The organism is Nocardia sp. NPDC051756 (genome assembly GCF_040681495.1).
Classification (GTDB): Bacteria; Actinomycetota; Actinomycetes; order Mycobacteriales; family Mycobacteriaceae; genus Nocardia.
In genome coordinates, this window is the sequence record NZ_JBFAYV010000001.1 from 339,422 (window position 1) to 395,295 (window position 55,874).

Below are 55,874 nucleotides of genomic sequence, written 5' to 3' on the forward strand. Positions count from 1 at the left end.
CGATGAGGGCGCCCTGGATGATGGACGCGGTGGTTGGGTCTGCCATTTTCTACTTCCTATTCTCGGATGTGGACTCGATCGGCACCTCGCCGATCAGTGGTGTTCGTCTTCCAACGACATCGACTGGCTGAAGTACAGGACGGTCAGCAGCGAGAAGATGAAAGCCTGAATTGCGCCGACGAACAAGTCGAACAGTTTCCAGACAGCATTGGGACCCCAGCTGATCCAGAAGGGGAACAACGTGATCACGGAGAGCATCACGCCGCCCGCGAACATGTTTCCGAACAATCGCAGGGACAACGAGAGCGGCTTGGCGATTTCCTCGATGACGTTGATGAACACCATCGGGCCCCAGCCCGTATGTCCCTTCAGCAACTGCTTGACGTGACCGAACGGGCCGCGCCGCGCGATGCCCGCGGACTGATAGGCAATGAAGACGAACAAGGCGAGTGCGTAGACGAAGTTGACGTCCGAGGCCGGCGGCGCGAGCAACTCGCCGTCACCGATCTGCACCGGCAGCACCGACAACCAGTTCGACAGCAGGATATAGACGAACAGGGTGACCGCGAGCGGCAGCGCGAACGGCGCGACCTTCATGCCGATGGCGCTTTCCACCTGACTGCGCATCTGGATGGTGACGGCCTCGAAGAACAGCTGCACGCCGTTCGGCACCCCGGAGGTGATCTTCAGGCGCAGGAAGAAGGCCAGGCCGAGCACGATGAGCGCGGCGACCGTCGTCGACACGATGGTGTCGACATTGAAGGCCATACCGAAGACGTGCGCGACCGCGTGGTGGCCGACTTTGATCTTCGGTTCTTCCGCGGGGGCCTCTTGGCCGAGCAACGTGACGCTCGAGGCCAGCTGGGCAAATGAAATGGCTGGGATCGTCATGGCGTCTGGCGAAGCCCTTTCAATTCAGGCAGGACAGTGTTGAGGACCAGGGCGACTTGAAAGAGGGCCAAGCCGAAGAAGATACCGACGCCATTGGGGCGAGCAAGGAATGCCACCAGGAGGGCGACGGCGGTAATGCCGAGCAGTCGTAGCGCGGAGGAACCTACCAAACGCTGCTTGCTCGGCGCTTCGGAACTGGCAATTCGGGTGATGGCCCACAACGTGAGTTGGGCATTCAACCAACCGACCGCGAGTCCGGCACAGATGAAGGTACCCAGCAACAGCCGGTCGATCAGCCCGGTAATCCCCAGGGCCAGCACACCCAGAGCGATCGCGGCAATGGCCGCGCGCCGTATTTGGATCTTATTCACGTCCACACCGACACCGCCCTCGCCCATACCCCCACCTCATAGTGGGGGACGTGATGAATCGATAGCATACACATGCCAACCACCCTGCGTGGCAAGGTTTTTGATCTTTCTTGACTTGATCTTGAAATTGGTTACAGACATCATCTGGTTACTTTGGCGAACCGTTCTTCGCGCACGTGTGGCGCCATTCCTGAAGTCCCGCAGAGCCTTTGCGAAGCGAGCTGACGTGGGAAAACTCCGTCACCCACGGAATCGGCTCGTACGCGATCGATGATGCCGGGTTCTGCGTGCGAGGAGTATAGCCACAGGATCGGTGAATCGGCGGCAACATAGCGACTTTCGTCAAAGGGCTTGACAATGACGTGTCACCGCAAAGTTTCGATTTGTCCCAACTTATGTTATTTGTCCGATTTGTCCGAATTAAGGATGCTGATTACTTGCTGCCGATATCCGCTTGATCGGCCGATCGCGGTAAGTCCGCTCGGGCAAGTGCACAAACAGTGGCACTACCCGTCCGTGCCGAAACCGCTAGCAAGATCGACAAACTGGGGAACCGGCACCATTTCGAGGACTGCGGCGCTGTGAGTCCTCCCAGATCTGCGCATGACCCGTGTCCGGCCGCATACCTGCGCGTTCGATGGGCATTCGAAGTTGAAGAGACTTCGAGTAACAGAGAGAAGTTCGCGATGAGGGCTGAGTTCGCGGTGCTGGCAAAGGGTTCGGAGGGCGGCGGGGCCGCGTTGAATCAGGTCATCGGGTTGACCGCCGCCGCGATCGTGATCGCCGCGGTGCTGTTCTGGCTGGCCTATCTCCATCGCACCAGACGGATCACCTGGCTGAAGAACGCCGCGGATCGGCTCGGGCAGTGGGGAAACCGGCCCGGCTGGGTCGCGCTGCCGCTCGCGCTGTTCATCACGACCATCCTCACCGCGCTGTTCGGCTTCATCTGGGATGTGAGCCTGCACATCGGTAAAGGGCGCGACCCCGGGCCGCTGGCCAATCCGGCGCACTACTTCATCTTGGTCGGACTGTTCTTCCTCTTCATCGCGGGGATGCTGGCGGTGATCCTGCCGCTGGACGAGAAGCCGGGTCCGGCGGCGATCCGGATCACCCGCACCTGGCACGCGCCGGTGGGCGGGGTGCTGATGGCGGCGGTCGGGTTGTACGCCCTGATCGGCTTTCCGCTGGACGACATCTGGCATCGGTTGTTCGGCCAGGACGTCACGCTGTGGGGGCCGACGCATCTGATGTTGATCGGCGGCGCCGGGCTCTCGCTGGTCGCGGTGCTGCTGCTGGAGTTCGAAGGGCGGCTCGACCGGCCCGATCCGGATCGCGTCGACGGTCCGTTCCTCTGGGTGTTCCGCTCGCTCGCCTTCGGTGGCCTGCTGATCGGATTGTCGGTCTTCCAGGTCGAATTCGACTTCGGCGTGCAGCAGTTCCGGCTGGTCTTGCAGCCGATGCTGATCGTCGCCGCGAGCACGATCGCGCTGATCTCGGCGCGGTACACGCTCGGGCGGGGCAGTGCGCTGGTCGCGGTGGTGTTCGCGTTCCTGGTCCGCGGCGTGGTCGCGGTGCTGGTCGGGCCGATCCTCGGCGAGCCGCACAACGTGTTCCCGCTGTACCTCGGCATCGCGGTGGTGGTGGAGCTGATGGCGCTGCTGCCGCTCATCGACAAGCCGCTCTGGTGGGGCGCGCTCACCGGGCTGGCCGCCGCCACCGCCGGGCTCTGGCTCGAATCGCTATGGGTCGACGGCATGTTCGTCGATCGATGGCCGACGGGTATGTGGCCGGAGCTGTTGGTCACGACGGTGCCGGTGGGTGTGGCCTGCGGGGCGCTCGGCGCGTTGCTCGGCCTGGTCCTGCGGGGTGAGCCGCTGCCGCGGCCCGCGCTGCGCCGCGGTCTCGTCATCGCGACGGTGCTGATCGCCGCCGCGGCGACGGCGAACGGCTTGCGCATCGACGTCCCCGAGAACGCTTCCGCGGCAGTCCGATTGCAGGATGCCGAACCGGTGAACGGTGGTCGGATGGTGGCCGCCGAGGTCACGCTGAGCCCGGCGGACCTGGTGGGCGACGACCCGGAGTGGGTGCAGCTGCTCGCCTGGCAGGGCGGCGTCGGTTCCGAGCGGCCGGGACGGGGGTTGGTGATCGATCAGTTGCAGCGGGTCGGGGCGGGCCATTACGTCAGCACGAAACCCGTCCCGGTGTACGGGAACTGGAAGACGGTGCTGCGGTTGCAGGACGGCCGGATGCTGACCGGCTTGCCGGTGTACCTGCCGAAGGATCCCGGTATCGATGCGGAAGAGGAACCCGCGCTCAACGAGTTCACCCGGCAGTTCGTCTCGGAAACCACGGTGCTGCAACGGGAGCGCTCGTCCGACTATCCGTCGTGGCTGTTCACCCTGGCGTCGTTGATCGTGCTGGTCTGTTCGCTGGCAATCATCTGGGCGCTGGCCTGGGGCGCGGCCCGGATCGACCTGGCCTACCGGGCCGACGTGCGCGCGGAGCGGATGGCGCAGGCGGTCCGCCGATGAGCTACGCCCAGGACGTCGACGTGCTCGCCAGTCATTCGATGCTGCTGGCGATCCCGGCATTCGTGCCCGCGCTGGCGGTGGTCGGCGTCATCGTCGGTATAGCTATGCGCGATCGGCGGGCCGAGCGGCGCGAGGCCGAGCAGTCGGGCAGCGATGCCGCGGTAGCCGATCCGCTCGATCGGGAGGAGAACCGATGATCCGGGCAGTCCGAACCGGTGTCTGTGCCGCCTTGCTCGTTGTGCCGGGGATGGTGACCGCGTGCGGCTCGTCGGTCGATTCGCCGGCCGCGCGAACCTCGGCGAGTGTGTCGGTCGACGTCTCCGCCGAGGTCACCATCGCGGTGCGAATCGCGGGCGGGTCGGTCACGCCGACGAACATCAGGACCGAGGCGAGGCAGTTCCAGCCGATCGTGATCAAGGTGGACAGCGACGCGGCCGACGAACTGCACGTGCACTCCGAGCCGAGCCAGACCTTCGCGGTCGAACCGGAGGCGGGGCAGGAGTTCCGGTTCATCGTCACCGTGCCGGGGCGGGTCGATGTCGAACTCCATCACGCCGGTAAGACGGTGACCACGCTGCTGATCCGGCAGTGACCCGGTCGCTCGCGCATGGGCTCAACGGGTCGGCGGATCTGCCGATTCCGCTGACCTACGCGCTGATCGGCGCGGCGTGGGCGTTGACGTTCTCGTTCGCGATACTGCTGGTGGCCTGGCGGCGGCCACGGTTGGATCCGGACTCGCCCGGACTGTTGTTGCCGTCCGGTTTGCGGGCGGTGATCGATTCCCGGGCGGTGCGCATCATGCTCGCGCTGGTGGGCGTCGGGGCCGCGGTTGTGGTCGGCCTGGTCCTTGTGCTCGGATCCGCTTCGCCGCAACGTAATCCGATCCCCGGGGTGTTCTATATCTACCTCTGGGTCGGAGTGATGCTTGCTTCGCTGATGGTCGGTCCGGTCTGGAAGATCGTCTCGCCGATGCGGGCGCTGCATCGGTTCGGCTGCTTCGTGCTGCGCCGCAATCCCGAAGACGGCGTTCGCGAGTACCCGTCCGGCTGGGGGTGCAGGCCGGCGGTGCTGGGCCTGTTCGCCTTCGTATGGCTCGAACTCGCGTCGCCTGATCCGGGTTCCGTTGCGGCGGTGGGCTATTGGCTGCTCGGGTATCTGGTGGTGACGCTGACCGGTCTGGCGTTGTTCGGAACGACCTGGGCCGAGCGCGGCGACCCCTTCGAGGTGTACAGCAGTCTGCTGGCGCGACTCAGCCCCCTCGGCCGCCGCCCTTCGGGTGAGTTGGTGCTGCGCGCACCGCTGCACAATCTGGCGGGGACGCCGGTGCTGCCCGGATCGGTGGCGCTCGCGGCGACGCTGCTCGGCTCCACCGCCTTCGACAGTCTTTCCGCGCTACCCGGTTGGCGGAATCTCGTCGATTCGCTCGGCGGCGGTTCGGTTCTCGGCGCGACGCTGGTCCGCAGCGTCGGCCTGTTCACCGTCATCCTGATCGTCGGCACGGTCTTCACGATCGCCGCGCGGGCGACCGGTGGTCTCGATCGCGACGAACGAGCCGCGCTCCCAGGGCTATTGGCGCACAGCGTCACGCCGATCATCGCCGGTTACATCGTCGCGCACTATCTGACCTTCCTGGTGGAGAAGGGGCAGTCCACGTTGTTGCTGTTCGCCGATCCGTTCCAATGCGGTTGGGACATCGGCGGATTGGCGCACTACCAAGTGCAGTACGTGCTGTCCGACCATCCGACGGTGCTCGCCACCACGAAGGTGCTCGCCGTGCTCACCGGCCACGTCCTCGGCGTGACCGCCGCCCACGACAAGTGCTTACGGCTCCTGCCGCCCGCCCATCGCGCCACCGGCCAGCTGGCACTCATGCTGGCGATGGTCGGCTACACCTTCACCGGCCTGTACCTGCTGTTCGGCGGCTGATCACCCGGGAACGTACGGTTCACCGTCGGCCTTCGGCGGCCGCACCTGCCCGACCGCGCCCGCCACGGCGATCACCGTCAGCAGGTACGGCGTCATCTGCAGCACCTCGGTCGGAATCGGCGTCGCGAGCACCTGCAACTGACCCTGCAGGGCCTTGGTGAAACCGAAAAACAGTGCCGCGCAGGTCGCGCCGAGCGGATGCCAGCGACCCATGATCACCGCGGCCAGCGCGATGAACCCGTTGCCCGCGGTCATCTCCTTGGTGAAACCGCCGGTGGAGCCGATGGTGAAGTACGCGCCGCCGAGCCCGGCGATCGCCCCCGCGAGCAGCACGGCCTGGTATCGGACGCGCAGCACCTTGATCCCGACGGTCGCGGCGGCGCGCGGATGCTCGCCGACCGCCCGCACCCGCAGTCCCCACCGCGTCCGGTACAACACGAACGCGAGCACGACGACCGCGACGACCATCGCGTACACCAGCGCGGTCTGATCGAACACCGTCGGCCCGATGATCGGGATCGAGGACAGCACCGGAATCGCCAGCGGCTGCATGGTTCCCGGATTGTTGAACCGGGCCGGGCCGTCGGTCAGATTGGTGAACTGGTCGAACAGGAAGCCGGTGATGCCGGTCGCGAACACCACCAGCACGACGCCGAGCACGATCTGATTCACCAGATAGCGGATGGAGAACACCGCGAGCAGCCAGGCGACGAACACGCCCGCCACCACCGCGGCCACCGCGCCGACGAAGAAGCTGCCGCTGACCGTCGCGATGATCGCGGCCGCGAACGCGCCGGCCAGCAGCTGACCCTCGATGGCGATATTGATGACGCCCGCGCGTTCACAGAGCACGCCCGCGAGCGCGCCGAGGATCAGCGGCGTCGACAGGGCGAGGGTGCCTTGAATCTGGTTGGTGAGCGGGAAGATCTTGCCCGAGGCGGCCCAGCACACGAACGTCACCACGAACGCGATGCCGAACACGGTGAACAGCACGGCCGCCCACCGCCCGGTCAGGCCGCGCCACAGATGGGCGATCGCAATCGCGAGGGTGAGCACCGACAGCAGCAACGCCGCGGGCTTCGCGGGCACGTCGAGATCGGACGGACCCGCGGCATCCGGTGCGCCCAAACGGAAGTCGACGGTGCCCGACTTGGTGAACACCGCGAGACCGACCGCGGTGACCGCCAGGATCAACAGCAAGATCCCGAGGCGGAGCCGTTGCTGATGCTTCTCCGGCGATTCGAGCCCGCGGGCGGCACCGGTCGTGGTCGTCACCATCAGTTCCACCCCTTCGCGAGGACCGCGTCCGCGCGCTCGGCCCGGATCCGGAAGACGGTGCGCACCAACGCCGGCGCCGCGACCAGCACGACGATCACCGCCTGCAACACGGTCACCAGGGTGAGCGGGGTGCCGGTCGCCGCCTGCATCTCATTGCCGCCCGCGTTCAGCGCGCCGAACAGCAGCGCCGCGTACACCGTGCCGATCGGACTACCCCGGCCGAGCAGCGCGACGGTGATGCCGTCGAAGCCGAAGGAGCCGGCGATGCCGTTGGTCAACGGGAGATCGGTGCCGAGCACCTGCTGCGCACCGGCGAGCCCGGCGAGCCCGCCCGCGATGAGCATGGCCAGCACATACGCGCGGCCGACGTTCATGCCTGCCGTGCGCGCCGCATCGGGATTGGCCCCGACCGCGCGCAACTGGAAGCCCAGCGTCGATCGGGACAGCAGCCACCACACGAACCCGGCCGCGGCGAGGGCGACCAGCAGGCCGAGATGCAGCCGGGTGTCGCCGAATCGGGGGAACTGCGCGGTCTCGTCGACCACCGGGCTGATCGGCTCGTTGCGGCCCGGCCGCTGCAACCACGAGGTGGTGAGCAGCCAGGTGAGCGCGTAGAGCGCGACGTAGTTGCCCATGATCGTCGAGATGACCTCGTGCGCGCCGGTGCGCGCCTTCAACAGCCCGACGATCCCGCCCCACAGCGCGCCACCTACGACCCCGGCCACCAGCGCGACCACCACATGCAGCACCGGCGGCAGATGCACCGCGAAACCGACCCAGCCGGCGAACAGCGCACCGGCGATGAGCTGACCCTGCGCTCCGATATTGAACAGGCCGGTGCGGAACGCGAGCGTGACCGCCAGCCCGGTGCAGATCAACGGTGTTGCCGCGACCAAGGTTTCGGCGATCTGATGCTTGCCGCCGAACGCGCCGAGGAACAGCGCCCTATACGTGTCGCCCACCGCGGTGGCCGCCGCCGACACCGTATCCATCGGCCGCGCAAAGAAATAGCCGAACGCGCCCGTCACGTTCGGATCGCTGACGATGATGAGCAGCGCGCCGACCACGAGCGCGAGCACCACGGCCAGCGCGCTGACGATCAGTTCGCGCACCCAGGGCCGGTTCAGCCCACCCGCCGCCCGGCCGCCACCCCGCATCGAATCGCTCCGCGATGCCTCAGCCACTGTGACTCCCCGGATGCGCCCCGGCCATCATCAGGCCGAGCTGGTCACGCGGGGTGTCCGGGCCGACGATGCCGACGACCCGGCCGCGGTACATGACGATGATGCGGTCCGAGAGCGCGTAGATCTCGTCCAGCTCGGTCGAGACGATCAGCACCGCGGTGCCCTGATCCCGTTCGCGGACAATGCGTTTGTGCACGAACTCGATCGACCCGACGTCGAGGCCGCGGGTGGGCTGGCCGGCGATCAGCACCTCCAGCGGACGGGACAGTTCCCGGGCCAGCACGACCTTCTGCTGATTGCCGCCGGACAGGGTGCTCACCGGGTCCGCGATGGAGCGGGTGCGGATGTCGAACTCCTCGATCCGTTGTGCGGCATTGCGTTTCACTGCCGACGGGGACAGCACGCCGTGCCGGGAGAACTCGGGCCGATCGATCAGATCCAGCACCAGGTTCTCGGCGACGCTGAACGTGCCGATGCAGCCGTCGTGCGAACGATCCTCGGGCACATAGCCGATGCCCGCGTCCAGATGCTGGCGCGGCGACCGGCCGACCACCTCCCAGCCGCCGACCGTGATCGCGCCCGCCACCGGCGTCCGCAACCCGAGCAGCGCGCTGACCAGTTCGGACTGGCCGTTGCCGACAACGCCGGCGATGCCGACGATCTCGCCGCCGTCGACCCGGAAGGACACCTTGTCGACCACCACCGATCCGGCCGCGTCCACCACGGTCAGATCGGTGACGACCAGGGTGGGCCCGGTCGGCGCGGCGGGGGTCTTGGCCACCACGAGCTCGACCGACCGGCCGACCATCAGTTCCGCGAGTTCGGCTTCGGGAGTGGCGGGTTCGACGGTTCCGACCACCGCGCCGCGGCGGATGACGGTGATCCGGTCGGCGATCCGGGTGACCTCCTTGAGCTTGTGCGTGATGAAGATGATCGACGTGCCGTTCGCGGCGATGGAGCGCAGCACCTCGATCAGTTCGTCGATCTCCTGCGGGGTGAGCACTGCGGTCGGCTCGTCCAGGATCAGCACCTCGACGTTGTTGGCCAACGCCTTCAGGATCTCCACCCGCTGTTGCTCGCCCACCGAGAGATCGGCCACCAGTGCGTCCGGATCCACCGGAAACCCGTAGCGCTGCGACAACTCTCGCACCTGGGTACGCGCCGCGGCGCGATCCAGCACCGCGAATCCCTTGGTCGGTTCCCGGCCGAGGATGATGTTCTCCGCGACGCTGAACACCGGCACCAGCATGAAATGCTGGTGCACCATGCCGATTCCGGCGGCGATGGCGTCGCTGGGCGACAGGCAGGTGACCGCCTTGCCGTCCAGCAGGATCTCGCCGTCGTCGGGCTGGAGCAGCCCGTAGAGCATGTTCATCAGCGTGCTCTTGCCCGCGCCGTTTTCGCCGAGCAGGCAATGGATTTCGCCCGGCTCGACCACCAGGTCGATATGGTCGTTCGCCAGTAAGGCGCCGAATCGTTTGGTCAGACCGCGTAATTCGAGCCGCATATCGCTCCCGTGTGACGGCCGCGGCTCACTTGGCTGCGGGCTGGGCCTTCGACGTGAGGGTGATCTTTCCGCTCGCGATATCCGCGGTGAGCGCGGTGATCTCGGCCTTCAGCTCGGCCGGGATCACCGCGTCGAACTCGTGGTACGGGGCGAGACTGACGCCCTTGTTCGCCAGCGTGCCGACGTAGGCCTGGTTGCTGAACTGCTTGTTGTAGGCGTCGGTGATCGACTTCGTCACCGCGACGTCCATCAACTTCTCCACGCTGCTCAGCAGGGACGAACAGTATTCGGCGGCGCTCACGCAGCCGTCGGTGTCGACCCAGATCGCGGTGACCTTGCCGCCGGAGGAGTGCGCCGCCTCCAGCGCGCCCAGGCCCGCCGGACCGGCCACCGGGAGAATGATGTCGGCGCCCTGGCTGATCAGATCGTTGGCCTTGGTCTTGCCGATGTTCTTGTCCTGGAAGTCATTGGTGATGACGCCCTGCTGGGTGGCCTCGTCCCAGCCGAGCAGCTGGACCTGCTTGCCCTTGGCCTTGTTGTAGTACGCGATGCCCTCGGCGAAGCCGTCCATGAAGATGGCGACGGTGGGAATGTTGATCCCGCCGAACGTGCCGACCTTGCCGGTCTTCGTCTGCGCCGCGGCCAGATAGCCGGCCAGGAACGACGGCTGGGCCGAGTTGAAGGTCAGGCCTTGCAGGTTCGGCAGCGGCGGGTTCTTCGCGGTGTCGGTGTAGGCGTAGTCGACGATGGCGAAGTTGATGTCCGGGTTGGCCTTCGCCGCGGCGTAGGTGGCGTCGCCCTGCTTGAAGCCGATCGTGACGATGATGTTGCACTTCTGCCGGACCATCGTGTTGATGTTGGTCGGATAGTCGTTGTCCGACTTCGACTCCAGCTGGGCCTTCGAGATGCCGAGTGCGGCGACCGCGTCCGTGACCCCCTTGAAGGAGGTCTGGTTGAATGACTTGTCGTCGAACCGGCCGGAGTCCGACACCATGCAGGCCTTGAAGTCCTTGGCGCCCGCGTCGCCGTTCTTGCCCTGCTCGGACGGCGGACTACCGCACGCCGCCACGGTCAGCACGAGCACACCGGCAGCGGTGAGGGTCTGCGACAACCTACCCATTTTTGCCTCCTGAAACGCGATACCCCGCAACCCAACTCACCGAACCTGCCGAGAGAGTGCAGTGGTGGAGGGGAGTTTAAGACGCGGAACCGATCTTGGCTCGGTTTCCGCGTCATCGGGACAATCGGGACAGGGCTAGTCGCTCGCGAGGGCCGAACGCAGGATCAGGACGGTGACCTCGCTGGGGGCGAAGACGCGCAGTTGGGGACCCCAGAAGCCGGTGCCGCGGCTGGTGTAGAGCTGGGTGTGCTCGCCGTGGCGGCTGAGTCCGGCGACGACGGGCTGGTCGAGACGGACCAGGTAGTGGAAGGGCCAGATCTGGCCGCCGTGGGTGTGGCCGGAGATCTGGAGCGCGACGCCTGCGGCCGCGGCGGCGGTGATCTGCTTGGGCTGGTGGGCCAGCAGGACGACCGGCAGCCGCGGGTCGGCGCCGGCCAGGGCGGTGGGCAGGTCGGGTCCGTGGCCGGGCAGGCCGACGCCGGTGGGGTCGTCGATGCCGGCGATGATCAGCCGGTCGCCGCCGCGGGTCACCGTCTGGTGCTGGTTGTGCAGCGGCTGCCAGCCGATCGAGGCCATGTGGTCGATCCAGCCCTGGGCGTCGCCGAAGTACTCGTGGTTGCCGGTGATGTAGAACCGGCCGAGCGCGGCCTCGACCTTGCCGAGCGGGTCGACCTGCGGGTGTCGCTTCGCCACCGAACCGTCCGCGAGATCGCCTGCGTGGCAGGCGATGTCGGGGCGCTGCTGGTTGACGACCGCGACCACCTTCTCCGACCAGCGCAGCCGGTCCAGTGCGGCGAAGTGGGTGTCGGTGACGACCACCATGCGCAGTCCGTCGAGGCCCCGGCCGAGGCCGGGGATGGACACCTCGACCGTGCGCACCCGGGGCACGCGCCGCGCCTCGACGATGCCCCAGGCCACCAGGGCGATCGATACCGCGAGCACGCCGATGGCGACGATGCGCGAGCGGTCCGGATCGTGCACGCCGCCGACGGCCAGGCCCAGTCCGGCGATGTTGCCGATCACCGACCAGCTGAACACCACCCACGCGATGCCGAGCAGCGTGTCGCCGACGATGGACGCGGCATCCGATTGCGCGGGGCCGTGGCCGAGGAACATCGACGCGGGCAGTGCGAGGAAGGTCAGCGCGAATACCGCGGTGCCGAGCCAGAACAGCGGGCCCGCGCCCTCGGTGGGCGCGCCGACCAAGGTCCACCACGGGACCAGGAACAGGATGGCGGGGATCGCCAGGAACAGGGCAACGCGGGGCACGTATTTCAAGAGACCATCCTCGTCGGCGCGGGTGTGCTTCGCGCGGTCCCTCCGCCCGGCGCGGGCGCTCTCGACGATAACAGCGCCGACGGGGCTGCTCGGCGGCGAACCACACCGCACGGTCTGTGCGATGTGGTTCGGGTCGATTCGGGTCGGGTCAGCAGGAGCCGCTGCCGCTACCTCCCGTGCCGGGTGCGCCTGCGACCAGGCCCGCCCCGCCGCTGCCGCCGTTGCCACAGGCGCCGAGCACGCCGGTGCCGGTCTTGGCCCCGCCGTTGCCGCCACCGCCGCCGGCCCCGCCGGTCCCGAGGACGCCGCTGCCGCCGTTGCCGCCGCGGGCGCCCGCGCCGCCGTTGTTGTTTGTGCCGGAGGCGTTGCCGCCGTTGCCTGCCTTGCCGCCGCGGCCGCCGGTATCGACGGAGACAGCGTTACCGCCGAGGCCGCCCGCGCCGCCGGCCGCGCCTGCCGTGCCGGATCCGCCGGTAGCGCCCGCGCCGCCGTTGCCGCCCGCGCCGCCTGCCCCGCCGGAGCCGCCATTGGGTCCGCCGAGCCCGCCGAGGCCACCGGTTCCGCCGGAACCCATGACGCCGAGTCCGCCGCTGCCGCCGATACCGCCCGCGCCGCCCGCGCCGCCGCCGAAGCCCGCGCCGCCGTTACCGCCGGTGCCGCCCGGACAGTTCGCGGTGCCGGGGCTGCCGTTGCCGCCGACGCCGCCGGCCGGCATGGAGGCCGTGCCGTCCGCGCCGTTTGCGCCGTTCATGGCGTTGCAGACGGCGAAAGCCGGTGGGGCGATGGCGATCATGGCGCCGGTGGTCAGGATGATGCCGCCGAAGAGCGCGGCGATGCGAGTGCGTGCTGTGCGATTGTTGGTCATGATATTTCTCCTATGGAAATGATGCGCTGAGGTCGAGATGAAATCGGCCTTGGATGGCGCGCGTTCTCGATTTCTCCGCTTCGGCGCGAAGTGAGGTGAATGCGCGGCGCGTCACGGCGCATTCACCGGCCCGCCGTCAATGGACGAGTCAATTACTCGCCGGTTTCGTCAGCGATGTGTTCGGGCTGGAACTGCGCGGTGGACGTGGCTGTCGCAGAGTGTGGGCTGTCGAGTGTAATCCGTTGCTGCCGAGGCTGTTACGGATGACCGCAGCGCGTGGTCATCATCGCTTGGGAACGCTTCGGCGTCGGAAAAGAAGCACTGACATCTGCGAACATTCATCCATGCTTTGACTCATCTGCCAGCAGTGGACATCGGTCTGATGTCGCCATGGGCTGGAGCAGCAAATTCAGCCTACGCCATTTCGGCGTCGATTACTACGAAGGTCATGTCATGTAAAGCGGTTTATGGATTTTCACATTTACATTTTCCGGAAATGGATAGAATATTGCTTCCGGCGTCGGCAAATTCGGGCCGGTGAATCCGGTTTGGGGGATGGTCAGCGCCAGCCGCCGCCGGACACCGGGACGTTGATCCAGCTCGGGGCCGTCGGATCTAGCTCGATGTGTTCGGGGCGTAGTTCGGTGGCAAGTGCCGCGCGCGCCGATGGGAGGTAGCGGTCGTGTTGTAGGCCGAAGACGTCGACGCGGAGGCGATGACCGGGGGCGAGGACCGCGTCGGTGTTGTCGATCGGGATGTCCAGCACGGTGGGTTGTCCGGGGACGACCGGCGTCGGCGGGGTCTCGATGCCGAGCAGGTAGGGGGTGGTGTAGACGCCGTTGCCGGACTTGCCGCTGCGCGAATCGTCCACGGCGCGTTCGGAAGACAGCACCGCGCCCGCGGCGATCTTCTGCGAGCGGCCGTCCGGGGCGACGTCGGTGACGGTGATGCCCCAGTAGCCCTCCGGCGCGTCGGTGATCGTGGTGAGGTGCACCGCCATCGGGCCGGACAGGACGGTCGGCTCGGTCACCGGATCGGTGGTGAAGGTGGCCGCTTCCCCCTCGGCGAATCGGTTGTCCCGGGTGCAGCCGGGGCCGAACACCGACCCGGCGCCGCCGGTGGCTTGGGCGTCGGCGAGTGAGCAGAGCGCGCGCAAACCGGGCGCGACAGTGAAACGTCCCGGCGTGACACCGGGATTCGGCGTCAGGCTACCGTCGGCGACGGCGTGCGCGGCCGTGCCGGACGGTTGGGCCGACAGGTACAGCTGCTGGTACTCCGAGCCCGCCCGTGGGTACTGGTCCGCCGCGACCCAGCCGGCGCCGAAGCTGTTCAGGGTGACCGTGGGATACCGGTCTATGCCGTTGTCGAGGTCTTTCAGCCAGCGATCGAACCAGGCGCGTTGCAGGACATTCAGCCGTGGCGGGGTGCCGGGCTTGCCGAGGCCGACCCCGGCGTTGATGTGAAAGGCCTGATCCATCATCAGTTTTCGCTTGGCGGTCGGCACGGTCATGCCGTTGTAGAACGCGGGTCCGGCGCGGTCGAAGATGTCGTTCCAGCTGGCGTAGATGAACGTCGCGGCGGTGGCCTGCTCCGGGGTCGAGCTGCGGTCGGCCCAGGTCGCGCCCTCGTTGATCGGATCGCCGAGCAGCGCGAGTTGCAGGTAGTCGATGAGGGGAGTTGCCGCGTCGCCCAAGCGATCTCGCAGCCACTGGAGGTCGAGTCCGGTGGTCAGCAGATCGGCAAGCGGCGGAATCAGCCGTCCGCCTGCGGCTCCTACCTTGTACGCCGGGACATAACCGTTGGACAGTGTGCCGCCGTTGGTCGCGAAGCGTCGCGAGAGCTGGTCGGCGCCGTACACGTCGAAGACCGCCGCCAGGCCTGGGATCGCGTTGCCTGCCGCTTGAAAGGTGTTGGTGGCCAGGTACGACGTGCCGACCATGCCTGCCAGGCCGTTCGACCAGGGCTGCGCGGCGGCCCAGGACAGCACCTCGGCCGTGTCCTGCTGCTCGCGTTCGCTGAACGAATCCATCCGGCCCTGGGAGGCGCCGGTGCCTCGAACATCCACCAGCACCTGGACATAGCCGTTCTGCACGAGATCGCGGTTCACACTTGCGGATTCGATCGCGCCGCTGTTGAGGGCGTCGGTCAGCGCGTCGATGCCCTCCAGGGGAGTGCCCGAAAGATCCACCGTGGCAACGAGTTCGCGGAGCATGGGCGCGATGACCGGCAGGTTGGCGGCGATGTCGCCCAGGTAGTGGCCGAGCTTGCTGTACGGCGTGAACACGAAGACGACCGGGAGTTCCGCGTCGATCGCCCGTCCGCCGGCGTCGGCGGGGCGATACACGTCGGCGCGCAGGGTAATTCCGTCGCTCATCGGCACCCGTACGTCGCGCTCGACGGTCATTTGCGGGTAGAGATCCGGCCCGTCCACGGACCGGGCCCAGTTCTGGGCTTCGGCGCCGCCGGTCAGCGGGAGGTCCTCGGGAAGCGCCGTGCCGTGTCCCGCGCCGCCGACCGCCCCTGCGGTCAGCAAGGTGACGGTCATCAGGAGCGCCTGTACGACAGGCGATTTGCGGCGGGGCCATGCTCTGGTGCCAGGTGTCAGCGTCCTCATCGGATGGCCTTCCGTTCGTTCCTGATCCTGCAACCAGGATAGGGAACGGTTATTCTCTAAATGGGTGTTTCGGCGATTGCCGGGAATGTTGTTCGCGTGCACAAAGAGACGCGTCGGCAATCGGTTCGGTGCACATTTTTAGTCTGGCGCAATAGGTCTCGGCGTTGCCGGATGTCCGGATGGTTAACGGGGAGTGGTCGGCGCGGCGCTCTTCTGTGACAACTATTACCGAGCGGGCGACCCCTTTCTTGTTGACACACCATAAATCACGGCCATAGCGTGACGCTCTATTGCTTTCTCGCGGACGAGGTATCGGTACGATGAATGTTCGACCAGCTGTGCTACCGCGCCTGTCCAGAATTGTTCTCGGAGTGGCTGTTTCGGTGTGGATGCTGAACGTTGTCATGGTGTCGGCCAACGCCGACCCTGATGCGCAGGATCTGGACACTCTGTTCGGTGGGATGGGGTCCCACCAGGTGATTCAGACCGCCGCGACGGTGGACTGCCCCGGACCTGGGGCGCTGAGCGGTGAGAACATGGTCGTTCCGCGCCGCTGTCAGGGCACATTCCCGTTCGGATTCGGATCGCCGGTCGGAGTTCAGTATTACTATCCGGCGGATATCGATCGGTCGGGTAAAGCCCCGGCGGTCGTCTTCACTCCAGGAATCCTGGCCGATCCAGGGTTCTACGACGCGATGTTCAAGCAGTGGGCCAGTTACGGATTCATCGTGGCGGTGTCCTTCGATTACGTCAACACATTGTCGGAAATGCAATTCGTCGGTATCGGTGGGTTGAAAGAGCGTGACCTGGATCCGGGCTCACCCCTGGCGGGGAAGGTCGATTTCAGTCGAATCGTGTTGGCCGGTCAGTCGGCGGGCGGCGGCAGCGCATTGCTCGCTGCGAATATTGCGCCGCGATTCCGCGCGCTCGACCCCACCTTCCGCGTGGTCGGCTCGCTGGCCCTGGAGCCAGGTCCGTTGGCGCCCACCGACTTCGTGCCCACACCGACGCTGATCATTCAGAACGCCAGGGACTCGGTGGTGCCCGCAGGCTGGTGGGTGGACTGGTACCAGTACCCGGGACTGAACGAAGCGCCCGCCTACGTGGCCACCCGTAAAGCGGTGACGCACACCGACGTAGAGAACGCGCTGCTCGCCCTGAACGGTGAACACAGCCTCGCGCTGGCCTGGCTCCTGACCATCGGCATGGGAGATCCGGTGGCAAGTCATTTCTTCGTCGGCCAGGACTGGAAGCTGCCGGGCGAGCCGAACTACGCGAACGTCCGGCGCAATCCGAAGGCGGACCGATGGTAGTTGGGAGAGGTACGGCGATGAGAGACACAGTGATTCGAGTTCTGGCGGTGCTGAGCATCGCTGCCGCCTCGGGTATCGCGGCGCTGGCCATCCCGGCCGGCGCGGAAACCTCCGTCGGCCCATTCACGATCGCGGGGCCGATCGAGCAGACCTTCCGCGAAACCGGCGGCCAACGGGCCTGGGGCGCACCGCTCGACGACGCCCGCGGCACCGCCGACGGCGGGCAGTTCCAGCGGTTCGAACGCGGTGTCTTCTACACCGAACCGAACGTCAACGGCGGCAAGGCCTATGCGGTGAACGGACCGATCCTCGCGAAATGGGGCGAACTCGGCTGGGAGCGTGGCGCTCTCGGCTATCCGACCAGCAACGTCTACCACCTGTCGACCGGAGGCTTCGCCATCCCGTTGATCGGCTACTTCGGCGACACCCCCGGCCGGTGGAGCAAGTTCCAGCACGGCGTGATCTATTGGACCGAAGCCACCGGCGCGCACCCGGTCTCCGGAGCCGTGTACGACATCTGGAGCAAGACCGGATACGAAAGCGGCGCTTACGGATACCCGGTCGATGACGAGTATCAGCTCGCCGATGGCGGTGTGGCGCAGCATTTCCAGCGCGGAATCATCACTGCCGAGCCATAGTCCGGGTCATCAGCGCGTCAGCCGCGCGCCCCACCTGGTCTGCACGGTAGCTCCCGGAGTCAGCCGGATCAGGCCGTCGCCGCTCTGAAACGCGTTGGGCGGGCAGGTCATCGGCTCGGCGGCGAGGCTCGTTCGCTGCCGCGACGGGGCGAGGGTGTCGGCGGTGAACAGCTGGAGCACCGGATAGGAGTCGTCGACCCACAGCTCGGCCACCGCGCCGTCCGTGCCCCGCAACCGGACCCAGGCCCGGCCCTCGTCGTCACGGGCGAGATCGGTAAAAGGATGGTCCATCGTCAACTCGCCCAACGGCTTCGGCGTGGCGAAGTCGAACGGCGTGCCGGGCACGGATTCGGTGCCGATCGGGAGTTGCCGCTCCGGATCGGTGCGGATCCGCGTCGCGGCGTCGAAGTGCAGGACCGCGGCATCGATGCGGCCCTCGCCCGGGGAGAGATAGGGATGGTGGCCGCAGCCGTACGGCGCCTCGGTATCGCCGAGGTTGGTCGCGGTGGTGGTGACCGTCAGACCGGCGTCGGACAGCGCGTAACAGATGGCGACGTCGAGATAGAACGGGTAGCCCTTGCGCGGGTGCAACGTGGTCCGCATGGTGACCTCGTTCGGCTGCGCGTCGGTCGCCCGCCACGGCCGCCAGCGCAGCAGCCCATGAATAGCTGTGTGCTTCGCCGGCTCGGTCAGCGCGAGCTGATGCTCGACGCCGTTGAAGCGATACTTGCCGTCCGCCAACCGATTCGGCCACGGAATCAACGCCGCGCCGCGTCCGCTGTCGGCCATCATCTGCACGTCGTACGGTTCTAGCACGTCCCGGCCACCCACCCGGAACTCCCGGATGCCGCCGCCGACCTCGACGATCACGGCCCGCTGGTCGCCGTGGCTGATCGAGAACTGCTGTCCGGACGGTGGCGGAGTCATAACCGTCGACGCTACCGTCGCCCGCTCGGCCGCCCTCGGCCACCGTGCTGTTCTACCGGATCCGCCGCCGGCCCGGAGTTTGCTGAGAAGTTCCGGAGCGCCGCCGGAGGATGTCGATGCGCCAATGGAAGTTGTGTCTTCTCAATGCTTTTCGTGAATGCTACGGTCCTTCGTTGCGGGTGTGTGGTGCTCCCGTTATCCGCAGGGGAGCTCAATGGGCGACATCTTGAAGGCCGATCTCGACGCGCTGCGCGGACTCGGCAAGGCCCTCACCGGACGCGCGACGACCATCGCCGGCATCAAGATCGGCGAGCAGACGACGATGCCGGATTCGCCGGTCCAGCAGGCCATGGCAAGCGTGGGACCGGCCGCGCTCGCGGCGTTCGGCGCGGTCGGGAGCAATCTCGAACACATGGCGGCGGTCACCAACTCCGGGGTGAAGGCCTACAGCGACGTCGAGCACTTCTTCGTCGAGCAGTTCGGCAAGATCGTCCCGCCGCGTCCGCACCGGGGGCAGGAATGACGACGACGATCAGTCACGTGCGCAAATGCGTGCCCGCCACGATGGTCACCTACGGCACCCAACTCGCCACCCGCACCGGCGATTTCGTGCGCCAGGTCGAGGGCATGGGCCGCGACGTGGACGCCGTGGCCGACGGCTGGAAAGGTGAAGCCGCCTCGGCGGCGGCGGTGCGCGCGGTCGGCGAGAAGCTGTCGGGCAACTACATCGACGAGGTGGCCGGCCGGATCGCGCAGTACTTCGCGTCCTTCGGCCTGCAACTGGACCTCACCAAGACCTCGTTGCTGACCATCGTGGACAACGAGGCGGCCGCCGCGGGCATGAAGGTCGCGGACAACGGCACGGTCACCGCGCCCAAGTATCCTGGCAGCCCGTTCCTCGCGAGCATCATGCAGACGAAACTCGACAACCAGGCCACCGCGTTCCAGACCAGGATCCAGGCCCTGCTGAAGGCCTTCGCCGAGGACGAGGACAAGGCGGCCGGATCCATCAACAAGGGGGTGGAAGGCCTGCAAACCCTGGCGAAGACCCCGGGCGCGCCGATGCCGCAGCTGCCCCCGCTGGAGCCCCTGCATTCGACCGACGGCCGGTACGAGATCGGGCCGCCGCACGCGCCGAACCTCCCGCACGACGACACCTTCCTCTACAACACCAAGGAAGGCGGCTTCGATGACTGGCTGAACAAGCAGAAGTGGCAGGCGAAACTGGCCGCGGGCGAGGCGTTCACCGGCCTCGACGACGCCACCTCGCTGTACCGGCACTACTGGGACAACGACGGCAAGCCGATGAAGTTCGACTACGACGAGGCCTACAACGAGGACCCGTCGATCAAGCAGGCGGTGGACTACGAGATCGGCCGGTCCGCGGCGGCCGCCGACCAGTTCGTCCGGGCCGGCAACAAGAACTTCCAGATGAACGGCAAGCCGATCGGCGTCGGCAGCGATCCCAACGCGCCGTACCCGAAGACCGAGAACTGGCAGAAGGCCGTCGGCGGCTACCAGCAGTACAGCCATTCGAATGTCCGGGTCGAGGGCAATCGCGTGATCATGGACGTCACGGTGGAGGCCCAGGACTACTACAACTTCGACAAGGGCAAGTCCGACATCGGCACCGGCGCCTCGGACGCCGAGAACGGCCGGTTCGCCGAGATCGGCTGGGCGAAGCCGTTCGAATCGCACGGCAGCCTCACCCGGACCGTGTCCTGGGAGGTCGGGCACCCGCCGTCGAGCGCGACCGTGGACAGCGGCTCGGATCCGGAACGCAATCCCGGGCGCGAGGATCGCTCCGACAACCGGTACTCCGGCGACGGCAAGCGGCTCCCGGACAACGACCGCGACACCGGCCGGGCGCGGCCGAAATAATGACGCCCACAAGAACTTTGGTCAGCGCGGCCGTCTCGGCCGCGGTACTCGCGGTGGTCGGTTGCAGCTCGCCGTCGCCCGACCCCGCCCGCCAGGAAAGGACCAGCCAGGTGGCCGACGCCGTCCGCTCCGACCCCGAAACCTTGATCAAGTACTTCCCGCTCATCGGGCACCCGACGTCCGTCTCGTGGATCGGCTGGAACAACTCCTCCGGCGTTCCGGGCCCGACGATCTATTGGGTCGACGCGATAGTGGAACTCGAGCCCGCGACCGCCGCGGACCTGCGCAGCCGGTACGCGCCCACCGAGTCCGTCGCCGCGCCGACGCTCAAAGACGGCCTGCAACAAGCGGTTCCGGCCGCGACCTACGCCACCGGAGCGCAATTCGACGCCGCGCTCGGCGGTTCGGCAGAGTGGGGCGGCACGGCGCGCGGATACCTGCACCCGGATCGGCCGCTGCTGGTCTTCCAGGCATCGGCCGGCGGTTGATCATGGATCCTTCGCACGACGAGCTGGGCCTGAAAGTCCAGCGCGCCCAACACGAATTGGCCCAGATCCGCGGTGTCGGCAAGGTCGACGGCGTCCGCGTCGAGGTCGACGCCGAGAACCGCCTCGTCTCGCTCAGCGTGCCGAACGCCGAGCGCATCATCGCCGCCTACGACGCCGCCGTCCTGGACATGCAGCCGCACATCGAAGAAGCCATGCGCGAACTCACCGAGGACCCCCAGGTGAGCTCCGCCCGAATCTTTGCCGACGCCAATTCCGCCCGCCTGGAGGCCGAACGCCGCGAACAGGAGGCCCACTCCACCGGCAGCGCTCTCTTCGATTCGGGCTGGTGATCCGGCGGCCGCGTTCTCGGCAGATAAGGCCCAGGTCATCGCGTGTGGCATAGTGTCAACAACGTAGGTCTACACTCGCGGCCTGCCGACGACGCCGACGGAACGAGGCCTACCGGTATGACCGAGCCCCCTGCAAAGCGCGGTAATTCTCGATCGCGGAACGACGGTGCGGCCGCGGGCCGGGGCGAGAGTCCGGTTACCCGGGCGGCCGTGCTGGATGCGGCGTTGGAGATCATCGACGGGGATGGGGTCGACGGGTTGTCGATGCGGCGGCTGGCCGATGCGGTCGGGCGGGATCCGATGGTGATCTATCGGCATGTGCCGAACAAGGCCGCGGTGCTGGACGGGGTCGCGGAGATCGTGTTCGCGCAGCTGTCGGTCGATGCGACCGACAGCGACTGGCAGCATCAACTGCGGGTGGTGGCGCGGGACTTCCGTGGGCTGGCGCTGACGCATCCGAAGGTGGTGCCGCTGTTGGTGACCCGGCCGCTGGCGACGCCGCTGGGGATGCGGCCGACCTCGGTGGTCCGGCCGCTGGAGGACATGCTGGCCCTGCTGACCCGGGCCGGATTCGCCGGGGCGGACGCGCTGCATATCTATCGGGCGCTGTTCGGGTTCCTGTACGGGCATGTGCTCAACGAGTTGCAGGAGATCGTCGAACGGCCGGACGAGACCGACGAGGTGCTGCGGCTCGGGCTGCATCGGCTGCCGATTGCCGAGTTCCCGCTGCTGCGTGAGCTCGCACCGGTGCTGGCCGCCTACGACGGCGCGGCCGAACTCGAGCGCGGGCTCGATATCTTGCTCTCCGGTCTTACCGCGACGCTGCCCGGTCCCGTCTAGCCGGCTCCGCCTTCGGAGTCCCAACGCTCTTGTGCGGCAATCGTTTCGGCGTCGCCCATCGGAGTAATGGTGGTGGTGAGACCGTTGATCAGGATGTCCAGGCCGAGTTCGAGTTCGGCGAGGCCGTCATAGGCGGCCAGATCCGAGGCGAGGCCGCGTAGCAGGGGGAATTCGCCGATCGGCAGCCGGTTGAGGCCCATGCGCAGCAGGTCGGTGGTCTCTTCCGGTCGTTCGATGACTTCCTGTAGCTCGCTGAGCACGTGGCCGTAGAGGAAGCCGAACAGCGCGCGGTAGATGTGCAGCGCGTCGGTGCCGCTGAAATCGGCGTGCGTGAGCAGCGCGAGCAGATGTTCCAGCGGCAACAGGGTTCCCATCGGGCGCAACCCGATCGGCGTCGCGAGCGGCTGAGCGACCAGCAGCGGAACCACATTCGGATGGGCGACCGCCAGCCGGCGGAAATCCCTTGCCACCACCCGTAATTGGTGTTGCCAGTCGGGATCGGTGGCATCGACCGACAGCTGGGCGAAGACGATCTCGGCGACGCCGTCGAGCACCGCGGCCTTGTTCGCGGCATGCCGGTACAGCACCATCGGATCCCGGCCGAGCGCCGCGCCGAGGCGGCGCATGGAGAGCTGGTCGACACTGCCGGCATCGATGATCTCCAGTGCAGCGGCCAGCATGGCGGCCCGGGTCAACGGGCTGTTCTTGCGCGCGGGCGGGCCATCGCCGGGCCCGGCCCTGATTCGGTTCATGAATCCAGCACCTCACCGTCCAAAGGGTGCGTTGTCAACGATGTAAGCCTACGCTGTAGACACACGCTGTAACGGAACTCGAGGACACCAAGCATGGCAATCACCGAAGTCGCGGCCTACGCGCATCTGAGCGCTGCCGATGTCGAGGCGCTCGGGCTCGAACTCGACCTGATCCGCCGGGACATCCAGGAGCAGCGTGGCGCCCGCGACGCCGGCTACATCCGGCGCACGATCGCGTTCCAGCGTGTGCTCGACGCCGTCGCCCGGCTGACCATCGGGCTCAGCCACGGCCGGACCGGCTGGCTCGCCGGGACCGCCGGACTGGCGCTGGCGAAGAGCATCGAGAACATGGAGATCGGCCACAACGTCTGCCACGGTCAGTGGGATTGGATGAACGACCCGGAGATCCACTCCAGCACCTGGGAGTGGGACATGGCCGGGGTGTCGGCGCAGTGGCGCTATTCGCACAACTATCGCCATCACGTCTACACCAACGTGCTCGGCATGGACGAGGACATCGGGTTCGGCGTCATGCGGGTCACCCGCGACGAGCGGTGGAAGCCAGGGCATTTGCTGCAACCGCTGCGAAACCTGTTGCTGGCGGCCACCTTCGAGTGGGGCATCGCGCTGCACGGCCTGTATTCCGAACGCGATCGGGCGGAGGGCGCGGCGGCGAAGGCCGCGCAGACCAAGCTGTTCCTCGGCAAGATCGCCAGGCAGGCCGGCAAGGACTATCTGCTGTTCCCCGCGATGAGCGGACGCCGCTGGCGGCGCACGCTCACCGCGGACGCGAGCGCGAACGTGCTGCGCAACCTCTGGGCCTACGTGGTGATCTTCTGCGGCCACTTCCCGGACGGCGCAGAGAAATTCGAGCCGGCCGCCGTGGCGAACGAGACCAAGGGGGAGTGGTATCTGCGGCAGATGCTCGGCACCGCGAACTTCGACGCGGGCCCGATGCTGGCCTTCCTCAGCGGGAACCTCTGCTACCAGATCGAACACCACCTGTTCCCCGACCTGCCGAGCAACCGGTACGCCGAGATCGCGGTGCGCGTGCGCGCGCTGTGCGACAAGTACGACTTGCCTTACACCAGTGGGTCATTGCTGCATCAGTATCTGCTGACCCTGCGCACCATCCACAAGCTGGCGCTGCCGGACAGCCTGCTCACCGCCACGTCCGACGACGCACCGGAAACCGCCTCGGAACGAAAGTTCCACGGTGACAAGGCGTTCGACGCACCCGAGGCCGGCCGCCCGCTGGGCCGCGCCGGGTTGCGCACCGCGCTGCGCCGCGCCGAGAAATCGCGCGTGGCCGTTCGACGGTCGCAGCGCCGTCCGATTCGGATCAATCCGGCCGATACCAGGCCGAGGCAGGAGGATCGGCCATGACACGATCGAAGACCCGCGTCGGTGACCACGCGCTGCGCCTGCGACTGAAGCCGAAAGCGCCGAAGACCGGGTACGTCGACGGCGCCTGGTGGCCGCACACCGACGAGCTCGCGACCGAACTCCCAGCGCTGCTCGCGGCCGTCGCCGGTCGGATCGGGCCCATTCATCACGTGGCCTATCCGCTCGGCGAATGGGCCAGAACGTCCGGCGAGCTGGTCATCGCGGGGCAGACGGTGCAGGTCGAAGGGATTCGGCAGGGGACGGGGCACACAGTCGAGTTGCTCGGCGTGAAGAACCGCCGGGTGGTCCTGCTGGTCGTGCCGCCCGCGACCGTCGAGCCCGACGCGACGGCCACGATGTCCTCCGCGTCCGCCGTGGACGACGAGTCGGCCGTCGACGACCTGCTGACCGCGGGTGCCCGCCAGCGCGGTGATCGCGCCGACGGCGTCACCGCGGTGCAGCGCTGGGTCACCGAGGGCGGCGCCGACCGGTTCAGCTGATCAGGGGATGCGGGCCACGCCGCTGAGCATCGAGACCGCCTCCGGCCTCGGATGCGGGCGCCATTCGCCTGGACGCCAGGTCATCACCGAGCCGATGCCCGGCGGGATCAGTTCGAGGTCGGTGAAGAAGCGGGTGAACTCCTCGGTGGTCCGTAATCGGAACGGCACGCCGCTGCGCTGATTGGCCGCGTTGTTCTCGGCGAGTTCCTCGGCGGAGAGATGGTCGCTGGTGGCGTGGGTCATCACCAGGTAGCTGCCCGAGGGCAGCGCGTCGCACAGCTTGCGGACCAGCTCGTACGGGCCGTCGTCGTCGGTCATGAAGTGCATGATGGCCACCAGCATCAGGGCAACCGGCTGGTTCATGTCCAGCACCCGGTTCAGGTCGGGGTGGCTGAGGATGCGGTCGGGGTCGCGGATGTCCGCGTCGAGATAGGCGGTCGCGCCCTCGGGGGAGCTGTTGAGCAATTCCCGGGCGTGGGCCAGCACGATCGGGTCGTTGTCCACGTAGACGACGCGCGATTCGGGGGCGATGTTCTGCGCGATCTCGTGCACATTGCCCGCCGTGGGCAGCCCGGCGCCGATGTCGAGGAACTGCCGGACGCCCTCGTCGGCGAGGTAGGCCACGGCCCGGCGCAGGAAGCTGCGATTCTCCAGCGCGGCCAGCCGGACGGTCGGAAACGCCTCGGCGACCATGTCGGCGGACTCCCGATCCGACGGGAAATTGTCCTTGCCGCCCAGCCAGTAGTCGTAGCGGCGCGCCGGATGCGGCTTCGACACATCGATCTTCCCGACCGGCGGTTCCGAGTTCACAACGCCCTCAATTCATCTCGACTATTGTCATCATGTCAGTTCGAGTTGCGAACCGGTAGCGATGGTGATGTCGCACCGCCCGGAAGGCTCCGCCATGTCACTGCAGTACAGCCCATACGATTTTGACGTACACCGCGACCCATACCCGTACTACGCCAGGCTGCGTAGCGAGTCGCCGGTTTATCGCAACGATACCGACGACTTCTGGGCGCTGTCCCGGCACGCGGATGTGCTTGCCGCGCTGCGTGATTCGGATCGATTCTCCAGTGCGAACGGCGCCATCCGGATGGAACCGGCGTTCTGGGGACCGCAGGCGGAGCAGATGTTCTCCTTCGTCGCGATGGATCCGCCGCGACACACCCGGCTGCGTGGGCTGGTGGCGCGAGCCTTCACCCAGCACCGGGTACAGGGCCTGGAACCCCGGCTGCGCGAGATCGCTCGCCGGCTGCTGGACCCCCTGCTCGAGCGCGGCAGCTTCGATTTCATGGCCGATTTCGCCGGGCCGTACCCGACCGAGGTGATCGCCGAACTGGTCGGCGTGCCCGAGCGCGACCGCGACATGCTGCGCAAGCTCGGCATGGAAATCATGTACAACGACGAGCAGTCCACCGACCTGCGTCCCGAGGCGATCCAGGCGATCGGCGCGATCATCGGCTACTACACCGAGCTGACCATCGAACGAGCCAAGGATCGGCGCGACGACCTGCTCTCTGGCCTGCTCGACGCGGCCGACGGCGACGATCGGCTCACCCCCGAGGAGATCGTCAGCGTGCTCATCCTGCTGATCGGCGCGGGCATCGAGACGGTCATGCTGACCCTCGGCAACCTCTGGCACACCGCGTGGCTGCACCCCGACCAGCGGCGCAAGGCGTTCGACGGGCGCATCGATGCCTGGATCGCCGAGTCGATGCGATACGAACCGTCCTCGCAGACCTCGCTGCGCACCGCCACCGAGGAGTTCGAGCTGCACGGCGTGACCATCCCGGCCGGTGCGCGGATGCTGCTGCTGCTCGGCTCGGCCAACCGCGACCCCGAGGTCTTCCCCGACCCGGACACGTTCGACCTGGACCGGGACACCAGCGCGTCGCTGGTCTTCGGCAGCGGCAGGCATCACTGCCTTGGCGCCAACCTCGGCCAGCTCGAGCTGCGCGTCGCGCTCGAGGAGATCGTCGCCAAGATCGCCGACTACGACCTCGACGCCGACGGCGTGCGGCGCATCCACGCGTCCAACAACCGCGGCTTCGCCGCCCTGCCCACGACCGTCACGGCCCGCTGAGCGGACCGTAACCGCACGTCCGGCGCCCTCCTCCCGATAGACCCGGCGGAGAGGAGGGCACCCATGACCCGATACTGGCCCATAGCCCGAGAGATACTCACGATCGGTTCGCCGTTCGGCCCACGCGACGGCGGATTCCATACCGGGCAGGATTTCCCGGCGCCCGACGGGACCCCGATCTACGCCTGCGCCGGCGGCACCGTGCTGTACCTGGGGGCCGCCGCGGGGTACGGCGAATGGATCGTCCTCGACCATCCGGCCGCGGACGGCGGCGGGGTGAGCGAATACGGACACATGTGGGATGCGAGCGCCACCGGACTGTCGGTCGGGGACCGGGTCGAGGCGGGACAGCTGATCGCCTACGTCGGCAACAACGGCGGATCCACCGGACCGCACCTGCATCTCAGCGTCATGCCGCACGGCTACGACCCCGGAGCCAAGGTCGACCCGATGGCATGGCTGCGTGATGCCGACTTTCCGGATGATTTCCTCTGCGCACTCGACGACGCCGAACAGCGCGAACTGCTCGACCGGACCCGCGCGGTCTGGACCCAGCTGTGCGGTCCGCACGGCCGGGGCTGGCCACAACTCGGCCGCAACGCCGACGGCGAGTACCGCACCGTTGTCGATGCGCTTGCGACGCTGCCGCCGGTGAAACAGCCGGGTTGACCGCGCTGTCCGCGGCGGGCAAGGTGAGCCGATGGGCAGTGAAGAGGTCCGCGCCGGGGTGACGCTGACCAATCTCGACAAGCCGTTGTTCGACGGTGCCGAGGCGACCAAGCGCGATCTGGTCGACTACCTCGAGGCCGTCGGCGATCGGATCGTGCGGCAACTGCGCGACCGGCCGCTCTCGGTGCTCCGGGTCCGGCCGGGGCAGCAGCCGTTCATGCAGAAGAACCTGCCCAAGTTCACCCCGGACTGGATGCACCGGGTGACGGTGTGGGCCGAGAGTTCGCACCGTGAGGTGACTTACGCGCTGTGCGACGACGTGCGCACGCTGCTGTGGTTCGGCAATCAGCGGGCGGTCGAGTACCACCCGACGTTGCTGCTGGCCGATCGCAGCCAGGGTCCGACGCATCTGATCCTCGACCTGGACCCGTCGCCGGATCAGCCGTTCCGGCAGGCGGTGCTGGCCGCGAAGCTGATCCGTGAGGCGCTGGCCAACGACGGACTTGCCGGTGCGGTGAAAACCAGTGGGGCCAAGGGCGTGCACGTCTTCGTGCCGCTGCGCCCCGGCCTCGCGATCGATGACGTGGCGGCGGCGACCCGCGCGATCGCCGCCCGGGCCGAGCGGCTCGACCCGGACCTCGCGACCACCGCGTTCATCGTCGAGGATCGGGCCGGTCGCGTCTTCCTCGATTCGACCCGGGCGGGCGGTGCGACGGTCGCCGCGGTCTACAGCCCCCGGATCCGGCCGGGCACCACCGTGTCGTTCCCGGTCGCCTGGAGCGACCTCGACAACATCACGCCCAAGGATTTCACCGTCCGCACCGCTATCGATCAATTGGGCGGCCGTGATCCATGGGTAGACGAAATGCCGGAGCCGCAAGACCTGCCCGACGATCTCGTCGCGGAAGGCCACACCATTCCGATCGCCCGCGTGCAGGCAATGCACGAGGGTAAACGCCGGGCCCGGGCCCGGCGCGCGAATTCCGAGCCGGAATCGTAAATCGGCGATTATCTCCTCCGCGTGCCCGCGCCGATAAACACGAATCCGCTTGCCATACTGGCTGGTCGCCTATATCGACTACCGGAAATGGAAGGGATTCGAAACCGTGCTACGTGGAAATATCCTGAGGTCCGTCAAGGGTTCGGTGCTGGTGTTCGCCGGTGTGTTCGGGGTGGGGATGCTGGTCGGAGTCGCACCGGTAGCCAATGCGGCCGCCTGCACCTCCGTGTCGGATCGCAATGCGTACGACGGCGGTTGGAAAGGGGGCGAGGGCAATACGCTGGTGACCGGATTCAATGGTCATATCGGTTTCGGGGAGACGAAGTACACCAGGGCGGGGACGGAGCCGGTGGTCTGGCTCGGCCAATTCACGACGGACGCGAAGAATGTACTGACGAAATGGAGCGGAACGCAGTACCTCGGCGACGGCAGCACCGTGGATGCCCTCGTCTCGACGGTGACCTGCGACGCGAACAACGTGCCGACCAGCTTTACCGCCAGCGTCATCAATACGACCACAGACCACCGGAAGACAGATCTGGGCACCTTCACCCTGAATCGGGTCGCGATGGGTTCGTCGGCGCGGTAACCGCTTCGGCGATCGGCCCCAGCCGGCCTGCGGCATCGAGATGGCTGGGGCCTCGGGAATGCCCGCGTATCTCCGGAGGTTTCACCAACGCCGGCGCTGCGGCGCTGGATGTGAGCCATCAGGAGATAGGGGCAGCGATGCCGGTCAATGACTTACCCAAGGTCGAGCACAAGTTCATCGAGGTCGACGGTGTCCGGGTGTTCTACCGGCAGGCCGGGCCCGACGACGCGCCGGTGCTGTTACTGCTGCATGGTTTCCCGTCGGCTTCGCACCAGTTCCGTCGGCTGATCGACGCGCTCGGCGGCAGCTATCGCCTCATCGCGCCCGACTACCCGGGCTTCGGGCACACCGAAGCACCCGAGTCCTTCACCTACTCCTTCGAGCAGCTGGCCGACATCGTCGAAGGCTTCCTGGCGCAGCTGGAACTCACCCGATTCTTCCTGTACGCCTTCGATTTCGGCGCGCCGGTCGGCTTCCGCATCGCGACCCGGCACCCCGAATGGGTGGCCGGCCTGGTGGTGCAGAACGGAAACGCCTACGAGGAAGGGCTTTCCGACGGCGCCCGCGACTTCGTGGCGTTGCGCCCGGACCAGCCGGACGCCGAGCCCGCGATCCGTGACCTGCTCACCCTCGCCGGCACCCGCGGCCAGTACGAGCACGGCGTCTTCGATCCCGACCTGCTCGCGCCGGACGGCTGGACTCTCGACCAGCACTTCCTCGACCTACCCGGACGCAAGGAAGCCCAAGTGGCCCTTGCCTTCGACTACCACGCCAACGTCGCGCAGTACCCGCAGTGGCAGGAATGGCTGCGCACCGCGACCCCGCCGACCCTGATCATCTGGGGCCGCAACGATCCCTTCTTCCCCGAACCCGGCGCGCACGCCTACCTCTACGACCTCCCCGACGCCGAACTGCACCTCTTCGATACCGGCCACTTCGCGCTCGAGGAAAAGCTGCCCGACATCGCGCCGCTCATCGCCGACTTCCTGGACCGGCACTGGCCGAAGGACTAGTCGGATAGCAGCCAGGCCGGGTACCTTCGGAACCCCCTCCGAGATCCGTGTGCCGCGCTCAGACCGAAAGCGGAAGCATGGGGATGGACTCGTCGCTGAAGTCGACCGGCGGTGCGGGCATGAGCTGGATCTCGCGTTCTTCGGTCCAGGCGTAATGGCGCAGGGTGTTGAACTGGGCGACGAAGTGGTCGCGCCAGACCTGTGCGCCGAAGTTCATCGCGGTGTTGACCTGTAGCCAGCCGGTGGTGCTGAAGTTGACCGAGCCCTCCCAGCACTGCGGGCCGCTTGGCGTGTCCACGACCAGACCTTTGGTGTGGCAGATGTACTTTCGGCCGCTGGTGCTGGTGCCGATGGTGACCTCGACCCCGGCGTCGACGAGACGCTGCACGATCGGCTTCTGCGTCTTGCCCGAGGATTGGGTGTGATCGAGGTAGAGGTGTAGCGGGACGCCGCGTTCATGCGCGGTGATCAGATTGTCGGCGGCATCGGTGAGGGTGAAACCGTAGGCGATGAGCCAGGTTTCGCCCGGCGCCGCGACCAGCTCCAGGAACCGTTGCTCGGCTTCCGCGTGGTCGTCGGGCATCAGGTAGCACGTCATCGGACCATCGATCACGAATGGCATAGCTGCACCGTACCGGCGCGGACAGGCCCGGAGCCGCAGGCGGCGGCGCGCAAGTTGCGCCGGCGTCAGCCTTCGCCTCGAACGGCGGCGCGGACGAAACCGTCGGCGCCGGCGAGCAGCCGCCGGGCCGCCGCCACGTCGACGCCGGCCAGCTGCATGACGATGGCGGTCTTCGGGTGTCCGTCGGCGGCGTCGAGCAGCGCGGCCGCGGTGACCAGGTCCACGCCGGTGGCGTCGGCGATGATGCGGCGGGCCCGGTCGACCAGCTTGGCGTTGGTCACCTTCACGTCCACCATGCGATTGCCGTAGACCTTGCCGGACTGCACCATGGTCGCGGTCGAGAGCATGTTGCACACCATCTTCTGCGCGGTGCCCGCCTTCAATCGGGTGGACCCGGTCAAAACCTCAGGGCCCGTTTCGATTTCGATGCCGACGTCGGCGTAGCGGCTCAGCTCGGCATCGCGATTGCAGGAGACGCCGACGGTGGCGGCGCCGATGGATCGGCCGTGCTGCAACGCGCCGATCGCGTAGGGGGTGCGGCCGCTCGCGGCCAGCGCCACGATGACGTCGTCGGCGGTCAGGTCGATGCCGGTGAGGTCGTCGACGGCGCGCGCCGGATCGTCCTCGGCGCCCTCGACGGCGTGCGCGAACGCGACCGAGCCGCCCGCGATGAGCCCGATGACCTCGTCCGGCGCGGTGCCGAAGGTCGGCGGGCACTCGACCGCGTCCAGCACGCCGAGCCGGCCGCTGGTGCCCGCGCCGACATAGATCAACCGGCCGCCGTGCCTGCGCGCGGCGACGATCAGCTCGACCGCCCTGGCGATCTCCGGGATGGCCTGTCCCACAGCCGAAGCCACCCCGGCATCTTCGGAGTTCATGGTGCGCAACAACTCGTCGACCGACATGGAGTCGAGCGCGGCAGTCCGCGGATTCGCCTCCTCGGTACTCAAAGTGCTGATCTCGCTCATGACTCCACCTCGCTGGCGCTCGGTTCCGTCATGCCCGAGGGCGCGCTGTGTTCTTGGTTCATTCGCTGACGCTCATTCACTTCGCCTCCTGTTGTCGTGCTGGAACGCCGGTCGAACGAGAATGCTGTGGTCACGGTGCCTTCCGTGCGCCGCGGGAGATGCGCCGATCCGCGACTGCGTCATAGGTTCGCCGCAGTGCGACCGCGGCCGAGGGGGTGCGTTGCAGGACGCCGATGTAGAGCGCGTCGACGATGAGGAGCTGGCTCATCCGGCTGGCCATCGCGGCCGAACGGAATCCGTCCTCCCGCCCGGCGACCAGCACCGTGTGTGCGGCCGCTCGAGCGAGTCTGGATTGCGCGCCCGCGGTGACGGCGACGGTCGTCGTCTGCCTGCCGACGGCACGGTCGACGGCGTCGATGATCGCGGCGGTCTCGCCGGAGTGGGAGAAGGCGATGATCACGTCGTCGGCCTCGAGCAGGCTGGCCTGGACCAACGCGTCGTCCTCGGAAGTGCAAGCGTTGCACCACATTCCGATTCGGGTCAGCTTCTGCGCCATGTCCATCGCGACCAGCCCGGACGCCCCGATCCCGATGAGTTCCACCCGCCGGGCCCGGACCAGGGCGTCGACGACCGCGGCCATGGTCGCCGGATCGGCCAGGTCCGCGGTGGCCACCATGCCCTCGGTTTCGAAGGCGGTGAGCTTGTGCAGCACCTTCGACAGCGGATCGTCGGCGTCGATGTCGGTGGCGAAGACCGGCGAACCGTCGTCCTTGCTGGTCGCGGCCAGGGCCAGCCGCAGCTGCGGATAACCCTCGTAGCCAAGGGCTTTGGACAGCCGGACGACCGCGGACGTGCTGGTCGAGGCGCGCTCGGCGAGCTCGCTGACGGTCAATTGCGCTGCGGCGGCCGGATCGTCGCGAATGACCTGGGCCACCCGCAGCCCGGTCGGCGTGAGCCGCGGTATCGCCCCGAGCAGGCGCGTGCGTACGTCGTCACCCTCGGACATGGCTCACCAGCCTCAGCTGTCGCGGTGCCGCGGTGGGGGATTCGGGCAGCGTGAGCGGCCCGGCGCCCGGCGTGATCGAGCCGAGAACCGACGCCCGCGTCGCGCCGGTGCACGCCGCATCGCTACCCGCGAGCCCGTGCACGGTGAGGAAGCCGAGCACGGCGAACGCCGCGGCTTCCTTGGCGGCCGAGGGCAATCCGAGCTCGTCGGAGGTGCATAGCGTTGCGGTACCCAATCGCGCGCCGAGCATGCCCATCAGCGTCGGATTTCGGGTCCCGCCGCCGGAGGCGATGACTTCGTCCGGCTCGAAGGGGGCCAGTGCGTCGGCGATCGTATGAGCGGTCAGCGCGGTCATGGTGGCGACGATATCGTCAGCGGGCAACCGGTAGTCCGGCAACACCCGTTCGATATAAGCGCGGTTGAACAGCTCTTTGCCGGTCGTTTTCGGCGGCGGCGCCGGGTAGTAGCTATCGCCGAGAAGCGCTTTCAGCAGCGGCTCGTGCACCGTGCCGCGGGCCGCGCGCAGGCCGTCCCGGTCGAAATGCTCCGCGCCGTCGGTCGCCAGTTCGACGGCCGCGTCGATCAGCGTGTTGCCCGGGCCGGTGTCGAAGGCGACGGGGGACTCGCCGGTGACGGTCGCGTTGGCGATGCCGCCGATGTTCAGCGCGGCAGAACGCCCGGGACGTCCCGCGAGCCACAACAGGTCGAACAGCGCGACCAGGGGAGCGCCCTGCCCGCCCGCGGCGATGTCGCGCGAGCGGAAGTCGCTGACCACCGGCAGCCCGGTCCGTTCCGCGATCCAGGCCGGCTGGCCGAGTTGCAGTGTGCCGTAGGTCTTTCCGTCGGCCACCCAGTGATAGACCGTCTGACCGTGTGACGCGACGAGATCGGCTGTGCCGTCGAACAACTCGCGCGCCGCGGCCTCGGCGGCCGCCGCGAATTCCTGTCCGATCGCGGTGTCGAGCCGGCACACCGTGGCCATGTCGATAGTGCCCGGCGGCAGCGCGGCGATCAGTTCGGCGCGCAACGGATCCGGGTAGGCACGGCTCAGCCGGCCGACCACCTCGACGTGAACAGTGCTGTCCCGCAGCTGAATATCCGCGCCCACCGCGTCGATCGCGTCGTGCGACGTGCCGGACATCAATCCGATGACGCGCACTAGGCCACCGCCTCGACCGGCTCGGCCGGTATCGGCTCGGGTGCCGGATGGAAGAAGCTGGACACCCCGCCGACGACCAGCGTGACCAGCACGCCGATCGGCACCAGCCACTGAGCGGCGATGCCTTTCTCGGTCACCTTGCCCGCGACCGTCACGTCGATCTTGATCAGTCGCACGACGACCGTCATCACGATCACCGTGACCACGAACGCGAGCACCGCGTCGAACTGGTTGGCGCGCTTGACAAGTCGGCCGAGCAGGAACGCGCCGAGCAGCGCGCCGTAGGTGTATCCGGCGATGGTCAGCGCGGTCAGGTACACGTTGCCGGTCGTCGCGCTGAAGCCCATGGCGAACAGCGCCATCAGCACCGCCCAGACCAGGGTCATATAGCGGGCCAGCTTCAACAGCGTGTCGTCGGAGATCTCCCGGCGGGAGAAGCTGCGGATGATGTCGGCGACGGTCGAGTTGGCCATCGAGTTCAGCGCCGAGGACAGCGATCCCATGGCGGCGCCGAGGATGCCGGCCACCAGCAGCCCGGAGATCACCACCGGCAACCCGTGCAGGATGAAGTTCGGGTACAGGTTGTCGGAGGTGGCCAGGCCGAGTTCCTTCGGCGACTTACCGCCGTTGTAGGACCACAGCAGCGCGCCGACCAGGGAGAACGCGGCGAACTGGATGGCCACGAAGATGCCGGAGCCGATCATCGCCTTCTGGCTGTCGCGCAACGATCGGGTGGACAGAATGCGCTGCACGATCAGCTGATCCGAGCCGTGCGAGGCCATCGCGAAGATCGCGCCGCCGATGATCGCCGTCGGCAGGGCGAAGGTGCTGGTGAGCACGTGGGCCAGGCCGAAGTCGGTATCGAAGATGTGGAACTTGCCGTTGTGCAACGCGTCCGACCAGCCCTTGGCCCCGACGTGACCGGTGAGCACGCCGATCGCGATGATCGCGCCGGACAGGTACAGGCCCATCTGCAACGCGTCGGTCCAGATGACCGCCTTGATGCCGCCGAGGTAGGTGTAGACGACGGTCAGCAGCGTCAGCACGATGATGATGATGTCGTAGCCGAGGTCGAGGCCGAACTCGGCGAGCAGCAGCTTGATCGGGATGGCCGAGGCGAACAGGCGCACGCCCTCGGCCAGCAGCCGGGTGAACACGAACGTCACCGACGCGACGCCCTGCAGGTAGCGGCCGAAGCGCAGCTCGAGATACTGGTAGGCGCTGACGAACCCGCCGCGCTTGTACAGCGGGATCAATGCGGTGGCCACGATGGTGCGGCCGATGATGTAGCCGATGGCCAGCTCGACATTGCCGAACGCCTGGTCGGTGTACGCGCCGCCGGGCACCGAGATGACCGTGAGCACGCTGGTCTCGGTGGCCACGACGGAGAAGCACACCGTCCACCACGGCATCTTGCCCTCGCCGACGAAGTAGTCGTTGCTCGACTTCTGTTTGCCGGAAAGACGCAGGCCGATCCATGCGACGACGACCAGGTAGACGACGATGACGGCGACGTTGAGTGCGTTCATCGCAGCTCCTCGGTAACGCGACTGGCGGATTGAAAGTAAGTGTCAGGGTCGATGCAACTTCTGTCAATGAGTGTCACGTGATTCGCACCACTAACGTTTCCAGCACCGTGTCCGGGTCGACGGCGAGCAGTGCGGCGCCGTCGATCGGGCCGCCGCGCGCGGTTCGGCGCTCGATCACCTGCGCGATCGCCGCGTCGAGCGGATCGAGTAGCGCCGGGCCGAGGTTGGCCAGTCCGCCGGTGATCGCGTAGGGGACCGGCGGGGTGATGCCGGAGCGGTCGATCGTGGCCAGGACGGTGCGCGCGAGGGCGCGGCCCGCGGCGGTCATGATGGCGGCCGCGGTGTCGTCGGTGGCGGCGGCCGCGGCGACGATCGGGGCGAAGCGCGCGGCGAGCAGGGCCGGATTCTCGTGCTGGCCAAGGTGTTTCGGCAGTTCGTCGAGCCGCACCCCGTACTGTTCGGCGGCTTTCGCGGCGAGTTCGGTGTGCGCGCCGCGGCCGTCGAAGCAGCGCAGCGCGGCGCGCAGGCCCTCGGTCCCGATCCACGCGCCGCCGCCCTCGTCGCCCAGCAGCGGCCCCCAGCCGTCGGTCCTGGTGAAACGTCCCGCCTTGTCGACCGCGGTGGCCACGGCTCCGGTCCCGGCGGCCAAGACCACGCCCGGTGCGCCGCCGAGTGCTCCGGCGTGCGCGGTGACCGCGTCGGAGGTGACCGCGACCGACCGCGCGCCGGGGAGGTCGGCCAGCTGCCGGGCGAGCAGTTCGGCCGCGTCCGGCGCGGCGGCGGCGCCCGCGGCGCCGACGAACAGCGTGAACGTGGTGCCGGACAGCGCGAGTCGATCGACGACGACGCGGATCGCCCGGTCCGCCGCCGCGACGCCGCCCGCGTAGGCCAGCCCGGGCGCGCCCGGGCCGTCGGCGGATCGCGTCTCGCGGCCGTCGAGCCGAAGAGATCCGCGGCAGCCGGTTTTACCGAGGTCGATCGCGAGCACGTGGTCGGTCATCGGACCATCCTCGCGCGGTTGCCCGCATTCCGGTGTCCTACGTCGGGAACATTCGTTCAAGACGGAACTGGGGAAAGCGGCGACAGTGTGGGCATGCACAGCTATGACCCGCTCGCCATCGCGCAGCGCCTCGACCCGTTCGACTTCCATGAGATCGCCGGCTTCAACGGCGCGTCGTTCGCCGTCTTCCACGGCACCGACCTGGCCACTTCCGACTGGGAGCGGCATCCGGACACCGACGAACTGCTGATGGTGCTCGACGGCAGCGTCACCGTGGAGATCCTCACCGACGCCGAAAGCCATCGCATTCCGCTCACCGCGGGCCAGTTCGCCGTCGTGCCGAAGGGGCACTGGCATCGGCACACCGAGGTGCGCGACCTGGTCGAGCTGTTCTTCACGCCGGGCGCGACCGAGGAATCCACCGCGATCGATCCGCGCGTGCTGACCGGCGCCTGACGGTCGTAGCCTGGGCAGATGAGCGACTGGGAGGCGGTGCGCTCGGTCACGGGGCCGCGGATCGACGGCGTCGAGATGATCGGGTTTCGTGATCGGGGCGGGCTCGGTTTGGACATGCGGGTGATCCCGCGGCCGGTGGTGATCGTGGTGATCGAGTTCGGTGACGGACTGACCGTCGAGGGGTCGACCGAGCGAGTGCTGGGGAGTCTGGTCGCGGGGCTCTCGCCCGCTGCGGCACGTATCCGGGGCGCACGGGTCGAATGCGTCGAGCTGCAATTGTCGCCGGTGGCGGCGTATTCGCTGCTCGGCGTCGCGCTGTCCGATCTCGATGACGCGGTGATCGACCTGGACGAGGTGTGCGGTGACGACGCGCGGCGGTTGCGTGAGCAATTGGCCGTCACCACAACGTGGTCCGAGGCGTTCGCGTTGACCGACGCGTTCCTCCTGCGCAGAAACGTTGTGGCGGAAGTGGATCCGGAAGTCGCGATCAGCTGGGACCGGATCGTCACGAGTCGCGGCCGGGTACGGATCAGTGAGCTGGCCGCCGACTGCGGGTGGAGCCGAAAACGGTTGTGGGCCAGGTTTTCCGCGCAACTCGGCCTGACGCCCAAGCGGGCGGCGATGCTGGTCCGCTTCGATCACGCGGTCGCCGGGTTGACCGCGGGCGCGGACACCGCCGAGGTCGCCTTCGCGTGCGGGTACGCGGATCAGTCGCACATGTATCGCGACGTACTGAGCTTCACCGGCCGTACGCCGGCCGCGCTGCTCGGCTGACGCGGGCAGTCTGCGGGTGCCCGCGTCAGTCGAGGTTCAGCGAATCACGGTGTGGAGTAACCGATCAGGGCGCCGATGCCCGCGCCGATCGGAATGGTGACCAGCGCGCCGACGCCGCCGAGGAAGAAGCCGATCACCGCGCCGATACCGGCGCCGATCAGGGCGCCGATGCCCGCGTTGTACTGCTTGCGGGCCACGGTGTCGTCTTGCTGATCGACGAGTTGGGCCAGGTGCGAGCTGATTTCCGGGGCGCTGACGGGGGTCAGGGTCAGGGTGCGCCCGGTGTCGCTGATCTGTGGCCGCAGGCCGAAGGTCTGGCCGTTGGCGGTGATGGACGTGGGTAACGTCGCGACGACATTGCCCGCGTGGTCGGTGAGCGTGACCGCGGCGGCGTCGCTGGTCAGGGCGAAGGCACCCGCGTCGATGGTGGTGCTCACCCCGCGCCCGTCCGTCGCCGTGGTGTATCCGATTCCGTGATCGACGCTGTGGACGCTGACCTCGGCCGATGGCTCGATTACTGGTTGGGCGTTGACGATGCCCGCGGTGATTCCGGTGGCCCCTACTGCGAGAAGGGCGGTGGCAAATCCTTTGACTTTCATCGTGTTTCCCCACATGTTCGGTCGGCCACGACAGCCGATACGTCCCCGTGAAGCCGGATCAGGCCACTTCCATTCTCACTCCGCGACCCGCGTCTGGTGATCGATTCCGCGAATTCCGCGCAACGAATTCCGGCGAAATTGCCTGTCGTAATTCACCAGGGCGCAGGGGATTCAGGCCGCGATGCTCAGGGCGAATGGGACGAATCCCCGATTTCGAATCAGTGAAGGGACAAGCAGCATCAGGGCTTCCGGGCCGCGGGCCGTGGTGATGTCGCCGAGGTCCTCGATCCAATCGGCGGGCCAACCAAGATCGTTGAGCAGCGCGGTGACCACTGCTTTCGCCGAATCGTCATTACCGGAGAGGAATGCGGTCGGCGGGATGCGCAAGCTGTGCGGATCGGTCATGACGGTGAAGAACATCGTGTTGAGTGTCTTCACCACCCGGGTGGTGGGGAGGGCGGTTTGAAGTCGCTCGGCGAGGCTCGGTTCGGATCCGCTGGGGCTGTGCGGGTTCGAGACATCGATGAGGATCTTGTCGTCCAGCGCCGCCGCGAGCGCGCCGAATCGTTCGACCGCGCCGTCGCCGGGAGTGGCATTGACGATGATCTGCGCGTCGCCCGCCGCCGACGCGTAGTCGGCGACGGTGATGGGCGCGCCGGTCCAATTCAGCGCGGCGGGGTTTCTGGTTCCGAGGGTGACCTCGTGTCCGGCGGTGGACAGCTTGTTCGCCAGCGCGCTCGCAACGCGTCCGGAGCCCAGGATTGCGATGGTGCTCATGATGTTTCCTCAGTGGTTGCGGGACAGAAGGTTTCGGCGATCAACGGATCGCGGCGAGCACACGCTGCGCCGCCGCGTGCACTCCGGGAGCGGCCGCGAGGAAGTCCCGGCTGCCCAGTTGCCATGGGGCGCCGAGGATGTCGGTGACGGTGCCGCCCGCCTCACCGATCAGCAGCGCGCCGGCCAGCAGGCCCGAGCGGACATCGCTGTACTGCCAGAACACATCCGAGCGTCCGGCGGCGATCTGGATCAGTTGCAGGGTCGACGGCACCGAGACCTTGGTGACGAGTGCGGCGTCGAGCATGGCGGCGACCGATTCGCCGATGCGGCGGAACGTATTTCGGTCTTCGCCCGGCTTCGCCTGCCCGGTGCCGACGAGGGCGGCCTCCAGGTTGGTCTTGGCCGAGGCGCGCAGCGCGACGCCATTGCGGAAGGCGCCGCCGCCGCGCACCGCGGTGAAGGTCTCCGCCAGCAGCGGGAGGTACACCGCGGTCAGCACCGGCTGGTTGTCGCGGACGAGGGTGGCGGTCACCGCCCAGTCGGCCATGCCGTGGATGTAATTGATGTTGCCCTCCACCGCGTCGGCGACCCACCATTCGCCGGTCGGCAGGTCGCCGGCGGACTGTTCGTCATCGATCCACCCGGAGCCCGGCCTGGCCGCCAGCAGCGGTTCGCGCAGGAAATGGAGGGATTCCGCGTCGGCGGCGTGGATCGCGGTGACCACGGCGTCGAGGCTGTCCAGCTCGGTCCGTGGCACAAAACGTTCGCGCAGGTGGGCCCCGGCGGAATGCACCGCGGACACCACCGCGGGCAGGAGTGCGCGGTCGGCTTCGGTGGCGGCGTTCAGCGAGTTCGTCATGGTGATCCTGTTCGAAAGTGATATCGGGATAAGTGTTTTCGTGAGTTGCTGCCTCAACGCTAGAAACCCTGACCGTTGTCGTCAAATGCATTCCAGTAAGTAATAGAATTACTCTCATGCAATTGGATTTGAACCTGCTGACCGCACTGGACGCACTGCTGGAGGAGGGCAGCGTGGCCGGCGCGGCGGATCGGCTGCATCTGACCGCGCCCGCGGTGAGCCGGGCGCTCGGCCGCATCCGGCGGGTGATGGGCGACGAGATCCTGGTCCGCACCGGGCGGACGATGACGCCGACGCCGCGCGCGCTCGCGGTCCGCGAACAGGTGCACGCGCTAGTGCAGCAGGCGCAGCTGGTGCTGTCTGCCGAACACGACCTCGACCTGGCCACGCTCGAACGGACGTTCACGCTGAAATGGCATGACGCCGTAGTCAATACGATCGGCCCCGAGCTGCTCGCGGCGGTCCGCGCGCAGGCGCCCGGCGTACGGTTGCGCCTGCTGGCCGAGGCGGACGCCGACACCGACGAACTGCGGCACGGTCACGTCGATCTCGAGATCGGGTCGAATCCGCCTGCGTCGGCGGACATTCGGCACGAGATCATGGCAACTGACCGGCTGGTGGTCGCGGTGGGCGCGACGCATCCGGCGGATCCCTTCACCATCGAGAATTACGTTGCGGCGGAACACATCACGGTGTCGCGGCGAGGCAGGCTGCACGATCCGATCGACGACCTCCTGCACGCGCGCGGGCTGACCCGCCGGGTCGTCGCCACCGTGCCGACCGTCGCGCCTGCCCTCCGGTTCGTCTCGCGCGGCGACCTGGTCGCCACCATTCCGGAACGCATGACCGGCGCCATGGCCACCGAACTCGGCCTACGCCTGGTGCCGCTCCCGCTCGACCCGATCTCGATTCCGGTGGTCGTGGCGTGGCACCAGCGCTACGACGGCGACCGGGCGCACACCTGGCTGCGCGAACAGATCCGCACCGCCATCCACGCGGCCATGACCGGTCCGGACAAAGCCGACACCGGCCGGGAGCCGCCGATCGCATGACAGCGCTCGGCGGAATCGCTACTGTCCGAGGAAATTCAAGGCAGATCTTGTCGGCGGGCGCTGGTGACCTCACGCGTGTCGCGGGTTCTGTCCCTTCTCTATCTGGGGAGAACGCAGTGAGATTCACAAGAGCTGGTGCGTTGACGGCGGCGGTATTACTGGCCACGAGCCTGGGCCTGGCCGGGTGTTCGTCCGAGGACAGCACCGACGCGGGCATCGTCACGACCAATATCACCGAGCCGCAGAACCCGCTGCTGCCGGCCAACAACAACGACAACAACGGCAGCCGCATCGTCGACCGGCTCTTCGCCGGGCTGAAGTACTACGACGCCGACGGTGTCGCCCACGACGACATGGCGCAGTCGATCGAGTCGTCGGACCGGAAGAACTACAAGATCACCCTCAAGCCGGACTGGAAGTTCTCCGACGGCACCACGGTGACGGCGAAGTCCTACGTCGACGCGTGGAACTACGCCGCGCTCGGCACCAACGCGCAGTTGCAGGGCTACGTGTTCGCCAACATCGTCGGCTACGACGAGGTGGCGGCGGAAAAGCCGACGGCACAGACGATGTCGGGGCTCAAGGTGGTCGACGACCGCACCTTCACCATCGCGCTGAAGAGCCCGTCGATCGACTTCGAGCTCGCGCTCGGCTTCACCCCGTTCTATCCGCTGCCCGAGGCGGCGTTCAAGGACATCAAGGCGTTCGGTGAGAACCCGATCGGCAACGGCCCGTACAAGATGGCCCGGACCGGCGCGTGGGAGCACAACGTCAAGGTCGATCTGGTGCCGAACCCGGACTACAAGGGCGCGCGCCCGGCCAAGAACAAGGGCCTGCGGTTCACCATGTACCAGTCGTTCGATACGGCCTACGCGGATCTGCTGGCCGGCAACCTGGACGCGCTCGACACGATCCCGGACAGCGCGGTGTCGTCCTACAAGAAGGACCTCGGCGACCGGGCGATCACCAAGCCGACCGCGCAGAATCAGCACATCAGCAGCCAGACCAACATCCCGCACTTCGCCGGCGCGGAGGGCGTGCTGCGGCGCAAGGCGCTGTCGATGGCGATCAACCGGGAACAGATCTGCGAGAACATCTTCCACGGCACCCGGGTGCCGTCGAAGGACTTCACCGCGATCACGCTGCCCGGCTTCAAAGCGGACCTGCCGGGTGCCGAGGTGCTGAAGTTCAACCCGGAAGAGGCCAAGAAGGTGTGGGCGCAGGCCGACGCGATCTCGCCGTGGTCGGGCCGCTACGAGATCGCCTACAACTCCGACGGCGGGCACCAGGCCTGGATCGAAGCGGTCGCGAACAGCATCAAGAACACCCTCGGCATCGAGGCCATCGGCGCGCCGTACCCGACGTTCAAGGACATCCGGACCGCGATCACCGCGCGGACCATCGGTAAGGCGTTCCGCTACGGCTGGCAGGGCGACTACCCGACGATGCTCCAGTTCCTCACCGCGCTGTATTACACCGGCGCCGGAACCAACAACGTCGACTACGCCAACCCCGAGTTCGACAAGCTCATCGACGCCGCGCTGGCCGCGCCGTCGCTGGAGGAGTCCTACAAGCTCGTCGGGCAGGCGCAGGGCCTGTTGTTCCGGGACATGGCCGACATTCCGGTGATCGATTTCATCGCCACCGCGGGTCTGGGCGAGAAGGTGAAAAAGGGCGAATTGACCTGGAACGGCCAGTTCGACTTCGAGAACATAGAGAAGTAATCGACCGATGCGCCGCGCCGCCGGAACCGGCGGCGCGGCGGCACGGGTGTGCCCGCTGACGGGTCCGGCTCGGTCCGGGTAGGCTGACCCGTCGATCGGACACGCGCAGGTAAATGAGGTGGTGGCGGAATGAGTGAACGGGTATCCGAATCCGTGACGGGGACAACCACGGTCGCCGTCACGGTGCCCGCGTCACCGGAGCAGTTGACGATGCTGCGCGCGCTCGCCGAGACGGTGCTGCTGATCGCCGATTTCGGGCTCGACGAGGTGACCGATATCCGGCTCGCGCTCGACGAGATCGCGACCGTGCTGTTGCAGGACGCGGCGCCCGGGTCGACGATCGATTGCGCGTTCTCCTATCGCGAAGGCGTGCTCAACGCCAACATCCGTGCGGTGGTCACGTCCGAAACCGAGGTCGGCTCAGGCAGTTTCGGCTGGCACATCGTGCAGACCCTGACCGACTCGGTCACGGCGACCAAGGCGCCGTTCGATGCCGCCGTGTCCGGCTACCCGACTGTCGTCGACTTCGTGTGGGCCCGGGGCGACCTCGATGAACAATGAGGCAACGACGTCCGGCGTCGGCCATGAGCCGCGCCGACGTGGTGGGGACAGTTACGACAATATCGAGCCGCTGTTCCTCGAGCTGAGCGAGCTCGACGCCGAGGACCCGCGGCGCGCGGAGGTGCGGGAGGAGCTGATCAGCCGCTGCCTGCCGCTGGCCGAGCACATCGCCCGCAAGTTCACCGGGCGCGGCGAGAACTTCGACGATCTGCTGCAGATCGCGCGCGTCGGCATGGTGGCCGCGGTGGACCGGTTCGACGCCTCGCACGGTTCGCCGTTCCTGGCGTTCGCGGTGCCGACCATCATGGGCGAGGTGCGCAGGCACTTCCGCGACTACACCTGGTCGGTGCGAGTTCCGCGGCGGCTCAAGGAGATTCAGCAGACCATCGCGCCGACCATCGAGACGCTCGCGCAGCGGCTCGGCCGGATGCCCAAGGCGCGCGAGATCGCCGAAGAACTCGGCGCCGACCTCGTCGAGGTCACCCAGGCATTGATCGCCCGCAACGCCTACCAGACCTCCTCGATCGACGTGGGCCTGGACAGCGACGACGACAACGCCCCGCGCTCGCCGCTGGACACCCTCGGCGCCGAAGAACCGGAATACCAGACCGTCGAGGACTACCTCGCGGTCAAACCCCTCATCGCCGCCCTGCCCGAACGCGAACGCCAAGTCCTGGTCATGCGCTTCTTCGAATCGAAGACCCAGGACCAGATCGCCGCACAGCTGGGCGTGTCGCAGATGCAGGTCTCGCGGATCCTCTCCAAAACGCTGAGTACATTGCGGGAACAAGCTTTACGCGACTGACACCGCGTGCTGCGAGAAATGTTCCTCAACTGTAGTTCATCAGTGTAGGTCTACAGTGTTGACACCGTGCGTTGGGCGGCGTCTACTGGAAGGACACACAGAGATCTGAGGATCATCATGATCGTCATCATCGGGCTCGTCGTCTTGCTCGCGGCGGTGATCGTCGGGGTTACCGGCGTCTTCGCCAACGGCGGCAACACGCACGCGCTCACAGACAACTTCGCCGTTTTCGGTTACCACGTCACCGGGTCGACCGGGGTGCTGTTCCTCTATGGGATCGTGGTCGGCGCCATCGGGTTGGCCGGGCTCAGCCTGCTGCTGGCCGGTGCGCGGCATACGGCCCGTCGCGGGGCCAGCGCGCGTCGCGAGCTGAAGGCAACCCGCCGGACTCCGGTGTTCGGCAGTCGGCCGATGCCCGATCAGCCACCGCCTGATGCGCCGGTTCGCGGTGCTGAGCCGGGTGGGTTCAACAACGTCGCCGGGCAGGGAACCGGCGGTCAACCCCTACCCGGCGGCCAGAGCCGACCGGCTGCCTCCGCCCAGCCGACGCCCGGTAGTGGGCGTCGACTGTTCAAGCCGAAGCAGGCCGACCCGCAGCCCGTCGACAGCCCGCGCTCGTAATCGCGTCCCGAACTCCAAGTCAGTCAACGCAATTCGAAATCAGGTAGCTTTTCATGATCGTGCTCGGGCTCATTCTCCTCGTCGCCGGATTCTTTCTCGGCATTCATTTCCTCACGGTCGCCGGAATCCTCGTGCTCATCCTGGGCGCGGTGCTGATGGTCGCGGGCGGCACCGGGCATCCGGTGGGTGGCAGGCGGCACTACTACTGAGCGCTCGGTCCTGACACCCGGTTCTGTGGTGTCGGTCGGTCGGCGCGGGGGCGGCGGGCTACCGTTGTCCGGTAGCCCGCCGACGAATGGGGAATGGCTTGAGCAGCGACAACGCTACGCGGCTTGCGGTGCTGATCGATGCCGACAACGCCCAGCCCGGGATCGCGGACGGGTTGCTGGCCGAGGTGGCCAAGTATGGGACGGCGCACGTCAAGCGCGCCTATGGCGACTGGACCAGCACGAATCTGAAGGGGTGGAAGGATCAGCTGCTCGCGCAGTCGATCCAGCCGATCCAGCAGTTCGGGTACACCACGGGTAAGAACGCCACCGACTCGGCGATGATCATCGATGCGATGGACCTGCTGTACACCGGCAAACTCGACGGGTTCGTGATCGTGTCCAGTGACAGCGATTTCACCCGGTTGGCCAGTCGCATTCGTGAATCCGGTTTGACCGTATACGGATTCGGTCAGCACAAGACGCCGAAGCCGTTCGTCGCGGCGTGCGACAAGTTCATCTATACCGAAAACCTCACCGGCACAACGGAAGAGTTGCCGACGCCGGCCCGGCGGCCGGCTGCCAATCAGCTCAAGGGCGATGCCAAGCTGATGAACCTGCTGCGGAACGCGGTCGACGCGGCCTCCGATGATTCGGGGTGGGCGACCCTGTCCAGCGTCGGCTCGATCATCAACAAGCAGCGTCCCGACTTCGACCCGCGCACCTACGGATACAGCAAGCTCGGTGAACTCTTCGCGGCGACAACGCTTTTCGATTCGGATACGCGTAGTCCCGGGGAAGGTAAGCAGGCCGTCACCTACGTTCGCGACGTCCGGAATCGGCCGGCTGCCAAGTAGCGCGGCTCAGCCGTGGTGACCCGAACCGGGATGCTTACCCGCGGGGGTCGGGCTCTCGGATTCCATGCCCGGCATGTCCATTCGCATCGGCGCTGGCTGTTCGCCGGGGGCGAGAACCAGGAATTGGCCCATCATGCCGTGGTCTTCGTGCAGCAATAGGTGGCAGTGGAACATGTAGGGGTAGGTCGGGTCGCTGTGCTGTGCGAACCGCATGGCGAGCCGGTAGGTGTTCTGCGGTTCGGTGTAGAGGGTGTCCTTCCAGCCGGCCAGGGCGGGCGGTGGGGCCTGGCCGTCGATGTCGACCACCTGGAACTGGACGTCGTGCACGTGGAAGTTGTGGGGCCAGTTGTCGTTGTTGCGTACCGTCCACACCTGGGTGGTGTCGACGGGGATGGTCATGTCGATGCGGTTCATGTCCATGCGCTGACCGTTGATCATGAACCACTTCAGTTCGAAGGCGTGGTCGGGGGTGGCACCCGCCGCGGCGAGGGCGGGGATCATGGCGAGCGAGTTCGGCACGGGCGCTGACGTTTTCAACGTCTTCGCGGCATGGAGCTGGAGGATGTCGAAGGTGTCGTCGAAGCCGAACGCGGCGGCGCGATCGATGTCTCTGCGCTGCTCGATCGGCAGTGAGCGCAACCTGATTCGCTCGTCGCCGCGCAGCTCGACCACCAGCTCGACGCGCTCGCCCGGGCTGACCTGGATGGTGCGCAGGGTGGTCGGCGCGGTGAGCAGGCCGCCGTCGGTGGCGATGAGCTGGAAGGTGCGTTGGTCGTCGAAGGCCAGGTTGTAGATGCGGCCCGAGGATCCGTTGAGAATGCGCAGGCGGACTCGGCCGGTGCGCACGTCCAGATGTGCGCCCGCGATGCCGTTGACGACGATGGTGTCGCCGAGCAGGCCGACGTCGGTCGGATCGGATTCGTCGAGTGCGCCGTTGGCAGTGAAGCGCCGGTCTTGGATTACGAGTGGAATGTCGTCGACGCCATACTCTTTCGGCAGATCGAGGGTGTTGGTCGTCTCGTCGTCGACGATGAACAGGCCCGAAAGTCCGCGGTAGACATGCTTTTCGGTCGCGCCGTGCGGATGGGGGTGATACCAGAGCATGGCGGCCTGCTGGTCGATGGTCCACGCGGGTTCCCAGGTGCCGCCGGCGGCGATCGTCTGGTGCGGGCCGCCGTCGAACCGGGCGGGCAGGTGCATGCCGTGCCAGTGCACCGTGGTCGATTCCGGCAGCGAGTTCCGGATGGTGAAGGCCACCGATTCGTGGCGCGCGGCGCGCACGGTCGGGCCGAGGATCGCGCCGTTGTAGCCCCAGGTGGGGGTGCGCTTGCCGGGGAGGATTTCCGAGCTGCCCGGCTGGATGTCGAGGGTGAAGTGGCGGACGCCGTCGGCGCCGACCGTCGAGGCGGCGAGCGGCGGTATCGGCAGCGGCCTGGTCGTCCCGGAACCGGGGATCGGCGCGCCCGATCGCGCCACACATCCTGCGGCCAGCGGCACGATGGCCAGTCCGGCGAGGAAGCCTCGTCTCGAGACCACGTTTCTACTCCTTCGATCGTTGTCCTATCCAGCTTCGATTGCCGATGGGTTGCGGAGATCGGCCGCGGAGTCGCCTTTTGGCCGCTGTGACTCCGCCCGCGGACCCTTGTGGAGGAGGTTTCGAGGTGCTATTGGAGGTCCGCGCATCGGGAGTGTCCGGTGGCGGCTTATGCGTCGTCCCCTACCGTTGACGTGTGATGGAGATCCGGTTGCGGCGCGATTTGCGGCTGGTCGTGCGTTGTCTGCCGCTCGTGCTGGTCCCGGTGCTGTTGGTGGCGAGCACGTTCCCCGGGCAGTACCGGGTGCCGTGGGGTTACTGGGTGCTTGCCATGGTGGCGAGCGGGCTGTTCGTGGTGGGGGACCGGTGGCCGCTGGTGGTCTCGGTCGCGCTGTCGGTGCTCGCCGTTCCGATGTTCCGCACGCCTGCGTGGGGGTTGTCGGGGTTGGTGCCTTTCCTCGGGGCCGTTGCCCTGGTCGAGGTGGCGATGCGGACTCGGCAGAACGGGCGGGTGGCGTTCGCGGCGGGGTGCTGGGCGCTGGCCGTCGTGCTCGGGCGGTGGGGTATTCACGACGCTTCGCTGTGGGGTGCGGCGACCGTGGTCGAAGCGGGCACGTACGTCGGTGTGCCGTTGTTGCTCGGGCTGTATCTGCGCGGTCAACGTGATCTCGCGGCGAGTCTGTATCTGCGCGCGGCCGACGCTGAAACCCGCAGGGCCGAAGCGGAATCGCGCACTCGGGCGGCCGAACGCAGCGCCATGGCGCGGGAGTTGCACGATCTGATCGCGCACCACATGGCCTCGATCGTGCTGCGCGTCGGCATCGCCCGGCACGTGGTGGCCGATCAGGATCCGCGGGTGAACGCGGTGCTCGACGACGTGCGCGATACCGCCGCCGACGCGCTCGCCGACATCCGCCGCCTGCTCGCCGCGCTGCGCGATCCCGCGCTCGGGGAGGTCGCGCTGGTGGACGCGGACGCCGTGCGGACCGAGATCTCGGCGGCGGTGCGGCGAGTCGAAGTGGCCGGGTTCACCGTCGAGGCCGAACTCGCGCCCGATCTGGCCGGACTGGACGCGATCGGCAGGCTCACCCTGCTCCGGCTGGTGCAGGAATCGCTCACCAACGTCATGAAGCACGCCGACCGCGACACTCCGGTCCAGGTCAGGGTGGTTCGTCGCGCCGCGGGAATCGCGGTTCGGGTCCGCAGCGGCGTCGGCCACTCCGGCCCGAATCCGGCCGGTCACGGCATCATCGGCATGCGGGAACGCGTCGAACTCGCGGGCGGCACCTTCGCCGTCGGCGCCACCGCGCGAGGATGGGAAGTCGACGCCTGGCTACCCGGCGTCGAAACGCTGACCGGAGCGGAGGCTGCGCAATGATCACCGTCTTGCTGGTCGACGATCAGCGCCTGGTCCGCGCCGGCCTGCGCATGCTCATCGAATCCACCCCCGATTTCGCGGTCGTCGGCGAGGCCGCCAACGGCATCGAGGCCATCCGCCTGAACGCCGAACTGACCCCCGACCTGATCCTGATGGACCTGCGCATGCCCGGACTCGACGGCGTCGCCGCGACCGAACAGATCGTCGCCGCCCGGCCGAGCGCAAAAGTCTTGGTACTCACCACCTTCGACGACGATGACCACCTCTTCCCGGCCCTGGCCGCGGGCGCCACCGGCTACCTCGTCAAAGACACCGCCCCCACCGACCTGCTCACCGCCATCCGCCGCACCGCCGACGGCGACCTCCTCTTCTCCCCAACCCTCCTGCGCCGCTTGGTCTCCCGCGCCATAGAAACCCGCCCCACCCCGAAACCCCCAGCCCCCCAACCGAACCTCACCCCCCGCGAACGCGAAGTCCTCACCCTCGTCGGCGAAGGCCTCAGCAACCAAGAAATCGCCACCCGCCTCCACCTGGGCGTAACCACCATCAAAACCCACGTAGCCAACCTGATGGACAAAACCGCCTGCGACAACCGAGTCCGCCTAGCCGTCTACGCCCACAAACTCCCCTGAGCCCCCCGCCGCCGGCTCGACCCGATCAGTCCTACCCGAAATTGGTTGCACTTATAAGTGCAAGAGGCTATCTTGGATTGACTACACCGTGCGGGAAGGAGTGCGAGTCGATGAGCGAAACGATCATTCGTGACGACAGGGCCGTCCTGTCGATCACCTCCGGCGAGGTCGAGCAGGCTCGTGCCTTCAAAGCTCATCTCGATGATGCGCACCGCGCCGCCGCGGACGCGGACGGAGTCCTCATCGGGCTTCGGGGCGGTGGCACCGTGGAGATGCCCGCCGAACTGTCCGCACTGATCGGTCAGGTTCTCGACCTGGTCGGTCGCGGCTGCACGGTGACCGTGGCCAGCGTGCCCAACGAATTGACCACGACCACAGCGGCAAAGATCCTCGGGATCTCCCGTCCGACCCTGATGAAACTCGTCAAAGACGGCACTCTGCCCGCACATAAGGTCCGATCCCACACCAGACTGCTCAGCAAAGACGTCTTCGCCTTCAGGGACCAGCAGGGCGCCGAGCGGCGACAAGCCTTCGACGACCTCCGTCGACTCGAAGACGAATTGGGCCTGGTCGACTGACCAATTGGCCTGTGTAGCAGGCGGATTCAATCAGCTGTCCCTGGTCGCTTGTAGCATGCTGCCATGGTCAGCGGGTGGGGTACGTCGGCAGGGCCGGCAATGGGAGTGTGTCCCTACCGGAGATGTTGAAGAAAGCTGGTGCTCCGATGTTCGGCGAGCGGGTTCGGCGGCATCTCAATTCGCTCGACATCGCAGGGCTGCTGGGTGTGTCGACGACGTTGTAGGCGGGGCCTGCGACGGTGATAACGGCTGGTTAGCTGGGGTGGGGGCGGCGCTCCGGGGGGTGGTGGGTGCGGGGGAGTGGGGGGTGGGGTCTGTAGGTTTTCAGGGGGATCCGTGCTGGTTGGGGTGCGGAGGGACTTCGGGACCGGAGGCGTTGACATGTTCACCACCAGGCCGACATTGCGGGGGACGTTCGGGATGGTGTCGTCTACCCATTGGCTTGCGTCGCAGTCCGCGATGGCGGTGTTGGAGGGCGGGGGCAACGCGTTTGACGCGGCGGTGGCCGCCGGTTTCGTGCTGCACGTGGTCGAGCCGCACCTCAACGGGCCGGCCGGTGAGGTGCCGATGATTCTCGCGCCGGCGGGTGCGCCGGTGCGCGTGCTGTGCGGGCAGGGGCCGGCTCCGGCGGGTGCGAGTGCCGCACACTATCGCGGGCTCGGCCTCGAATTCGTTCCCGGGACCGGTCCGTTGGCGGCCGCGGTGCCCGGCGCGTTCGATGCCTGGATGGTGTTGCTGCGGGATTACGGGACAAGGTCTTTGGGTGAGCTGCTGCGCTTCGCCATCGGGTACGCCGACGACGGGCACCCACCGGTTCCGCGAGTTCAGCAGCAGGTGGAGAGTGTCCGGGAACTGTTCACCACCGAGTGGACCTCGTCCGCGGAGGTCTATCTGCGAGATGGCGCAGCACCGACACCCGGTGTGCTGTTTAGCAATCCGGCTCTCGCACGTACCTGGCGGCGATTGATCGATGCGGCCGCGGCCGAGGGTGGCGGCGACCGCGTCGCCGAAATCGAAGCGGCACGGCGCATTTGGCGCACCGGATTCATCGCCGAGGCGATGCTGCGGCAGTCTGCCCGGCCCACCCTCGACACCAGCGGCGAGCGACACGTCGGCACCCTGACGGCCGCGGACCTCGCCGACTGGTCGGCCACCTACGAGTCGCCGACCACCTACGACTGGCGCGGCTGGACGATCTGCAAGGTGGGCCCGTGGAGTCAGGGGCCGGTCTTCCTGCAACAACTTGCCCTGCTGCCCGAGGACCTGCCCGCCTACGACTCCGCCGAGTACGTCCATCTGCTCATCGAGGGCTGCAAACTGGCGATGGCCGACCGCGAGGCGTGGTACGGCGACGTGCCCGATGTGCCGGTGTCCGTGCTGCTTTCGCCGTCGTACAACGCGCAACGGCGAGCACTGATCGACGCGCAGGCCTCCTACGAACTGCGCCCCGGCAGCCCGGACGGGCGCCCGCCACTACTCAGCTCCCACATCGCCGGCTCGGCTCCGGCCGCCGAATCGACCGGCGCGGGCGAACCCGCGCCCGCCAGCGCCGGGGAAACACGAGGCGACACTTGCCATTTCGACATCGTCGACCAGTGGGGCAACATGATCTCGGCGACCCCGAGCGGCGGCTGGCTGCAATCCAATCCGGTCATCCCCGAACTCGGCTTCCCGCTCGGCACCCGCTTGCAGATGGCCTGGCTGGACGAGGGCTTGCCGAATACCCTGGCGCCAGGCCATCGTCCGCGCACCAGCCTGACTCCCGCGCTGGCGCTGCGCGACGGCGTTCCGGTCATGGCCTTCGGCACACCCGGCGGCGATCAGCAGGACCAGTGGCAGCTGCACTTCTTCCTGTCCGTCGCCTACGGCGGCCTGGATCTGCAAGCCGCGATCGACGCGCCGAACTGGCACAACTCGTCGTTCCCCAGCTCGTTCTACCCGCGGGACATGGAACCGGGCCGCGTGGTCGTGGAGTCGAGGATGGACGAGTCGGTCATCGAGGACCTGCTCGGTCGCGGCCACGACGTCACCGTCGGCGGAGCCTGGTCGGAGGGCAGGCTGTGCGCGGTCGCCCGTGATCCGGAATCGGGTGTGCTGTCCGCGGCGGCGAATCCCCGTGGCATGCAGGGCTATGCGGTCGGCCGCTGATCCCGCGACTCGACGGTGCGCGCGGCCCGAATCCGGCGATCTCCACGAGCCCGGGTAGCTGCCGCGACAACCCGGGTCAGTGCGTCGGCCTCGAGCCGCGTCGGGTCCACGCTCGGTCCGCCGTACCGGAACAGGTCACCCTCGACCAGCGTCGTGATGCGCGGCTCCGCCAGGCTGGCCGCGGCGAACGCGTAGACCGGGACCCGCTTCGGCAGGATCAGGCCGAAGTCGATGGCGCGGGCCGCGCGCCCTTCGTCGGCGAGCAATTGGTCAATCGAGTACCCGTGCAACGGATATCGCCGCGGGAACACATTGCGCAGATCCAGGAACAGCCCGACCGAACTGCCGCGCGGATCGGCGACCCGCGGACCGAGCCGGGCGAAGCGGCCGAGCGCCAAGCCGGGGCACTCGATCAAGGCGTGCGTGAACAGCACCCGGGCCAGCGTCACATTGATCATGAGTCGTTCGACGTCCAGCTCGGCCTCGGCCAGCTGCTGGTTCTCCAGGTAGCCGGAGACGATGCTGAGGTTGTGCGCGCGATACCAGGCGATCGGTGAAGGCGAAGCGAGAAACCGCTGCCATAGTCGCGCGCCGGGCGTCGAGGCGTGGCCGTTCGCGCCGAGCAGCTTGGCTTCCAGCTGGTCGTGCAGGAGCCGATCGTTGATCGCGCGCCACCAGGGGCTGCCCGCGGTGGGGTGCAGGACGCCGCGGGTCAGTTCCCAGCGCAGGAAGGTCAATTCGGCGCGGGCATAGGCGCTGAGCTGCGGCGGGTAGCAGCTCGCGGCCAGCGTCAACCGCTGGTCGGGGTCCGCGTGCGCGGCGCCGACCTGTTGCGCGGCAAGCTCGCTGGCACGATCGGGGTTCATCGTCGCTCACTGTACCGACGCGGCGCGGAGTCGGCTGGGCACGCGAAGACGGTCCGCGGCCGCCGCGGTGACCTACCTCAGCGGGGCCGAGATCTCCAGTTCGCGCAGGCCCGGATGCACGGCCGGGTCCGCGGCGGTGACATCCAGCCGGATATAGCGGGCGGCGACCGGGCTCGCGGTCGCGCCGGTCGCCGGGTCGACGGTGACGGTCGTCCAGGTCTGGTTGTCGCGGGACACCGCGACGGTGGCCGCCGGCGTGGGATCCGACCAGCGCGGAAGTATCCGGCCCACCGCGGTTTCCGCGCCCAGGTCGACGGTGAGGGTGCCGCGGTCGGCGTTGGGTGCCCAGCCGGTGGCGGTGCTGCCGTCGACGGCGGCCTCGGCGTATCGGCCGGGCTCGGCCGAACTCGCGGAGACGGACTTGCAGCGGGCGAGGTTGTCGGTGGGGGCCAGGTCCGGTCGGCGGGTCTTGACGATCAGTGGGTGGTCGCGGCTCACCAGCTGCGTGCCGGTCGGGGTCCGGACCTGCATCGCCGCACCGTCTTTCAGCGTGATCGTCGTGTTGTCGGGTCCTAGTTCGGCGTCGAAAGTCCTTCCCTGCCAATGCATGCCGCGAATGTTCAACCCGGACCTGAGTTCCGGCGGCAGCGTCGGATCGATGCGAACCTCGTCGGCCCGCAGCCGCAGTCCGAGCAGGCCATTGGTGAAGGTTTGCAGGAAACCGCCTGCCGCGGTGACGAAGGTGAAGGCAGGCGCACCGGCCAATGCGTCTTGCACGCCCGCTTTGCTACCGCGCGCCTCCGCGAACTGCCCGAACGGCGCTCGCTCGAACGGCCGGACCGCTCGTTCGAGGTAGGTGTCCGTCGCGCAGCCGGGTGCACCGATCGCCGCGGCGTCGATGGCGTGCACCGAGTCGGTCATCGCGGGACCGTCGGGATCGGTGCGCTCGGCGTAGTAGCTGAGCGTATTGCTCGAAACCTCCTGCGACATAGGCCATTCCAGCGGATAGATCAGCAACACCGTGTCCGCCTGCTTGATCGGCGTCCCGGCGTAGCCGTCGTACTGGGCGAAGATCTGCCGCGCCGGATCGAAGGGCATGCGCAGGTGGTCGGCGATCCCGGTCCACTCGGGCGGGGCGGGCTCGCCGAGGATTTCGGCGGCGCGGGCCGCATTGCGCAGGGCCAGTGCGGCTACCGCGTTGGTGTAGACCCCGTCCTTGACGCCGTTGCTGTATTCGTCTGGGCCCGCGACGTTTTCGATCGAGTAACTGCCGTCCGGATTCGGCGTCACCCGGGAGGCCCAGAACTCGGCCAGGTTCCGCATGATCGGCCAGCTCCGTCCGCGCAGGTAACCGGTGTCGCCGGTGGCCAGGTAGTACTGCCAGGCGGCGAGGGAGATATCGCCTTGCAGATGGATCTGGGTGAGGCAGTGCGGCGGATCCCAGCTGTGGCATTCCGCAAGGGCGCCACGGCTTTCGCTGGTCCACGGATAGAACGCGCCGCGGTAGCCGAGCTGTTGAGCGTTCGCCTGTGCAGCGGGCAGGGTCTTGAACCGGTACTCGACAACGGATTTGGCGAGATCGGGTGCCAATTGGAGCAGTCCGGGGAACATCCAGATGTCCGCGTCCCAGAACACCGCTCCCGCGTAGTTGTCGCTGCTGAGCCCGACCGGCGAAATGCTGTTGTCCTGCTGGGCATTCGTGCTCGAGTACAGCGAGTAGAGCGCGCCGCGCGCCCAGGTCTGCAAGTCGGCGTTGCCAGGAGCTTCGATGTCGCCCTCCCACAACGAGCGCCACGCCTCGGCGGTGCCCGCCAGCAGTTCCGGCCAGCCCTTGCTCGCCGCCCGCTGCGCCGCGTCGTGGGCTGCGGCCACCGGATCACGGGCGGTGAGCGCGGTGTCGACGCCGACGAATTTGGTTACCTCGTAAGACCTTCCGTCCCGCACGGTGAGGTGATTCTGCTGGCTGACGGTGAGATCCCGCGCCGGGGCGGGCTGTTGCGACGTTCCCGTGCTCAGTACCGACGCGACCGAGCCGACGACGCCGGTGCCTTCGGTGCGGAAGCCGACCTGGATATCGCCGTCGCTCGCGCCGCCCTCGGTCTGGGTCATCCGGCGGGCGCCCGCGCCGTCGAGCAGGTCGGTCACCGCGATCTCGCCGGACCAGTGTGGGACGAGCGTGAGATGAACCGCGCCCACGTGTTGATCGACGCGATCCGTGATGACGTCGTACACCAGGTCGGTGGCTTTGCCGTCGCGGCTGGTCCAGGTGAGCGCGGTTCGCACCAACCCGCAGCGCAGATACTGCGTCTGCGCGAAGTTCGTGATCTGTGCGGCCGGTGTGCTCGCGGAGTACGTGTCGTCGCCGACGCCGACGGTCAGCGCGGACCAGTTCGGGATCGCCGCGGCGACCTCACGATCGTCGGCCAGCCCCGGCGTGTGCCCGTACAGCCCGGCGACGAACGCGCCGTCGTAGCGCGGTGTGTACAGCGGCCAGCCACTCATCTCCCCGGTCAGCGCGTAGCCCGCGCCGCGCGGCGGCACCCGCAGCCCGAGGTAGCCGTTGCCGACGAACGGATGCTGCTCGAACGCGGCATCCACCTCGGTATTCGACGCCGACCATCCCGGCGCGGACGCGGCATCATCACCCGGGCACACCGGCGCGGCCTCGTCTCGCGACGCTTGCCGGACGGCGAACACGACCCCGCCGGCCACCAGGGCGACGGCCACGACGAACGCGATGCCGATCAGGACTTCGGTGCGAGAACGCAAGCCGTACCTCCATGTGACGCATGGACGATCGTGTCGTGCTCGGCTACCCGGCCCGAATTCCATGCGACCACGACCCGGGACGGCCCGCCACCAGCCATCCTAAGATCGACTGCGATAACCGAGGCTACGGCGTCGTCCGAGAGCGCTCGAAGGTCACGGCGTGGCGGTGCGGGCATTCGGGTCGAAGCCGCCGGGGATTTCGTAGACCACACCGGTGAACGTGGCGCCGAAGAGGCGGCCCGCCGAGAAGCCCGTGCTGCCGCGGCCATAGGTGAGCACGCTGGTCAGCGGGTTGCCGCCGCCGAGAATGCAGTACTGGTTCGGGGCGTCGATCCGGATGACCTGACCGGCCGTGTTGAGCGGGACCACCGGGCGGTCCAGGGAGTCCAGGGTCAGC

57 protein-coding genes (2 of these 57 running past the window's edge) are annotated in these 55,874 nt (G+C 67.5%); 31 read left to right on the top strand and 26 right to left on the bottom strand.

Annotated elements, in window-relative coordinates:
• From AB0M22_RS01635 to AB0M22_RS01645, 3 genes are all read right to left on the bottom strand, one after another.
• Positions 1-46, bottom strand: the beginning of a protein-coding gene (locus AB0M22_RS01635) for a F0F1 ATP synthase subunit C (RefSeq protein WP_040742384.1). 212 nt of this gene lie to the left of the window's left edge; only the first 46 of its 258 coding nucleotides appear in the window; the start codon lies at positions 44-46; the stop codon falls past the left edge of the window.
• Positions 47-93: 47 nt separating this feature from the next.
• Positions 94-768 (bottom strand): F0F1 ATP synthase subunit A, encoded by a 675-nt coding sequence (gene atpB / locus AB0M22_RS01640; RefSeq protein ID WP_364721596.1) that lies wholly within the window; start codon positions 766-768, stop codon positions 94-96.
• 119 nt (positions 769-887) lie between these two features.
• A complete protein-coding gene (locus AB0M22_RS01645) occupies positions 888-1,289 on the bottom strand; it encodes a hypothetical protein (protein ID WP_150407825.1) in 402 nt (133 codons plus the stop codon).
• Positions 1,290-1,948: 659 nt separating this feature from the next.
• Here AB0M22_RS01645 and AB0M22_RS01650 point away from each other — a divergent pair.
• Genes AB0M22_RS01650 through AB0M22_RS01665 form a run of 4 tightly spaced genes read left to right on the top strand, consistent with a single transcriptional unit; the run spans position 1,949 to position 5,719 of the window.
• The gene (locus AB0M22_RS01650; RefSeq protein ID WP_364719675.1) at positions 1,949-3,793 is read left to right on the top strand and encodes a hypothetical protein; all 1,845 of its coding nucleotides are present in this window, start codon (positions 1,949-1,951) and stop codon (positions 3,791-3,793) included.
• Positions 3,790-3,990 (top strand): hypothetical protein, encoded by a 201-nt coding sequence (locus AB0M22_RS01655; protein WP_364719678.1) that lies wholly within the window; start codon positions 3,790-3,792, stop codon positions 3,988-3,990. The genes AB0M22_RS01650 and AB0M22_RS01655 overlap by 4 nt, the downstream gene beginning before the upstream one ends.
• A complete protein-coding gene (locus AB0M22_RS01660; RefSeq protein ID WP_364719681.1) occupies positions 3,987-4,385 on the top strand; it encodes a hypothetical protein in 399 nt (132 codons plus the stop codon). Before AB0M22_RS01655 ends, AB0M22_RS01660 begins: the two co-directional genes overlap by 4 nt.
• A complete protein-coding gene (locus tag AB0M22_RS01665; RefSeq protein WP_364719684.1) occupies positions 4,382-5,719 on the top strand; it encodes a hypothetical protein in 1,338 nt (445 codons plus the stop codon). Before AB0M22_RS01660 ends, AB0M22_RS01665 begins: the two co-directional genes overlap by 4 nt.
• Here the strand turns inward: AB0M22_RS01665 and AB0M22_RS01670 are convergent, their stop codons facing one another.
• The 7 genes from AB0M22_RS01670 to AB0M22_RS01700 all read right to left on the bottom strand — a co-directional run bounded on the left by AB0M22_RS01670 (position 5,720) and on the right by AB0M22_RS01700 (position 15,496).
• Complete coding sequence (locus AB0M22_RS01670) at positions 5,720-6,997, bottom strand: ABC transporter permease (protein WP_364719686.1); 1,278 nt, start codon at positions 6,995-6,997, stop codon at positions 5,720-5,722.
• The gene (locus tag AB0M22_RS01675) at positions 6,997-8,181 is read right to left on the bottom strand and encodes an ABC transporter permease (RefSeq protein ID WP_364719689.1); all 1,185 of its coding nucleotides are present in this window, start codon (positions 8,179-8,181) and stop codon (positions 6,997-6,999) included. Before AB0M22_RS01675 ends, AB0M22_RS01670 begins: the two co-directional genes overlap by 1 nt.
• Entirely contained in the window at positions 8,174-9,688 is a 1,515-nt protein-coding gene (locus AB0M22_RS01680; RefSeq protein ID WP_364719693.1) for an ABC transporter ATP-binding protein, read from the bottom strand. Before AB0M22_RS01680 ends, AB0M22_RS01675 begins: the two co-directional genes overlap by 8 nt.
• 25 nt (positions 9,689-9,713) lie before the next feature.
• On the bottom strand, positions 9,714-10,808 hold the full coding sequence (locus tag AB0M22_RS01685; RefSeq protein WP_364719696.1) for a BMP family ABC transporter substrate-binding protein: 1,095 nt from the start codon (positions 10,806-10,808) through the stop codon (positions 9,714-9,716).
• Positions 10,809-10,943: 135 nt separating this feature from the next.
• Positions 10,944-12,086 (bottom strand): metallophosphoesterase, encoded by a 1,143-nt coding sequence (locus AB0M22_RS01690; RefSeq protein ID WP_364719699.1) that lies wholly within the window; start codon positions 12,084-12,086, stop codon positions 10,944-10,946.
• Positions 12,087-12,234: 148 nt separating this feature from the next.
• Positions 12,235-12,951, bottom strand: coding sequence for a hypothetical protein (locus tag AB0M22_RS01695; protein WP_364719701.1), 717 nt, complete (start codon positions 12,949-12,951; stop codon positions 12,235-12,237).
• A gap of 559 nt (positions 12,952-13,510) precedes the next feature.
• Positions 13,511-15,496 (bottom strand): CocE/NonD family hydrolase, encoded by a 1,986-nt coding sequence (locus tag AB0M22_RS01700; RefSeq protein WP_364719703.1) that lies wholly within the window; start codon positions 15,494-15,496, stop codon positions 13,511-13,513.
• Positions 15,497-15,936: 440 nt separating this feature from the next.
• On the opposite strand from AB0M22_RS01700, the gene AB0M22_RS01705 reads away from it, so the two are divergent.
• Together AB0M22_RS01705 and AB0M22_RS01710 are read left to right on the top strand one after the other, a co-directional pair.
• A complete protein-coding gene (locus AB0M22_RS01705) occupies positions 15,937-16,878 on the top strand; it encodes a hypothetical protein (RefSeq protein WP_364719706.1) in 942 nt (313 codons plus the stop codon).
• Positions 16,879-16,895: 17 nt separating this feature from the next.
• On the top strand, positions 16,896-17,516 hold the full coding sequence (locus AB0M22_RS01710; protein WP_364719708.1) for a hypothetical protein: 621 nt from the start codon (positions 16,896-16,898) through the stop codon (positions 17,514-17,516).
• Positions 17,517-17,525: 9 nt separating this feature from the next.
• Here AB0M22_RS01710 and AB0M22_RS01715 read toward each other — a convergent pair whose 3' ends face one another.
• Positions 17,526-18,443 (bottom strand): aldose 1-epimerase family protein, encoded by a 918-nt coding sequence (locus AB0M22_RS01715; protein ID WP_364719710.1) that lies wholly within the window; start codon positions 18,441-18,443, stop codon positions 17,526-17,528.
• Between the two features lie 214 nt (positions 18,444-18,657).
• On the opposite strand from AB0M22_RS01715, the gene AB0M22_RS01720 reads away from it, so the two are divergent.
• The 5 genes from AB0M22_RS01720 to AB0M22_RS01740 all read left to right on the top strand — a co-directional run bounded on the left by AB0M22_RS01720 (position 18,658) and on the right by AB0M22_RS01740 (position 22,002).
• A complete protein-coding gene (locus AB0M22_RS01720; RefSeq protein ID WP_364719712.1) occupies positions 18,658-18,966 on the top strand; it encodes a hypothetical protein in 309 nt (102 codons plus the stop codon).
• Positions 18,963-20,324: a hypothetical protein gene (locus tag AB0M22_RS01725; RefSeq protein WP_364719715.1), complete on the top strand. Its 1,362-nt coding sequence runs from the start codon at positions 18,963-18,965 to the stop codon at positions 20,322-20,324. Before AB0M22_RS01720 ends, AB0M22_RS01725 begins: the two co-directional genes overlap by 4 nt.
• Positions 20,324-20,812 carry a hypothetical protein gene (locus AB0M22_RS01730; RefSeq protein WP_364719717.1) on the top strand — a complete coding sequence of 163 codons (489 nt, stop codon included), beginning with the start codon at positions 20,324-20,326 and terminating at the stop codon, positions 20,810-20,812. Before AB0M22_RS01725 ends, AB0M22_RS01730 begins: the two co-directional genes overlap by 1 nt.
• 2 nt (positions 20,813-20,814) lie before the next feature.
• Entirely contained in the window at positions 20,815-21,162 is a 348-nt protein-coding gene (locus AB0M22_RS01735; protein ID WP_364719719.1) for a YbaB/EbfC family nucleoid-associated protein, read from the top strand.
• A gap of 117 nt (positions 21,163-21,279) precedes the next feature.
• Positions 21,280-22,002, top strand: coding sequence for a TetR/AcrR family transcriptional regulator C-terminal domain-containing protein (locus AB0M22_RS01740; RefSeq protein ID WP_364719722.1), 723 nt, complete (start codon positions 21,280-21,282; stop codon positions 22,000-22,002).
• Here AB0M22_RS01740 and AB0M22_RS01745 read toward each other — a convergent pair.
• Positions 21,999-22,754, bottom strand: a complete 756-nt coding sequence (locus AB0M22_RS01745; RefSeq protein ID WP_364719725.1) for a TetR/AcrR family transcriptional regulator C-terminal domain-containing protein — start codon at positions 22,752-22,754, stop codon at positions 21,999-22,001. The genes AB0M22_RS01740 and AB0M22_RS01745 overlap by 4 nt on opposite strands.
• Before the next feature lie 93 nt (positions 22,755-22,847).
• Here AB0M22_RS01745 and AB0M22_RS01750 point away from each other — a divergent pair, with 93 nt between their 5' ends.
• On the top strand, positions 22,848-24,140 hold the full coding sequence (locus AB0M22_RS01750) for an acyl-CoA desaturase (protein ID WP_364719727.1): 1,293 nt from the start codon (positions 22,848-22,850) through the stop codon (positions 24,138-24,140).
• Complete coding sequence (locus AB0M22_RS01755; protein ID WP_364719729.1) at positions 24,137-24,640, top strand: DUF5994 family protein; 504 nt, start codon at positions 24,137-24,139, stop codon at positions 24,638-24,640. Before AB0M22_RS01750 ends, AB0M22_RS01755 begins: the two co-directional genes overlap by 4 nt.
• Here the strand turns inward: AB0M22_RS01755 and AB0M22_RS01760 are convergent, their stop codons facing one another.
• A complete protein-coding gene (locus AB0M22_RS01760; protein ID WP_364719732.1) occupies positions 24,641-25,450 on the bottom strand; it encodes an SAM-dependent methyltransferase in 810 nt (269 codons plus the stop codon). It lies immediately after the preceding gene.
• Positions 25,451-25,544: 94 nt separating this feature from the next.
• Here AB0M22_RS01760 and AB0M22_RS01765 point away from each other — a divergent pair, with 94 nt between their 5' ends.
• The 5 genes from AB0M22_RS01765 (at position 25,545) to AB0M22_RS01785 (ending at position 29,997) form a co-directional block, all read left to right on the top strand.
• Positions 25,545-26,726: a cytochrome P450 gene (locus AB0M22_RS01765; protein ID WP_364719734.1), complete on the top strand. Its 1,182-nt coding sequence runs from the start codon at positions 25,545-25,547 to the stop codon at positions 26,724-26,726.
• A gap of 63 nt (positions 26,727-26,789) precedes the next feature.
• Positions 26,790-27,395, top strand: a complete 606-nt coding sequence (locus AB0M22_RS01770; RefSeq protein WP_364719737.1) for a M23 family metallopeptidase — start codon at positions 26,790-26,792, stop codon at positions 27,393-27,395.
• A 31-nt stretch (positions 27,396-27,426) separates the two neighbouring features.
• Positions 27,427-28,395, top strand: coding sequence for an ATP-dependent DNA ligase (locus AB0M22_RS01775; protein ID WP_364719739.1), 969 nt, complete (start codon positions 27,427-27,429; stop codon positions 28,393-28,395).
• A 49-nt stretch (positions 28,396-28,444) separates the two neighbouring features.
• Entirely contained in the window at positions 28,445-28,984 is a 540-nt protein-coding gene (locus tag AB0M22_RS01780) for a hypothetical protein (protein ID WP_364719741.1), read from the top strand.
• Positions 28,985-29,121: 137 nt separating this feature from the next.
• Positions 29,122-29,997 carry an alpha/beta hydrolase gene (locus tag AB0M22_RS01785; RefSeq protein WP_364719743.1) on the top strand — a complete coding sequence of 292 codons (876 nt, stop codon included), beginning with the start codon at positions 29,122-29,124 and terminating at the stop codon, positions 29,995-29,997.
• Between the two features lie 58 nt (positions 29,998-30,055).
• On the opposite strand, the gene AB0M22_RS01790 is transcribed toward AB0M22_RS01785, so the two are convergent.
• The 6 genes from AB0M22_RS01790 to AB0M22_RS01815 form a co-directional block, all read right to left on the bottom strand.
• On the bottom strand, positions 30,056-30,619 hold the full coding sequence (locus AB0M22_RS01790; RefSeq protein ID WP_364719746.1) for a phospholipase D-like domain-containing protein: 564 nt from the start codon (positions 30,617-30,619) through the stop codon (positions 30,056-30,058).
• Positions 30,620-30,684: 65 nt separating this feature from the next.
• On the bottom strand, positions 30,685-31,587 hold the full coding sequence (gene murQ, locus AB0M22_RS01795) for an N-acetylmuramic acid 6-phosphate etherase (RefSeq protein ID WP_364719749.1): 903 nt from the start codon (positions 31,585-31,587) through the stop codon (positions 30,685-30,687).
• 130 nt (positions 31,588-31,717) lie between these two features.
• Positions 31,718-32,593 (bottom strand): MurR/RpiR family transcriptional regulator, encoded by an 876-nt coding sequence (locus tag AB0M22_RS01800; RefSeq protein ID WP_364719751.1) that lies wholly within the window; start codon positions 32,591-32,593, stop codon positions 31,718-31,720.
• A complete protein-coding gene (locus AB0M22_RS01805; protein ID WP_364719753.1) occupies positions 32,580-33,752 on the bottom strand; it encodes an anhydro-N-acetylmuramic acid kinase in 1,173 nt (390 codons plus the stop codon). The genes AB0M22_RS01800 and AB0M22_RS01805 overlap by 14 nt, the downstream gene beginning before the upstream one ends.
• A complete protein-coding gene (locus AB0M22_RS01810) occupies positions 33,752-35,281 on the bottom strand; it encodes a sodium:solute symporter (RefSeq protein ID WP_364719755.1) in 1,530 nt (509 codons plus the stop codon). The genes AB0M22_RS01805 and AB0M22_RS01810 overlap by 1 nt, the downstream gene beginning before the upstream one ends.
• 73 nt (positions 35,282-35,354) lie before the next feature.
• Positions 35,355-36,281 (bottom strand): BadF/BadG/BcrA/BcrD ATPase family protein, encoded by a 927-nt coding sequence (locus AB0M22_RS01815; RefSeq protein ID WP_364719757.1) that lies wholly within the window; start codon positions 36,279-36,281, stop codon positions 35,355-35,357.
• Positions 36,282-36,374: 93 nt separating this feature from the next.
• Here AB0M22_RS01815 and AB0M22_RS01820 point away from each other — a divergent pair, with 93 nt between their 5' ends.
• Both AB0M22_RS01820 and AB0M22_RS01825 read left to right on the top strand, forming a co-directional pair.
• Positions 36,375-36,737, top strand: a complete 363-nt coding sequence (locus AB0M22_RS01820; RefSeq protein WP_364719759.1) for a cupin domain-containing protein — start codon at positions 36,375-36,377, stop codon at positions 36,735-36,737.
• An 18-nt stretch (positions 36,738-36,755) separates the two neighbouring features.
• Positions 36,756-37,511, top strand: coding sequence for a helix-turn-helix domain-containing protein (locus AB0M22_RS01825; protein WP_364719761.1), 756 nt, complete (start codon positions 36,756-36,758; stop codon positions 37,509-37,511).
• 44 nt (positions 37,512-37,555) lie between these two features.
• Here AB0M22_RS01825 and AB0M22_RS01830 read toward each other — a convergent pair whose 3' ends face one another.
• From AB0M22_RS01830 to AB0M22_RS01840, 3 genes are all read right to left on the bottom strand, one after another.
• Complete coding sequence (locus AB0M22_RS01830) at positions 37,556-38,110, bottom strand: hypothetical protein (RefSeq protein ID WP_364719764.1); 555 nt, start codon at positions 38,108-38,110, stop codon at positions 37,556-37,558.
• 171 nt (positions 38,111-38,281) lie between these two features.
• Positions 38,282-38,887: an NAD(P)-binding domain-containing protein gene (locus tag AB0M22_RS01835; protein ID WP_364719767.1), complete on the bottom strand. Its 606-nt coding sequence runs from the start codon at positions 38,885-38,887 to the stop codon at positions 38,282-38,284.
• Between the two features lie 40 nt (positions 38,888-38,927).
• The gene (locus AB0M22_RS01840; protein WP_364719769.1) at positions 38,928-39,746 is read right to left on the bottom strand and encodes an inositol monophosphatase family protein; all 819 of its coding nucleotides are present in this window, start codon (positions 39,744-39,746) and stop codon (positions 38,928-38,930) included.
• A gap of 116 nt (positions 39,747-39,862) precedes the next feature.
• Here AB0M22_RS01840 and AB0M22_RS01845 point away from each other — a divergent pair, with 116 nt between their 5' ends.
• The 7 genes from AB0M22_RS01845 to AB0M22_RS01875 all read left to right on the top strand — a co-directional run bounded on the left by AB0M22_RS01845 (position 39,863) and on the right by AB0M22_RS01875 (position 45,572).
• A complete protein-coding gene (locus AB0M22_RS01845) occupies positions 39,863-40,798 on the top strand; it encodes a LysR family transcriptional regulator (protein ID WP_364719772.1) in 936 nt (311 codons plus the stop codon).
• Between the two features lie 116 nt (positions 40,799-40,914).
• Complete coding sequence (locus tag AB0M22_RS01850) at positions 40,915-42,522, top strand: ABC transporter substrate-binding protein (protein WP_364719775.1); 1,608 nt, start codon at positions 40,915-40,917, stop codon at positions 42,520-42,522.
• A 129-nt stretch (positions 42,523-42,651) separates the two neighbouring features.
• Positions 42,652-43,083 carry an anti-sigma factor gene (locus AB0M22_RS01855; RefSeq protein WP_364719777.1) on the top strand — a complete coding sequence of 144 codons (432 nt, stop codon included), beginning with the start codon at positions 42,652-42,654 and terminating at the stop codon, positions 43,081-43,083.
• Positions 43,073-43,888: an RNA polymerase sigma factor SigF gene (locus AB0M22_RS01860; protein ID WP_364719780.1), complete on the top strand. Its 816-nt coding sequence runs from the start codon at positions 43,073-43,075 to the stop codon at positions 43,886-43,888. The genes AB0M22_RS01855 and AB0M22_RS01860 overlap by 11 nt, the downstream gene beginning before the upstream one ends.
• Before the next feature lie 117 nt (positions 43,889-44,005).
• Positions 44,006-44,509, top strand: a complete 504-nt coding sequence (locus AB0M22_RS01865; protein ID WP_364719782.1) for a hypothetical protein — start codon at positions 44,006-44,008, stop codon at positions 44,507-44,509.
• A 53-nt stretch (positions 44,510-44,562) separates the two neighbouring features.
• Positions 44,563-44,718: a DUF6131 family protein gene (locus AB0M22_RS01870; RefSeq protein WP_364719785.1), complete on the top strand. Its 156-nt coding sequence runs from the start codon at positions 44,563-44,565 to the stop codon at positions 44,716-44,718.
• Positions 44,719-44,816: 98 nt separating this feature from the next.
• Entirely contained in the window at positions 44,817-45,572 is a 756-nt protein-coding gene (locus tag AB0M22_RS01875) for an NYN domain-containing protein (protein ID WP_364719788.1), read from the top strand.
• 6 nt (positions 45,573-45,578) lie between these two features.
• Here the strand turns inward: AB0M22_RS01875 and AB0M22_RS01880 are convergent, their stop codons facing one another.
• Complete coding sequence (locus AB0M22_RS01880) at positions 45,579-47,108, bottom strand: multicopper oxidase domain-containing protein (protein ID WP_364719791.1); 1,530 nt, start codon at positions 47,106-47,108, stop codon at positions 45,579-45,581.
• A gap of 197 nt (positions 47,109-47,305) precedes the next feature.
• On the opposite strand from AB0M22_RS01880, the gene AB0M22_RS01885 reads away from it, so the two are divergent.
• The 4 genes from AB0M22_RS01885 (at position 47,306) to AB0M22_RS01900 (ending at position 51,842) form a co-directional block, all read left to right on the top strand.
• Positions 47,306-48,484 (top strand): histidine kinase, encoded by a 1,179-nt coding sequence (locus AB0M22_RS01885; RefSeq protein ID WP_364721598.1) that lies wholly within the window; start codon positions 47,306-47,308, stop codon positions 48,482-48,484.
• Positions 48,481-49,116, top strand: a complete 636-nt coding sequence (locus AB0M22_RS01890) for a response regulator transcription factor (RefSeq protein ID WP_364719794.1) — start codon at positions 48,481-48,483, stop codon at positions 49,114-49,116. Before AB0M22_RS01885 ends, AB0M22_RS01890 begins: the two co-directional genes overlap by 4 nt.
• A gap of 110 nt (positions 49,117-49,226) precedes the next feature.
• Positions 49,227-49,694: a helix-turn-helix domain-containing protein gene (locus AB0M22_RS01895; RefSeq protein WP_364719796.1), complete on the top strand. Its 468-nt coding sequence runs from the start codon at positions 49,227-49,229 to the stop codon at positions 49,692-49,694.
• Between the two features lie 381 nt (positions 49,695-50,075).
• The gene (locus AB0M22_RS01900) at positions 50,076-51,842 is read left to right on the top strand and encodes a gamma-glutamyltransferase (RefSeq protein ID WP_364719799.1); all 1,767 of its coding nucleotides are present in this window, start codon (positions 50,076-50,078) and stop codon (positions 51,840-51,842) included.
• Here the strand turns inward: AB0M22_RS01900 and AB0M22_RS01905 are convergent.
• The 3 genes from AB0M22_RS01905 to AB0M22_RS01915 form a co-directional block, all read right to left on the bottom strand.
• Positions 51,824-52,708: a hypothetical protein gene (locus tag AB0M22_RS01905; RefSeq protein WP_364719801.1), complete on the bottom strand. Its 885-nt coding sequence runs from the start codon at positions 52,706-52,708 to the stop codon at positions 51,824-51,826. The genes AB0M22_RS01900 and AB0M22_RS01905 overlap by 19 nt on opposite strands.
• A gap of 72 nt (positions 52,709-52,780) precedes the next feature.
• On the bottom strand, positions 52,781-55,477 hold the full coding sequence (locus AB0M22_RS01910) for a discoidin domain-containing protein (protein ID WP_364719803.1): 2,697 nt from the start codon (positions 55,475-55,477) through the stop codon (positions 52,781-52,783).
• Between the two features lie 153 nt (positions 55,478-55,630).
• Positions 55,631-55,874, bottom strand: partial view of a hypothetical protein gene (locus AB0M22_RS01915; RefSeq protein ID WP_364719805.1) — the 3' end only. 704 nt of this gene lie beyond the right edge of the window; only the last 244 of its 948 coding nucleotides appear in the window; its start codon lies off the right edge, out of view; its stop codon occupies positions 55,631-55,633.

Coding starts and splice junctions, on each gene's coding strand:
- AB0M22_RS01695 (WP_364719701.1), bottom strand. CDS start 12,951: ATGACCAACAATCGCACAGCACGCACTCGCATCGCCGCGCTCTTCGGC.
- AB0M22_RS01755 (WP_364719729.1), top strand. CDS start 24,137: ATGACACGATCGAAGACCCGCGTCGGTGACCACGCGCTGCGCCTGCGA.
- AB0M22_RS01790 (WP_364719746.1), bottom strand. CDS start 30,619: ATGCCATTCGTGATCGATGGTCCGATGACGTGCTACCTGATGCCCGAC.
- AB0M22_RS01765 (WP_364719734.1), top strand. CDS start 25,545: ATGTCACTGCAGTACAGCCCATACGATTTTGACGTACACCGCGACCCA.
- AB0M22_RS01650 (WP_364719675.1), top strand. CDS start 1,949: ATGAGGGCTGAGTTCGCGGTGCTGGCAAAGGGTTCGGAGGGCGGCGGG.
- AB0M22_RS01745 (WP_364719725.1), bottom strand. CDS start 22,754: ATGAACCGAATCAGGGCCGGGCCCGGCGATGGCCCGCCCGCGCGCAAG.
- AB0M22_RS01815 (WP_364719757.1), bottom strand. CDS start 36,281: ATGACCGACCACGTGCTCGCGATCGACCTCGGTAAAACCGGCTGCCGC.
- AB0M22_RS01895 (WP_364719796.1), top strand. CDS start 49,227: ATGAGCGAAACGATCATTCGTGACGACAGGGCCGTCCTGTCGATCACC.
- AB0M22_RS01680 (WP_364719693.1), bottom strand. CDS start 9,688: ATGCGGCTCGAATTACGCGGTCTGACCAAACGATTCGGCGCCTTACTG.
- AB0M22_RS01820 (WP_364719759.1), top strand. CDS start 36,375: ATGCACAGCTATGACCCGCTCGCCATCGCGCAGCGCCTCGACCCGTTC.
- AB0M22_RS01770 (WP_364719737.1), top strand. CDS start 26,790: ATGACCCGATACTGGCCCATAGCCCGAGAGATACTCACGATCGGTTCG.
- AB0M22_RS01825 (WP_364719761.1), top strand. CDS start 36,756: ATGAGCGACTGGGAGGCGGTGCGCTCGGTCACGGGGCCGCGGATCGAC.
- AB0M22_RS01845 (WP_364719772.1), top strand. CDS start 39,863: ATGCAATTGGATTTGAACCTGCTGACCGCACTGGACGCACTGCTGGAG.
- AB0M22_RS01830 (WP_364719764.1), bottom strand. CDS start 38,110: ATGAAAGTCAAAGGATTTGCCACCGCCCTTCTCGCAGTAGGGGCCACC.
- AB0M22_RS01865 (WP_364719782.1), top strand. CDS start 44,006: ATGATCGTCATCATCGGGCTCGTCGTCTTGCTCGCGGCGGTGATCGTC.
- AB0M22_RS01860 (WP_364719780.1), top strand. CDS start 43,073: ATGAACAATGAGGCAACGACGTCCGGCGTCGGCCATGAGCCGCGCCGA.
- AB0M22_RS01835 (WP_364719767.1), bottom strand. CDS start 38,887: ATGAGCACCATCGCAATCCTGGGCTCCGGACGCGTTGCGAGCGCGCTG.
- AB0M22_RS01855 (WP_364719777.1), top strand. CDS start 42,652: ATGAGTGAACGGGTATCCGAATCCGTGACGGGGACAACCACGGTCGCC.
- AB0M22_RS01730 (WP_364719717.1), top strand. CDS start 20,324: ATGACGCCCACAAGAACTTTGGTCAGCGCGGCCGTCTCGGCCGCGGTA.
- AB0M22_RS01655 (WP_364719678.1), top strand. CDS start 3,790: ATGAGCTACGCCCAGGACGTCGACGTGCTCGCCAGTCATTCGATGCTG.
- AB0M22_RS01890 (WP_364719794.1), top strand. CDS start 48,481: ATGATCACCGTCTTGCTGGTCGACGATCAGCGCCTGGTCCGCGCCGGC.
- AB0M22_RS01670 (WP_364719686.1), bottom strand. CDS start 6,997: ATGGTGACGACCACGACCGGTGCCGCCCGCGGGCTCGAATCGCCGGAG.
- AB0M22_RS01900 (WP_364719799.1), top strand. CDS start 50,076: ATGTTCACCACCAGGCCGACATTGCGGGGGACGTTCGGGATGGTGTCG.
- AB0M22_RS01660 (WP_364719681.1), top strand. CDS start 3,987: ATGATCCGGGCAGTCCGAACCGGTGTCTGTGCCGCCTTGCTCGTTGTG.
- AB0M22_RS01775 (WP_364719739.1), top strand. CDS start 27,427: ATGGGCAGTGAAGAGGTCCGCGCCGGGGTGACGCTGACCAATCTCGAC.
- AB0M22_RS01885 (WP_364721598.1), top strand. CDS start 47,306: ATGGAGATCCGGTTGCGGCGCGATTTGCGGCTGGTCGTGCGTTGTCTG.
- AB0M22_RS01700 (WP_364719703.1), bottom strand. CDS start 15,496: ATGACCGTCACCTTGCTGACCGCAGGGGCGGTCGGCGGCGCGGGACAC.
- AB0M22_RS01800 (WP_364719751.1), bottom strand. CDS start 32,593: ATGTCCGAGGGTGACGACGTACGCACGCGCCTGCTCGGGGCGATACCG.
- AB0M22_RS01785 (WP_364719743.1), top strand. CDS start 29,122: ATGCCGGTCAATGACTTACCCAAGGTCGAGCACAAGTTCATCGAGGTC.
- atpB (WP_364721596.1), bottom strand. CDS start 768: ATGGCCTTCAATGTCGACACCATCGTGTCGACGACGGTCGCCGCGCTC.
- AB0M22_RS01715 (WP_364719710.1), bottom strand. CDS start 18,443: ATGACTCCGCCACCGTCCGGACAGCAGTTCTCGATCAGCCACGGCGAC.
- AB0M22_RS01750 (WP_364719727.1), top strand. CDS start 22,848: ATGGCAATCACCGAAGTCGCGGCCTACGCGCATCTGAGCGCTGCCGAT.
- AB0M22_RS01735 (WP_364719719.1), top strand. CDS start 20,815: ATGGATCCTTCGCACGACGAGCTGGGCCTGAAAGTCCAGCGCGCCCAA.
- AB0M22_RS01720 (WP_364719712.1), top strand. CDS start 18,658: ATGGGCGACATCTTGAAGGCCGATCTCGACGCGCTGCGCGGACTCGGC.
- AB0M22_RS01870 (WP_364719785.1), top strand. CDS start 44,563: ATGATCGTGCTCGGGCTCATTCTCCTCGTCGCCGGATTCTTTCTCGGC.
- AB0M22_RS01740 (WP_364719722.1), top strand. CDS start 21,280: ATGACCGAGCCCCCTGCAAAGCGCGGTAATTCTCGATCGCGGAACGAC.
- AB0M22_RS01810 (WP_364719755.1), bottom strand. CDS start 35,281: ATGAACGCACTCAACGTCGCCGTCATCGTCGTCTACCTGGTCGTCGTC.
- AB0M22_RS01725 (WP_364719715.1), top strand. CDS start 18,963: ATGACGACGACGATCAGTCACGTGCGCAAATGCGTGCCCGCCACGATG.
- AB0M22_RS01840 (WP_364719769.1), bottom strand. CDS start 39,746: ATGACGAACTCGCTGAACGCCGCCACCGAAGCCGACCGCGCACTCCTG.
- murQ (WP_364719749.1), bottom strand. CDS start 31,587: ATGAGCGAGATCAGCACTTTGAGTACCGAGGAGGCGAATCCGCGGACT.
- AB0M22_RS01710 (WP_364719708.1), top strand. CDS start 16,896: ATGAGAGACACAGTGATTCGAGTTCTGGCGGTGCTGAGCATCGCTGCC.
- AB0M22_RS01645 (WP_150407825.1), bottom strand. CDS start 1,289: ATGGGCGAGGGCGGTGTCGGTGTGGACGTGAATAAGATCCAAATACGG.
- AB0M22_RS01685 (WP_364719696.1), bottom strand. CDS start 10,808: ATGGGTAGGTTGTCGCAGACCCTCACCGCTGCCGGTGTGCTCGTGCTG.
- AB0M22_RS01905 (WP_364719801.1), bottom strand. CDS start 52,708: ATGAACCCCGATCGTGCCAGCGAGCTTGCCGCGCAACAGGTCGGCGCC.